Genomic DNA, 57,671 nt, shown 5'->3' with positions numbered 1-57,671 from the left:
GGCAACGGACTGTTCTCCCGCGCCAAGGACTTCACGGCGGTCGACGGCGTGAGCCTCGACATACCGCGCGGCTCCACGGTGGCCGTGGTGGGGGAGTCGGGTTCGGGCAAGTCGACCCTCGCCCGGATGATCCTCGACATCGAGAAGCCGACCACCGGTTCGATCACGTTCGACGGCGGCCTCGTGGGCGCTGGCAACCACCGCGACCAGATCGCCTACCGGCGCCGGGTCCAGCCCGTGTTCCAGGACCCCTACTCGTCGCTCGACCCGCTCTACTCGGTGTACCGCGCGATCGAGGAGCCGCTGCGCGCGCACTCCTACGGTGACGTGGCGGCCCGGCGGGCCCGGGTGGAGGAGCTCGCCGACCAGGTGGCGCTCAGCAAGGGCCAGCTGCAGCGGTTCCCCTCCGAGCTGTCCGGCGGCCAGCGCCAGCGCGTGGCGATCGCCCGCGCCCTGGCGCTGTCGCCGGAGCTCGTGGTCTGCGACGAGGCGGTCTCGGCGCTCGACGTGGTGGTGCAGGCGCAGATCCTGCAGCTGCTCGCCGGCCTCCAGGAGGAGCTGGGGCTGACCTACCTCTTCATCACGCACGATCTCGCCGTCGTGCGGCAGATCGCCGACCGCGTGCTGGTGATGCAGGACGGGCGAGTGGTCGAGGAGGGGACCGTCGACTCGGTCTTCGACTCGCCCGCCACGGACTACACGCGGGCCCTGCTCGACGCGATCCCCGGCAAGGACCTGGAGCTCGCGCTCTGAGGGCTCGAACTGCCGCCTCGCACTGCCGCCTCGCACTGCCGCCTCGCGGCGCCCTGGCTCGCGTTGACCGGGGCGCTGCGACGCCACTAGGATGGCTGGCGGTGCCGTGCGCCTTTCGGCGATCGTCAGCACCTCACGAGCACAGCACAAGCAGAGCTCAAACAGACCCTGTCCTTACTACACCATGTCCGCATCGGAGCATCGAACTCAATGACCATCTCCACCCCCGCGAAGTCCGCACCCCAGGTTGCCATCAATGACATCGGCACCGAGGAGGACTTCCTTGCTGCCATCGACGCCACCATCAAGTACTTCAACGATGGGGACATCGTCGAAGGCACGATCGTCAAGGTGGACCGCGACGAGGTCCTTCTTGACATCGGCTACAAGACCGAGGGTGTGATCCCGTCCCGGGAGCTCTCGATCAAGCACGACGTCGACCCTGGCGAGGTTGTCTCCGTCGGCGACGCCGTCGAGGCCCTGGTTCTCCAGAAGGAGGACAAGGAAGGCCGCCTGATCCTGTCCAAGAAGCGCGCACAGTACGAGCGCGCCTGGGGCACGATCGAGAAGATCAAGGAAGAGGACGGCGTCGTCACCGGCACCGTCATCGAGGTCGTCAAGGGCGGCCTCATCCTCGACATCGGCCTGCGCGGCTTCCTCCCCGCCTCCCTCGTGGAGATGCGTCGCGTCCGCGACCTCCAGCCGTACGTCGGCAAGGAGATCGAGGCCAAGATCATCGAGCTCGACAAGAACCGGAACAACGTCGTGCTGTCGCGCCGTGCCTGGCTCGAGCAGACGCAGTCCGAGGTTCGCTCCACCTTCCTGCAGACGCTGCAGAAGGGCCAGGTGCGCCCGGGTGTCGTCTCCTCGATCGTCAACTTCGGTGCGTTCGTGGACCTCGGCGGCGTCGACGGTCTGGTGCACGTCTCGGAGCTGTCCTGGAAGCACATCGACCACCCGTCCGAGGTCGTCGAGGTCGGCCAGGAGGTCACGGTCGAGGTGCTCGACGTCGACTTCGACCGCGAGCGTGTCTCCCTGTCGCTGAAGGCGACGCAGGAGGACCCGTGGCAGACCTTCGCCCGTACGCACGCCATCGGTCAGGTCGTGCCGGGTAAGGTCACCAAGCTCGTCCCGTTCGGTGCGTTCGTCCGCGTCGAGGACGGCATCGAGGGCCTGGTCCACATCTCGGAGCTGGCCGTGCGCCACGTCGAGCTGCCCGAGCAGGTCGTCACCGTCGGTGCCGAGGTCTTCGTCAAGGTCATCGACATCGACCTGGAGCGCCGCCGCATCTCGCTGTCGCTCAAGCAGGCCAACGAGGGCGTGGACCCGGAGTCCGAGGACTTCGACCCCGCGCTGTACGGCATGGCCGCCGAGTACGACGACGCCGGGAACTACAAGTACCCGGACGGCTTCGACCCGGAGACCAACGAGTGGCTCGAGGGCTTCGAGACCCAGCGCGAGGCGTGGGAGGCGGAGTACGCCAAGGCGCACGAGCGCTGGACCGCGCACCGCAAGCAGGTCGCCGAGGCGCTCACCGCGGACACCGAGGCGACCGAGGCCCCCGCGGCCGCGGCCTCGTCCAGCGGTGGCGGCAGCAGCAGCAGCACCACCTACTCCTCGGCTCCGGTCGAGGAGGTCGGCGGGACGCTGGCCTCTGACGAGGCGCTCGCCGCGCTCCGTGAGAAGCTCACGGGTAACTGACCCGAGCTGATCGACGGCCCGTCGCCCCTTCGGGGGCGGCGGGCCGTCGTCGTTCCCCGGGCGGGTCGCCGGTGTTTTCATGATGCGGTGCAGCGCCCGGCCCTGTGGCCGCATTCAGGCCTCTGACCTGGGACGACGCCGTTCGGTGCGGCTTCCTGGTGTATCACAGGCGTGCTGGTCAGACGGACCGAGGTGTTGTTGGATGACTCCCCATGAGCCGACCCGGACCCGACGAGACGCGGGGCACGAGCCCAGCCGCTCTCCTCGAGCCCGAGCGCGCGGTGGTGCCGTTCATGGGCCGCGGGCGGGAGCTGGCGGAGCTGCGGTCGTGGGTGCGGTCGCGGGAACCGGTGGCGCTACGGCTGCTGTGCGGGCTCGGTGGTGTGGGCAAGACGCGCCTGGTGCTCGAGCTCGGCAAGAGCCTGCGGCGCACCGGATGGACGGTGGTCCACGTGCCGCCGGGCGCGGAGGCCGCCGCGGTCTCCGCGTCGTCGGACAGTCGCCGTGTCCTGCTGGTCGTCGATGACGCGGCGTCCCGGCCGGGCCTGCCCGCGATGCTCGATGCCATCGGGTCCACCCGGACGCGGGGGCGCCTGCGCGTCCTGTGCACCGCCCGCAGCGGCGGGCAGTGGTGGCGCAGGGAGCGGTGGACCAGCCAGCTGTGGGCCGGCCGGACGCCGTCGGTCACCCAGATGGCGCTGGAGCCCGCCCTCGACAGGACCCTCGACGTCGCCTTCGACCCCGCGCTCGGGCTGGAGATCGAGCGGTCTGGCGACTATCGCGCGCTCGTCGAGGCAGCGGCCACGCGCTTCGCCAGGGCGCTGGGCCGACCGGTCCCGCGGCTTCGGTTCCCGGTGGAGCCCGACCAGCAGGTGCGCGCGCTCGACCTGCACGCGGCAGCGCTGGCGACGGTGCTCGACGGCGGCAACGACGTCGTTGACCCGGTAGGCGCGCTCGACCTGGTGCTCGACCACGAGCGCGCCCGGTGGGCGGGCTCGGACGCTGACGCGGGGTTCGCGCCTGGCGCCGCCGAGGCGGCACTGGCCGTGGCGACACTGCTCGGCGACCCCACGGACGAGGGCATCCGCGCCGCGCTGCGCCGGGCCGGCGCGGAGCCCGTCGCGGGCCGGACGGCGGACGCCGTGGCGTGGGTCCGCGCGCACCTGCCGGCGGTCCCACGGCTGGCCGAGCTGCTCGTCTCGCGCACCCTTGCGGCGTCCGAAGAGCTCACCGCCGCCTGCACGCACGACCTGGCGCCGGGGGAGGCGTTCGCGATGCTGGCGTTCGCGACCGAGATGGGTCTCGACCGGCCGGTCGCCGAGCGCGACGTCACCGGCGAGCTGATCGAGGCCGCGGCGTCCGCCCTGCCCGCCGGACGGGCGGCGGACCTGCCCGCGTTGATGCGGGCCTCCCGTCGGCTGCCGCGCTCGTCAGGCCCCCTGGCCGTGCCGGTGCTCGACCGCCTCACGCACCGGGTGGCGGACCTCGCCCGGGCGACCGGCAGCGACGCCGAACATGGTGAGGCGCTGACCGACCTCGGCATGGTGCTGATCGCCGAGGGCGAGCCCGACGTCGCGATCGGCGTCCTGCAGGAGGCGGTGGGCCTGTGGCGCGGCCTCGCCTGGGGCGACGAGAACCGGTACCGGCCCGCGCTGTGCACGGCCCTGAACAACCTGGGGACGGGGTACCGGGCGGTGGGCAGGCACGGCGACGCCCTCGCCGTGCAGGAGGAGGTGATCACCCTGTGCCGCCGGTTTCCCCCGGGCGACGAGTTGTGGGCGGACGCCGAGCACGCACACGCCCTCCAGAACGCGGGGGTGTCCTACACGGAGCTCGGCCGGGTCGGCGAGATCGAGGTGGCGCAGCGGGCGTCGCTCGAGATCTACCGCCGCCTCGCGGAGGGCGACCCGGTCCAGTACGAGCCGCAGGTCGCCGCTGTGCTGGGCAACTTCGAGGCCCTGACCGAGAGCGGGCGGCCGGAGGACGCGCTGCCCGCGAACGCCGAGGCCGTCGCGATCCGCCGCAGGCTCGCCGCCGCCCGTCCCGAGCACCTCGGGGAGCTGGCCTGGTCGCTCGGCCAGCTCGGCACCACCCTGGAGGCCCTCGGGCGGTACGAGGAGGCGGGCGTGGTGCTCGTGGAGGCGCTGGAGCTCCAGCGCCGCCTCGCCAAGGAGAACGCGCGCGGGACCCGCCCCGACCTCGCCGGCGCGCTCTCGGCGCTCGGCGCGCTGTACTCGACCACCGGCCGTGCCGACGAGTCGCTCCGGTTGGAGCGGGAGGCGCTGGAGATCCGGCGCGACCTCGCCCGCGAGCACCCCGACCGGTACCTGCACTACCTCGCGCACTCGCTGTCGAACCTCGGCGTCACCCTGGCCCGGCGCGGCAGGTACGACGAGGCGGTGCTGCTGGAGGAGGAGGCGGTGGCCATCCGCCGCGGCCTGGCCGGCGGGAACGCCCGGTCCCTGAAGTACCTCGCGCAGTCCCTGTCCAACCTGGGCGTGCGGTACGCCGACCTGGGCCGGTTCGACGAGGCGCTGCCGCCCACGCAGGAGGCGGTCGACATGCTGCGCCGGCTCGTGCGCGAGCAGCCGGAGAAGTACCGCACGGGTCTCGCGGAGGCGCTCGCGAACCTGGGGGCCACACTGCTCGACCTCGACCGGGCCGCCGACGCGCTGCCGCCGATGCGGGAGGCGGTGATGATGCGCCGCCAGCTCGTCCTGGAGAACCCGGACAAGCACCGGCCCGACCTGGCGCTCGCGCTCTCCAACCTGGCCAGCGCGATGAGCGCGGTCGGCGACAACGTCGCCGCGCTGGGGCACGCGCGGGAGGCGGTCGAGATGCGCCGCCGGCTCGCCGCCGACCTGCCCGAGCGGTACCGGTCCGAGCTGGAGCGGTCGCGGGCAGTGCTCGCCCGGATCGACGCCGCGATCCGGAACCCGACGTCCGCACCGTAGCCGGGCCCGCAGCGGTCAGACGTGCTGCGCGCGCTCGTGGGCGGGGTGGGTGTGCGGCTCCACCTGGAACGTGGAGTGCTCGACGGCGATGTCGAAGTGCTCGGCCACGCACTCCTGCAGCTGGTCGAGGATGCGGGCGGCGTGGCCGTCGGTGAAGCAGTCGGTGCCGACAACCACGTGGGCGCTCAGCACGGGGAGGCCCGTGGCGATGAGCGACGCGTGCATGTCGTGCACGTCCTCGACGTGGTCGAGCTTCAGCAGGTGCGCGCGGACCTCGTCGAGGTCCAGGCCCGGCGGTGACGACTCCAGGAGCACGGACACGGTCTCCCGCAGCAGCCTGAGCGCGCGCGGGAGGATGAGGGCGCCGATGAGCAGCCCCGCGACGACGTCGGCCCGCTGCCAGCCCGTCAGGGTGATGACGACCGCCGCGACGACCACCGCGAGCGAGCCCAGGGCGTCGCTGACCACCTCGAGGAACGCGGCGCGCAGGTTCAGGTTGGCGGTACGCCCTCCGGCGAGCACCGCCATCGCCGCGATGTTTCCCACCAGGCCGATCAGGCCGAACACCACGAGCTCGCCGCCGGGCACCGCAGGGGGTGCGACGAGCCGCGAGATGCCCTCGACGAGCACGTACACGCCGACGGCGAGCAGGACGCCGGACTGGGCGAGGGCCGCGATCACCTCGGCCCTGCGGTAGCCCCAGGTGCGCCGGGCCGACGCCGGCCGCTCCATCAGCCGCGCGGCGAACAGGGCCATCGCGAGGCCACCGGCGTCGGTCAGCAGGTGCACCGTGTCCACGAGCAGCGCGAGGCTGCCCGTCAGCGCGGCGCCGACGACCTGGGCGAGCAGCACCGCCGTCGTGATCGTGAACGCGGCGGTGAGGCGGCCACGATGGCTGTCCGGCGCGTGCTGGTGGTGGTGGGAGTCCACAGGGCACATCCTCCCAGCCCGTGCCGCGGAGCACGCGCTCAACCGCTGGGCCTTTGAACCCTCGGTCAGCCGGTCGCGGCGAACTGGGTCCGGTACAGGTCGGCGTACAGGCCCCCGGCGGCCAGCAGCTCTGTGTGCGTCCCCGCCTCGGCCACCCGCCCGTCGGCGAGCACCACTATGCGGTCCGCCGCGCGCACCGTGGACAGGCGGTGCGCGATGACCAGCGACGTCCGCCCCGCGAGGGCCTGGTCGAGCGCGACCTGCACGGCGGCCTCGGACTCCGAGTCGAGGTGCGCGGTGGCCTCGTCGAGCACCACGACGTCGGGCGCCTTGAGCAGCAGGCGCGCGATCGCGAGGCGCTGCCGCTCACCGCCGGACAGCCGGTAGCCGCGGTCGCCCACGACGGTCTCCAGGCCCTCGGGCAGCCTGTCGACGAGGTCCCAGATGCGGGCCTGGCGCAGCACCCGCTCCAGGTCGGCGTCCGTGGCCTCCGGGCGCACGAACCGCAGGTTCGCGGACATCGTGTCGTGGAACAGGTGGGCATCCTGGGACACGACGCCGACCGTGGCCCGCAGTGACGCGAACGTCACGTCCCGCAGGTCGGTCCCGGCGATGCGTACCGAGCCCGACGTCGGGTCGTACATGCGGCTGACCAGCTGCGAGATCGTGGTCTTGCCCGCCCCGGACGGGCCGACGAGCGCCACCATGGAGCCCGCCGGGACCTCGAACGAGACGTCGACCAGCGTGTCCGCCGTCGGATCCTTGCGCGGCCCCGCCACCGACTCCAGGGAGGCGAGCGACACCTCCTCGGCCCGGGGGTACCGGAACGTCACGTCAGCCAGCGAGATCGAGGCGCCCCGGGCGGCCACGGCGGCCCGCAGGTCGACGGCGTCCGGCTTCTCGGCCACCGACGGCTCCAGGTCCAGCACCTCGAGCACCCGCTCGAACGACACGAGCGCCGTCATCACGTCGACCTGGACGTTCGCCATCGCCGTCAGCGGCCCGTACAGACGCGTGAGGTACGTGGCGAGCGCCACGACCGTGCCGACCGTGAGCTCGCCCGCGATGGCCTGCAGCCCGCCCAGCCCGTACACGCCCGCCACGGCCAGGGACGCGATGGTCGACAGCCCCACCCGGAACCAGGTACCCAGGAGCGCCGTCCGCACGCCCAGGTCGCGGCGCTCGCGGGCGGGCTCGGCGAACCGCTCGGACTCGGTCGCGGGGTCGCCGAAGACCTTGACGAGGTGGGCGCCGGACACGTTGAACCGCTCGTTCATGACCTGGCCCAGGTCGGCGTCGACCTCCATGCCGCGGCGGGTCAGGGCGGCGAGCCGGCGGCCGAACCAGCGCGCCGGGAACACGAACAGCGGCACCAGGACGAGGGCGCCGAGTGTGAGCTCCCAGGACATGGTGAGCATCGCCGCGAGCGTGAAGGCGATGGTCAGGGTGTTGGAGACCACCGTCTGCAGGGTCGACGTGAAGGCGCGCTGCGCGCCGAGCACGTCGCCGTTGAGGCGCTGCACGAGCGCACCCGTACGGGCCCGGGAGAAGAAGGCCAGCGGCATGCGCTGGACGTGGTCGAACACGGCTATCCGCAGGTCGAGGATCAGTCCCTCGCCGACCTGGGACGACACGAGCCGGTCCGCCACCGACAGCCCGGCGGCGAGGATCGCGAGCACCGCCGCGGCGGCGGCCAGCAGGACGACCAGGCGGGTGTCGCCGCCCGTGATGCCGTCGTCGATGATCCGCTGGAAGAGCAACGGCGTGGCGGCGCCCGCGGCGGCCTCGAGGGCCAGGATCAGCACGAACAGGGTCAGCCGGCCCCGGTAGGGGCGGGCGAAACCCACTATGCGCCGCAGCGTGGCCCGGCCGAGGCGCTCGTGGGCGACCGAGCCGTCCTGCGTGAACGACCGCATCGCGCGGCCCCCGCCCATGCTTCCACCGCCACCGTGCATGCTCACGACTGCATCGTCGCACGCGGGCAGGTTCGGTTCGGTGTCGCGGGCTCCTCGGCCCCGCGCACAGGTGACCCGAAGGTAGCTGGTCCACCGACAGTGAGCTGGACCACACGGGTGTTACGTGTTCTCCGCAGCCCGTGATAGAAACCCACGATCGGGCGTCTACGCAGGTCGCCCCATACTTCGATGGATGATTCGATGAATATCGACGGGTGGAGGGCCATGCCTGACCTGGAGCCGCAGCGGAGCGGAGGTCGCGTGGCGCTGGTAGATCTGACCGGGGCGAAGGACATGACCGCAGAACTGCGGAAGCTGCAGGACCGGTGGGGGCCCGTGGCCCCCGTCGACCTGGAGCCCGGAGTGCCCGGCTGGCTCGTGCTGGGGCACGCCGAGGTCATGGAGGTGATGCGCACGGAGAGCGTCTTCGCGCGCGACCCGCGGCACTGGAACGAGCGGCTGCCGCTGGACTCGACCCTGCACGCGATCCTCTCCCCGGCCGGACGGCGCGCGCTGTACTACGCGGACGGCGCGGACCACCGGCGGCTGCGGCTCCCGGTGGACGAGGCGTTCGCGGGCATCGACGAGGCGCAGACCGCCGCGATGGTGCGCGGCGTGTGCAGCCGGCTGATCGACTCGTTCGCTGCCCAGGGCCACGCGGACCTGATCGGCGGGTACGCCGCGGCGGTCTCGTTCCTGTCGGTGTCGGGCATGTTCGGGTTCGACGAGCGGCAGGGCATCGCCCTCCTGCGGTGCGCGCACGGCATCTTCGGGCACGGTGGCGATTCCGTGACAGCGCTGGCCACCATGGACCAGATAGTGCTCGACCACGTCCTCGCGACGCGGGAGGACCCGGGGAACAACCTGACCGCCCGCTTCGTCGAGCACCCGAGCTTCGAGGACGACACGGAGATCGTGCACTCGATGGTGGTGGCGATCTGCGCGGCCAACGAGATGCTCGTGACGTGGATCGCGGCCACGCTGCGCCGGATGCTCACCGACCCCCGGTACACCGGCCGGGTCACGGGCGTGCGCCGCGGCCTCGACGACGCGATGGACGAGACGCTGTGGAGCGAGCCGCCGGTCGCCAACCTGCCGGCCCGGTACGCCGTGACCGACTGCACGCTCGGCCGGGTGCGGATCCAGGCCGGGGACGCGATAGTCATGGGCCTGGCCGCCGCGAACAACGACCCGCGGGTGCGCACCACCGACGACCTCTTCGAGGCGAACAACCGGTCGCACCTGTCGTTCGGCGTCGGGCCGCACGCGTGCCCGGCCAGGCGTCCGGGGCGGCTGGTCGTGAAGATCGCCGTCGAGAGCCTCATGGAGCGCCTCGACCTGCGCCTCACCGATCCCGAGGTCACGTGGGCCCCGTCGCCCTGGTCGCGTTACCCGGCCGTGCTGCCCGTGGAGTTCACGCCCGAGCGGCAGTCCGCGCGGACGCCGGCCCGGGTCTGAGGCTCCGGAGCGACTCCCTCCCGTCCCCTCGGATCCGGCCCTGTCCGACCTTCGTCCGACGTTCGTCTGACAGCGCCGGGCCGGAGGGGGCAGGATGGAGCACATGTTTCGAATCGGACTCACCGGAGGTATCGCGGCCGGCAAGTCGGTCGCGACAGCACGCCTGGCCGAGCTCGGCGCCGTCGTCATCGACCACGACCTGCTGGCGCGGGAGGCGGTCGCGCCAGGATCGGTGGGCCTCGCCGCGATCGTCGAGGCGTTCGGCGACGTCGTCCTGACGCCGGACGGCGGCCTGGACCGGCCGGGGCTCGGCGCCCTGGTCTTCGCCGACGCGGCCGCGCGCCGCCGCCTGAACGACATAGTGCATCCGGAGGTGCGGCGGCTCTCGGCGGAACGGGAGGCCATGTCGGCCGCCGCGGACCCGACCGCAGTCATCGTGCACGACATCCCGCTGCTGGTGGAGACCGGGCAGGCCGAGCACTTCCACCTGCTGGTCGTGGTGCACACGCCCGCCGAGCAGCGGGTGCGCCGCCTCGTCGAGGGCCGCGGGCTGAGCGAGGAGGCCGCGCGCTCCCGGCTCGCGTCGCAGGCCGCCGACGACGAGCGGCTCGCCCTCGCGGACTTCACCCTGGACGGTTCGGGGAGCGAGGACAATCTACGCGCACAGGTAGATACCCTGTGGCAGCGCGTGGCCGAAGAGGTCGCGCAGGAGGCGGAGGCAGACTCCGCGTGATCCGGCCGGCGTGATCCGCACGGCCCGGTGAGGAGCGTGCGCGATGAAGGTACTGGTCACAGGGTTCGAGCCGTTCGGCGGTGACGCCGTCAACTCGTCAGGGGAAGCGGTCACGGCCCTCGCGGCGCGCTGGACCGGCCCGGACGAGCTGGTCACGGCCGTCCTGCCGGTCGAGTTCGACCAGGTCCGCTCTGCCGACGGCCTCCTGCTGCGGCTGCTCGACGAGCACGCGCCCGACGTCGTCCTCGCCGTGGGCCTGGCCGCCGGCGTCACCCAGGTGCGGGTCGAGCAGGTGGCGATCAACCTCATGGACGCCCGGATCCCCGACAACGGCGGCACCCAGCCCGTCGACGCCCCGGTGGCCGACGGCGGCCCCGACGCCCGGTTCACGACCCTCCCGGCCAAGGCCGCCGTCGCCGCCGTCCGCGCGGCGGGCATCCCCGCAGGCGTCACGTACAGCGCCGGGACGTACGTCTGCAACGCCGCGTTCTACGCGCTGCAGCACGCGCTGGCCGAGCGGCCGGGCGTGCTGTCCGGCTTCGTCCACGTGCCGCGCACCACCGAGGAGGTCGGGGGAGACGCCACGGCGTCCGCGCTGTCGGACGGCGGCGAGCCGCACCTCCCGCTCGAGTCGCTCGTCAGCGCCCTGGAGATCGTGGTGCGCACGGCGCTCGCCACGGCCCGCGGCGAGGCGGTGGAGCCCGCCGGGGTCGCCGGCACGCTGCACTGACTGACGGGTCTGGCTGACGGGTCTGGCTGACGGGTCTGACTGACAGGTCTGGCTGACGGGTCTCGCTGATCGGGGAGGGGTGGTGCCGCGTGGGCGACGGGCGGGTGGACGAGGCTCGGCAGGGCAACGGTGAGGGACTGGGTGACGGTATCGGCGGCGGCAGAGGGCATGCGGTCGTCGTCGGGGGGAGCATCGCCGGCCTGCTCGCGGCGGTAGCGCTCGCCCGGCATGCCGGGCGGGTGACGATCGTCGAGCGCGACCGGTACCCGGACCGGCCGGAGCCGCGCAAGGGTGTGCCGCAGAGCAGGCACACCCATCTCCTGCTGGAGAGCGGGCTGCTGGCCATCGAGCGGTTCCTGCCCGGCCTCGAGGTCGAGCTGTTGGCCGCCGGGGCGCTCCAGGTCCGGTCGCCCACCGACTACCTGCAGAACATGCGTGGCCGCTGGTTCGGGCGGGGGCCCGCGATCTCCACGACGCTGTGCCTCACCCGGCCCCTGCTGGAGCACGGGGTGCGGACCAGGGTGCTGGCGCACCCGGGGATCACGGCGGTGCAGGGCACCGACGTCGTCGGGCTGACCGGGACCGCCGAGCGGGTCACCGGTGTGCTGCTGCGCGAGCGCGGCGGGGAGCGGGCCGGCGCCGAGCCGACGGAGCTGCCAACCGTGCCGACCGAGCTGGCCGCGGACCTGGTGGTCGACGCCTCCGGACGGTCCTCGCACACGTCGGAGTGGCTGGAGCGCCTCGGCGGGGTCCGGCCCGCCGAGGACCGTGTGGTGTCCGGCATCGGCTACGCCACGCGCGTCTACCGCGACGGCTCGGACGGCGCCCTGACCGACGCCCGCCTCGTGTACCTGGTGGGGGAGACGATGGGCGCCGTGATCGTGCCGGTCGAGCCCGCGGGCACCCACATGATCACCTTCGCCACCCCGCGGGGCGAGGCCCTGCCCACCGCACCAGGGGCGTTCGAGGCGCTGGCCGACCGCCAGCCGCACCCCCTGGTACGGCAGTGGATCGACGAGGCAGAGCCGGTCTCGCCGGTGTACGGGTATCTCAGGACGGAGAACGTGCGCCGGGCGTACGACCGGACGGTCCCGGAGGGCCTGCTCGTCACGGGCGACGCCCTGTGCGCGCTGAACCCGGTGTTCGGGCAGGGCATGTCGACGGCGGCGCTCGCGGCCGTCGCGCTCGACGAGAGCCTTGCCGCCGGGACGTCGAACCGCAGGACCCAGGCGGCGCTGCTCGCGGCCTCCGGCCACGCCTGGGCCATCTCGACCGGCGCGGACAAGGCACGTCCGGGAGTCACGGGCAATGCCGCCAACCAGTCCCTCCGTGACCGGTTCACGGGCTGGTACCTGGCCAGGGTGCAGGAACGCTGCGGGGTCAATCCTGAGGTCCAGGACACGTTCCGCCAGGTGCTGGCGCTCGTGGCCCCGCCCACCGAGCTGTTCCGGCCCGCGGTACTCCGGTCGGTGCTCTTCGAGAAGGGCGCACCTGCCGACGCCGCCCCGCCGCTCCGGCTGTGAGGTCCGGCTGTGAGGTCCGACGTGAGGTGACTCCCGCGCGGGAGTGTCAGTGGTCGGTCGTACCGTAGTCACATGCGACCCGTGACCGATCTGCAGCGCACGGTGGCCCCGTTCGAGGTCATCTCCGAATATCAGCCGGCAGGCGACCAGCCGACGGCGATCGCCGACCTGACCGAACGCGTCCAGGCCGGCGAGAAGGACGTGGTGCTGCTCGGCGCCACGGGTACCGGCAAGTCGGCGACGACGGCCTGGCTCGTCGAGAAGTTGCAGCGGCCCACCCTGGTGATGGCGCCCAACAAGACGCTCGCCGCGCAGCTCGCCACGGAGTTTCGGGAGCTGTTGCCGAACAACGCCGTCGAGTACTTCGTGTCGTACTACGACTACTACCAGCCCGAGGCGTACATCGCGCAGTCGGACACCTATATCGAGAAGGACTCGTCGGTCAACGACGAGGTCGAGCGCCTCCGGCACTCGGCGACCTCGTCGCTGCTGACCCGGCGGGACGTGATCGTGGTCGCATCGGTCTCGTGCATCTACGGCCTGGGCACGCCGCAGGAGTACGTGGACCGCATGGTCCGTCTCGACGTGGGCGACGTCGTGGACCGCGACCAGCTGCTGCGCCAGTTCGTGACCATGCAGTACACGCGCAACGACGTGGCGTTCACGCGCGGGACGTTCCGGGTGCGCGGCGACACCGTGGAGATCATCCCGGTGTACGAGGAGCTCGCGATCCGGATAGAGATGTTCGGCGACGAGATCGAGTCGATCCAGACGCTGCACCCGCTCACCGGCGACGTCGTCCGCAACGAGCAGTCGATCTACGTGTTCCCGGCTACGCACTACGTGGCGGGCCCGGAGCGCATGGAGCGGGCCATCGGCGGCATCGAGAAGGAGCTCGAGGGCCGGCTGGCTGAGCTCGAGAAGCAGGGCAAACTGCTGGAGGCCCAGCGGCTGCGCATGCGCACCACGTACGACATCGAGATGATGCGCTCGATCGGCACCTGCGCAGGCATCGAGAACTACTCGATGCACATCGACGGCCGCGAGCCGGGCACGGCACCCAACACGCTGCTCGACTACTTCCCCGAGGACTTCCTGCTCGTCATCGACGAGTCCCACCAGACGGTGCCCCAGATCGGCGCCATGTACGAGGGCGACGCCTCCCGCAAGCGCGCGCTCGTCGACCACGGCTTCCGACTGCCCAGCGCCATGGACAACCGCCCGCTGAAGTGGGAGGAGTTCACCGAGCGCATCGGGCAGACGGTCTACCTGTCGGCCACCCCCGGCGACTACGAGCGCTCGCTGTCGGACGGGGTGGTCGAGCAGGTCATCCGACCCACCGGCCTGGTGGACCCCGAGGTGATCGTGAAGCCGACGACCGGCCAGATCGACGACCTGCTGGGCGAGATCAGGGACCGTGTCGACCGCAACGAGCGCGTCCTGGTGACCACCCTGACCAAGAAGATGGCCGAGGACCTCACGGACTACTTCCTGGAGCGCAACGTGCGGGTGCGCTACCTGCACTCCGACGTGGACACCCTGCGCCGGGTCGAGCTGCTGCGCGAGCTGCGGCTCGGCGAGTACGACGTGCTGGTGGGCATCAACCTCCTGCGGGAGGGCCTGGACCTGCCGGAGGTGTCGCTCGTCGCGATCCTCGACGCCGACAAGGAGGGCTTCCTGCGGTCGGGGCGGTCCCTCATCCAGACCATCGGCCGTGCGGCCCGTAACGTGTCCGGCCAGGTACACATGTACGCGGACAAGATCACGCCCGCGATGCGCATGGCCATCGACGAGACGTCGCGACGTCGCGAGAAGCAGGTGGCCTACAACACCGAGCGGGGCCTGGACCCGCAGCCGCTGCGCAAGAAGATCGCGGACGTCACCGACATGCTCGCCCGCGAGGACCTGGACACCCAGGAGCTGCTGGCCGGCGGGTTCCGGAACAGCCGCAAGGGGAAGGGCGAGGGCAGGGGGGCGCGGGTGCCCGGCAGCCCGAAGGAGGGCTCGACGACCGGCAACCGGCTCTCCGGTGCTGCCGCGAGCGAGCTGGCCGAGCTGATCCAGGAGCTCACCGACCAGATGCACGCGGCGGCCGCGGAGCTGCAGTTCGAGGTGGCGGCGCGGTTGCGCGACGAGATCTCGGGGCTCAAGAAGGAGCTGCGGCAGATGCAGGCGGCGACGGCCTAGAGCGGGCTCCGCGCGGAAGCCGAGCCCTGGCCCACCCGGGCCGGGGCTCGGCTCGGTTTGCGTGAACGACAGCTGCGAACGAGTTCCGCGGACGAAAGCCGCGAACCGCCCAGTTCACCCTTGACCTGGTCACAGGCCCGGAGGACTCTGATCCCGCAGGGGTGCAGCGCACGTCCGAGAGCGTGACAGGCCAGGAGGCCGTGATGCGAGCACTCACACAGGACAGCTATGGCTTGGACGCGCTCGCGGTGCGCGACGTCCCCGAGCCGCTCCCCGCGAAGGGGCAGGTGCTGGTCCGGGTGAACGCGGCGGGGGTCAACCCGTACGACTGGCACTTCGCGGCAGGGCAGCCGATGATCGCTCGCCCGATGATGGGCGGGCTCGGCGGCCCCCGTCCGCAGGTCCGGGGCGCCGACCTGTCGGGAGTCGTCGCGGCGGTAGGCCCCGGCGTCACCGCGTTCGCGCCGGGCGACGAGGTGTTCGGGTTCGGGGCCGCGGGGACGTTCGCGGAGCGCGCGGTGGCGAACGCCACCCGGATAGCGCACCGTCCGGTCGACCTCACCCATATCGAGGCCGCCGCGCTGCCGATGGCGGCCGTCACGGCGCTCCAGTTCCTGCGCGCGGCGGGGCTCACGGCCGGGCAGCGCGTGATGATCACGGGCGCGGGCGGCGGCATCGGCCACTTCGCCGTGCAGATCGCCGCCGCGTGGGGCGCGCACGTGACGGGCGTGTGCAGCACGCGCAACGTGGCGATGGTGCGCGAGCTCGGCGCCTCCGACGTCATCGACTACACGCGCGAGGACGTCACGGCGGGCGAGCCGCGCTTCGACGTCGTCTTCACGAATGCCGGCCGGTACCCGCTGCGCGCGCTCGGCCGCGTCGTCGTGCCGGGCGGGCTGGTCCTCACCAACGACGGGAGCAAGGCGGGTCTGTTCGGCTCCATGCCCGACCTGCTGGCGGCACCGCTGGTGTCGCGGTTCCGCCCGTACCGCGCGATGAGCGTCTCGGCGTCCGAGAACGCTGAGGACCTCGCGGCGCTCGCCCGGATGGTGGACGGCGGCGTGCTGCTCCCGATCGTGAGCGCGACGTACCCGCTCGACCGCGCGGTCGAGGCGATCCGGCAGGTGGCGGGCGCCGGGCACGCACGCGGGAAGCTCGTCGTGACGCTCTCCTGAGAGCGGCGACGTACGTCACGTTCGGGAACAAAGGTGGCGTCCCGTATGCTTCCCTCCGTTGGAGGGGAGTACCTCATAACGGCTTGGTCGTCATCACAGCTGCCGATGACGTCAGCTCGGCCTGGCCGGCTCGTGGTGCGACAGCGTCTGATCTCGGTCAGGCTGGTGCACGGGCGAGCGAGGAAGACCTCCGGTGCCCTGCTGTACACACCGGAGGCTCGAGGCTGTCGCGCGTTCCTCCCTGTTCCGGAAGGAAACAATGGTCCACGAACTACCCGTGACGTTCGAGGTGATCTCGCTCGGGGCGATGCTCGTCCTGCTGATCGCCGACCTCCTCATCGTCGGCCGTCGTCCGCACGTGCCGTCCATGAAGGAGAGCGCCATCTGGGTGAGCTTCTACGTGGGGCTCGCCGTGATCTTCGGTGGGATCGTCTGGGGCGTCGGTGGCATCACTCCGGCCGCGGAGTTCTACGCCGGCTGGCTCATGGAGTACTCCCTGAGCGTCGACAACCTCTTCGTGTTCGTCATCATCATGGCCCGGTTCGCGGTGCCGCGTGACCAGCAGCAGCGCGTGCTGATGATCGGCATCATCATGGCGCTGATCTTCCGGGCCGCCTTCATCCTCGCGGGTGCGGCCCTGATCGAGCAGTTCACCTGGCTCTTCTACATCTTCGGCGCGTTCCTCATCTACACGGCGATCCAGCAGGCGATCCCCGAGACGCCGGAGGAGCACGACGACTACAAGGAGAACGTCCTCATCCGGCAGATGCGGAAGGTCCTCCCGCTGCACCACCAGTACGACGGTGCGAAGCTGCGGACCACCGTCGACGGCCGCAGGCTCTTCACGCCGCTGATCATCGTGTTCCTGGCCATCGGCTCCACGGACGTCCTGTTCGCGGTCGACTCGATCCCCGCCATCTTCGGCATCACCAGGGACCCGTTCATCGTGTTCGCCACCAACCTGTTCGCGCTGATGGGTCTACGGCAGCTCTACTTCCTGCTGGGTGGTCTGCTCGACAGGCTGGTGTACCTGCCCTACGCGCTCTCGGCGATCCTCGGCTTCATCGGTATCAAGCTGATCCTCGAGGCGCTGCACACCAACTCGATCCCCTGGATCAACGGTGGCCACGGCTTCCACTGGGCGCCCGAGATCCCGATCTGGCTGTCGCTCACGGTGATCGTCGTGTCACTGGTGGTCGGCACGGTCGCGAGCCTCATCAAGTCCGCACATGACGAGCGGATAGAGGCAGCGAAGGAGCCCGAGCCGTCGGAGGAGTCCTCGAAGTAGCCGTACAGCAGTAGCCGTACAGCAGTAGCCGTACAGCAGGCCGACGGCCGCGTCCACCACGGTGGCGCGGCCGTAGGCCTGCTCGGACTGTCGGTTCAGACGGTCGTGTAGTCCACCTGGATCGAGAAGATGTCGTGGTCACCGGACCGGAGTGTCCCGGTGAACCCGCTCTTGTGCGCCTCTGGCTCGCTGGGTGCCGACGGCTCGACGTCCACCGTGCAGGTCTGGCCCGCCGCGGCGAGATGATCGGCCCGCAGCCGGAAGCGGCCGGCCTGCCACCGGGCACCGGGCCCGGCCGCGGCCTCCAGGACGTGGTCGAACAGCGCGAACGTCGCGTAGCCCGCCACGGAGACGGGCAGCGCGGGGAACCCGTCGAAGTGCCCCCGGCACATCGCGGCCTCCACCGCCAGCTTGGCCGTGGCGCTGCGGGCGTCGGCCGCGATGTCGACGAGCGGTGCCGGGGCGCTGTACGGGCTGGCCGGCTCCGTCGCGTCCGGCGCCGTGGCGGGGCCCATCAGACGCCGGAACACGGGCGCCGACATGACGAGGTACTCGAGATCGAGCCGCGCCACGAGATTTCCGTCGGCGTCGCGCAGCTCGGTCTCGGCGACCGCGCGGTTGCGGCCGGTCATGCGGGCGGCCGCGGTCCCGTGGAGCGTGGTCAGCGTCGCGGTCGGCGGGTACATCCGGCCCACCCCGCGGTGCGCGAGGTAGTAGTGCCGTCCGGAGCCCGGGTTGACGGTCGCGGTGGCGGAGAGACCGAGGATGGCGAGGTGCCGCCCCGCCTCCGCGATGTTGATCAGGGTCGCCTGGCGTCCGGTGGACGTCTGGACCGGGACCGTGGCAGTGGCCAGCCCAGGGGCTGGACTGGCCAGGTCACCGAGCGCGTAGTACGGCGGCGTCACGCAGATACGCGAAGCGATCTCCGCGTAGGCCACCGTGGTGCTGTCGACAGAGGTCATGCGGTGCCTCCCGAACATAGCCAGCAGTGCTCCAACTGGCATCATGTGCACCAGAGGCTGCTCAAGACCATTGCCCGGTCAGGACTCTTCGGTCAAAGTTTCCACATGGCGAAGTATTGGTGTCCTACTCCGCGAGGCCGCCGATCACCACGTCCCACTGGCGCGCGCTGCGCTCGGCGATGACCCCCCGCACCTGGAAGGGGTCGGTGTCCAGGATCCGCAGCGCGTCCTCGGCGGACTCCGCCTCGAGGACGACCAGCGCGCCGATCCCGCCGTCGACCGGCCCCGAGGCACGGACGACGCCCTCGGCGTTGAGCCCGCGCAGGAAGTCGCGGTGGCTGGGGCGGACCTCGTCACGGGTCGCCACGTCGTCGGAGTAGGTGTAGCTCACGGCGTAGATGCTCATGGCGCCAGCCTGCCATCACGGGGGCAGAGCCGGTTAATTCTTGATGAAGTTGCACCTTGTTCGACGAAGTCGCTCGTCACGGGGCCGCCCGCACCGTCACACTCGGACGATGGACGCACGAGAGAACCACTTCGACCTCGTCGTGATCGGCTCCGGCCCCGGCGGCCAGAAGGCCGCCATCGGCGCCGCCAAGCTCGGCAAGCGGGCGGCAGTGGTCGAGCGGCGCGACAGCGTCGGCGGCGTCAGCCTGCACACGGGCACCATCCCGTCCAAGACCCTGCGCGAGGCGGTCCTGTACCTGACCGGCCTGCACATGCGGGACGTGTACGGCTCCAGCTACCGGCTCAAGGAACGCATCACGGTCCAGGACCTGCTCGCGCGGCTCCAGCACGTCATCGGCAGGGAGGTCGAGGTGGTGCGCAACCAGCTCGCGCGCAACCACGTCGAGACGGTGGTGGGCAGTGCCCGGTTCACCGGCCCGAACGAGCTGGAGGTGACGGACGGCGAGGGCGACGTCGTCCGGCGGCTGACCGCCGACAAGATCGTCGTGGCCGTCGGCACCAGGCCCGCGCGGCCCACGAACATCGCCTTCGACGGCGTCCGCGTGGTCGACTCCGACGGCATCCTCGACATGACGGAGGTGCCGCGGACCATGGTCGTGGTCGGCGCGGGCGTGATCGGCATCGAGTACGCGTCCGTGTTCGCCGCGCTCGGCACACGCGTCACCGTCGTCGAGTCGCGCGACAAGATCCTCGACTTCTGCGACTCCGAGGTCGTCGAGGCGCTCAAGTTCCAGCTGCGCGACCTGTCAGTGACCTTCCGGCTGGGGGAGACCGTCGAGTCGGTGACGGCCGGCAGCGACGGCACGGTCACGGCCCTGGCCTCCGGCAAGCGGATCCCCGCCGACTGCGTGCTCTACTCCGCCGGACGGCAGGGCTCCACCGACGGGCTCGACCTCGCGGCGGCAGGGCTCGAGGCGGACCGGCGCGGTCGCCTGCGGGTCGACAAGCAGTTCCGGACCGACGTCGAGCACATCTACGCCGTCGGCGACGTGATCGGCTTCCCCGCGCTCGCGGCCACCTCCCAGGAGCAGGGGCGGCTCGCGGCATACCACGCGTTCGGTGAGCCGATCTCGTCGCTGCTGGAGCTGCAGCCGATCGGGATCTACACGATTCCCGAGATCTCCTACTGTGGCGACACCGAGGACCAGCTCACCACAGCGGGCGTGCCGTACGAGGTGGGGGTCGCGCGCTACCGCGAGCTGGCACGCGGGCAGATCGTCGGCGACTCCTACGGGATGCTCAAGCTGCTCGTCTCCACGGAGGACCGCAAGGTCCTCGGCGTGCACGTGTTCGGGACCGGGGCCACCGAGATCATCCATATCGGACAGGCGATCATGACCACCGGCGGCACCGTGGACCATCTGGTCGACACGGTGTTCAACTACCCGACGCTCGCGGAGGCCTACAAGGTCGCCGCCCTCGATGCGACGAACAAGATGCGGGACGTCGAGCGGTTCGGGTTCTAGCGGTTCGGCGTCCAGCGGTCCGGCCTCTGCGGGCTGCGGACCTGGGGACGGATGAGGCGCCCGCCCACCGCCAGGTGGACGGGCGCCTTCGTGCGTCTACCGCGACAGGTGAGCCAGGCTCACTTGTCGCCGGCCACCGAGAGGACCTCGGCGTCGGCCAGGGTCACGAGCGCCTGCGCGTGGACCGCGTGCTGCCACTTGCCCAGGTCCTCGATCGTCTTGATCTTGAGCTCGGCGAGCATCTCGTCGTGCTTCGGCGTGAGGCCGAGCAGCGCCGACGGCGGAGCCGCCAGGATCGCGGCGATGCTCTGGTCCTTGTAGGCCTTGTCGACGAGCTTGTTCAGGTTCAGGCTCACATGCCTGCCTTTCGTCCGTGCGGTCGTGGAGCGGCCGGGCTTTCACCCGGCCGAGGGAAGGATGTCGTGGTCGAGACCGGTATGCAACTTTCGTCCGAAATGCCGGATCGGCCGGGAGGGCGCTGCGTGGTTTTCGGCGCTGTGACGCCGTTCACGAGCGGCCATGCGACCGTTACGCCGTGTTCGTCCGTGCGCGGTTCTGATCACGGGTTGAACGAGTCTTCCCGTTCCCCTTGCAGTCTTGGACGTTCGTCCGGTTGACTTGCTCATCGTGGTGGTCTCGGAGGTGTCGACCCGGTTGGCCGCTGCGGTCCGGGCCGCCCGCACGGTGGTCCGCCGCGGCCCTCTCACGGCTGCTGCGGACGAGCCGCTGGACGGCTTCCGGCGGCCGACCGCGCTGCTCGACCCGGCCCGGGCGGTGGTCCCCTTCATGGGCCGCGAGCAGGAGCTCGACGAGCTCCGCACGTGGGCCGAGAGCCCGGCGACGATCAGCCTGCGGCTCATCGTCGCTCCCGTCGGCTTCGGCAAGACCCGCCTCGCGAACGAGTTCGGCAGCCGCATGGGCGAGTCCGGATGGACGGTCGTCCCCGTGCCGCGCGGTCGGGAGGCCGCAACGGTGCGCGCACGGCCGCCGGGCGACGTGCTCTTCGTCGTGGACAACGCCGCGACCCGGCTCGGCCTCGGCGCGATGCTCGACGCCCTGGCCCGCCCCGCCCGTGGCCGCGTCCGCGTCCTCCTGCTCGCGCGGGTCGCGGGGGAGTGGCTGCGCCGGCTGCGCTGGGGCTCGATGCTGTGGCCGCTGCTCGAGCGGGACGGCGCCACGCAGACGCCGCTGGACCTCGCGCTGGCGCCCGGCCTGCCGGACCGCGCGGTGCTGGAGGCCGCGACCGCCGCGTTCGCCGAGTGCCTCGGCGTCGAGAACCCCGGTGCGTCCGCCGTGCGCACGCCGGAACCGGTCGGCGGGACCCGTGTGATCGACCTGCACGCCGCCGCGGCCCTCGCCGTCCTCGGGGCGGCAGGGGTCCAGGTCCCGGCCACCGAGCTGAACCCGGTGCGCGGGCTCCTGGAGGTGGCCGCGAGCTCGTGGACCCGGTCGGCGCGTGAGGCCGGCCTGGAGCTGACCGTCGACGAGGTCAAGGACGTCGTGGCCGCCGTATGCCTGCTGGGCGCCGACGACGCGGCGAGCGTGCGCGACGTGCTGCGCCGGGTGGTTCCCGGGGTGCCCGGCCGCGCCGGCGCGCAGTGGCTGCTCGACCTGCAGCGTCCGGTGACGGGGCTCGAGGCGAACGCCGTCGGGCACGGCCGTGTCGGAGACGTGCTCATCGCCGACCGGTTCGGTCGGTCGGTCGCCCTGGTCGGCTCGTGCACGTGGGGCCTGTCCCGGAAGGCGGCGCTGCGCGTGGTCCACGTCGCCCGCCGGCTGGAGATCGAGCTGTCGGAGACGCCGGGGGTGGGCGCGCTGGCGGCAGAGCTCCTGCGCCGCGCGGGCGACTCCTACGGCGACGACCCGCGCGCCCTGCGGACGGCGTTCCTGCTCAAGCCCCGCGGTGTCATGGACGTGTCGACCGACGACGTGGACCGGGCCGAGCGGGCGGTCGCGGCTGCCCGGGACGCGGCGGGCCGGGCGGAGGCGCTCACCGACCTGGGCGTGGCGCTGCGGGACGACGCACGCCTGGCCGAGTCGCTGGACGCGCTGGAGGCGGCCGTGGCCGCGTGGCGCCGCCTCGCGGCGAACGACCTCGACCGGTACCGCACGGCCCTGGTGGGGGCGATCAACGCCCTCGGCGTCGCGCACTGGCGAGCCGGGATGACGAAGGACGCGCTGGCCGCGCAGCTCGAGGCCGTCGAGCTGACCCGGACGGCCGAGGAACGGGACACCGGCTGGATCGAGGCGGAGCTGGCCCGCGTCCTGATGAGCCTGACCGTCGTCCTGAACGACACAGGTCCTCCCCAGGAGGAGGACGCGCGGTTCATGGAGCTGCTCCCGATCCTCCGGAACCTGGTGCAGCGCGACCCGCGGCAGTGGGGGGTCTTCCTGACGACCGCCCTGTCCAACCGCGCGGTGACGCTCACGGAGAGCCGCCCGGAGGAGGCGCCGGCGTTCGCGCTGGAGGCCGTCGAGCTCAGCCGCAGGATGGTGCTGCAGGCGCCCGAGCGGTACCGGCAGGAGCTCGGGTTCGCGCTGACGAACCTCGCCAACTCGTACGCGGCGCTCGGCCGCGACCGGGAGGCGATCGAGCCGCTCGGCGAGGCCGCGGCCCTGCGCCGTCAGCTCGCCCGCGAGAATCCCGCCGCCCACACCTGGACGCTCGCCTACACGCTCGCGTCGCTGGGCGCGGTGCGGTCCCGGCTCGGCGACCTGGACGAGGCGATATCTCTCGAGCGCGAGGCCGTGCTGCTGCGCCGCCGGCTCGCGCGCGAGAACCCCGCGCGGTTTCGCAGGACGCTCGCCGCCTCGCTCTCGAACCTCGCGGTCACGCACTCGCGGGCCGGGGAGCCGGACGAGGCGCTGCCCCTGGAGCAGGAGGCGGTGGCGATCCGCCGCGGCCTGGCGGCGGAGGGGCACCCGGGCGAGGAGTACCTGGCGCGCTCGCTGTCCAACCTGGGGGTGCTCTACTCGGAGCTCGGCCGGGCCGAGGACGCCGTCGCGCCGACCGAGGAGGCGGTCGCCCAGCTCCGGCTGCTCGCCGTGGGAGACCCCGAACGCTTCGAGCCGGACCTCGCCGATGCGCTGCTGAACCTGGGCGCCGCGCTCATCGACGCGGGGCGCCCGGAGGAAGGCGTCGAGCCGACGGCGGAGGCGGTGCGCGTACGCCGCGGGCTCGCGCGCCGGAGCCCCGACCTCCACCTGCCGGGGCTCGCCTCCGCGCTCTCGAACATGGTCTCGGTGCACCTCGACCTGAAGATGCTGGACTCCGCGGCGGAGTACGCCCAGGAGGTCGTGGACGTGCGGCGCCGGCTCGTCGACGGGTCCTACGCCCACGAGCAGGACCTCCTGCGGGCCCTCGACCTGCAGGCTCGTGTACGCCGGTCGGGCGTCTCCGACGGCCGCGCGGTGCGCTGAGTCCTCGCGGGCGTCGTGCGGGTGTGACGAGTCTGTCAGTGTGATCTCAGGCGTGATTTCTAGAACAGGCGTGCGAATGTCAGTGGGTCGCCCTAGGATGCCTCTGTGAGCAATCGTCTCGTCGTCTCGGGTGCCCGAGAGCACAACCTGAAGAACGTATCCCTGGACCTGCCCCGGGACCAGCTCATCGTGTTCACCGGGCTGTCGGGCTCCGGCAAGTCGTCGCTCGCGTTCGACACGATCTTCGCCGAGGGGCAGCGCCGGTACGTCGAGTCGCTGTCCGCGTACGCGCGTCAGTTCCTGGGCCAGATGGACAAGCCCGACGTCGACTTCATCGAGGGGCTGTCGCCCGCGGTGTCGATCGACCAGAAGTCGACCAACCGCAACCCGCGCTCCACGGTCGGCACCATCACCGAGGTCTACGACTATCTGCGCCTGCTGTACGCGCGCGCGGGCACGCAGTTCTGCCCGGTGTGCGGCGAGAAGGTCCAGTCGCAGACGCCGCAGCAGATCGTGGACCAGATCCTCGAGCTGCCCGAGAACACGCGGTACCAGGTGCTGGCACCCGTGGTGCGCGGCCGCAAGGGCGAGTACGCGGACCTGTTCAAGGAGCTGCAGGCCAAGGGCTTCTCCCGGGCGCGGGTCGACGGCGAGGTCGTGCAGCTGACCGACCCGCCCACGCTGGAGAAGAAGCTGAAGCACGACATCGAGGTCGTCGTGGACCGGCTCGTGGCGCGCGACGGCGTGCAGCGCCGGCTGACGGACTCCGTCGAGACCGCGCTGACCCTGGCGAACGGCCTCGTGATGATCGAGCTGGTCGACGCCGACGTCGACGACCTGACGCGCACCCGCAAGTTCTCCGAGAAGCGGGCCTGCCCGAACGAGCACACCCTCGCGCTCGACGAGATCGAGCCGCGGACGTTCTCGTTCAACGCGCCCTACGGCGCGTGCCCGGAATGCACGGGCATCGGCTTCCGGCTGGAGGTCGACCCCGACCTCATCGTGCCGGACGACGAGCAGACGCTGCGCGGCGGCGCCGTCGCCCCGTGGGCGCAGACGTCGTCGGAGTACTTCGAGCGCGTGCTGACGGCCCTCGCGGAGGAGATGAAGTTCTCCATGGACGTGCCGTGGCGCGCCCTGCCCGAGCGCGCTCGCGAGGCGATCCTGCACGGACGCGACCACAAGGTGCACGTCAAGTACAAGAACCGGTGGGGCCGCGAGCGGCAGTACTCGACCGGCTTCGAGGGCGCCGTGACGTTCCTGGAGCGCCGGCACCGCGAGACCGACTCCGACCTGTCCAAGGACAAGTACGAGGCCTACATGCGCGAGGTGCCGTGCCCCACGTGCGGCGGCGCGCGGCTCAAGCCGGAGGTCCTCGCGGTCAAGATCGACGGGCTGTCCATCGCCGACGTCAGCCGCCTGCCGGTGGGCGAGGCCGCCGAGTTCCTCAAGGGCATCGTGCTCGGCGTGCGCGAGGCGCAGATCGCGACCGAGGTCCTCAAGGAGATCCACGCACGGCTCGGCTTCCTGCTCGACGTCGGCCTGCACTACCTCACGCTGGAGCGCCCGGCCGGCACCCTGTCCGGCGGTGAGGCCCAGCGCATCCGGCTGGCCACCCAGATCGGCTCCGGGCTGGTCGGCGTGCTGTACGTGCTGGACGAGCCGTCCATCGGGCTGCACCAGCGGGACAACCGCCGCCTGATCGACACGCTCACCCGCCTGCGGGACCTGGGCAACACGCTGATCGTCGTCGAGCACGACGAGGACACGATCCGCGCGGCCGACTGGATCGTCGACATCGGCCCGGGCGCCGGCGAGCACGGCGGCGAGGTCATCCACTCGGGCGACTACGCGGGCCTGCTCGCGAAGAAGGAGTCGATGACCGGCGCGTACCTCTCCGGGCGCCGCTCCATCCCGGTGCCCGCCGTGCGGCGGCCGATCGACCACGACCGGCAGGTCACGGTGATCGGCGCGCACGAGAACAACCTGCGCAACGTCGACGTGTCGTTCCCGCTCGGGGTGCTGACCGTCGTGTCGGGCGTGTCCGGCTCCGGCAAGTCCACGCTGGTCAACTCGATCCTGTACACCGTCATGGCGAACCAGCTCAACGGTGCGCGGCGGGTCGCCGGGCGGCACCGGCGCGTGACGGGTCTGGACCAGCTCGACAAGGTGGTGCACGTGGACCAGGGGCCGATCGGGCGTACGCCGCGGTCGAACCCCGCCACGTACACGGGCGTCTGGGATCGGATCCGCAAGATCTTCGCGGAGACCGAGGAGGCCAAGGTCCGTGGTTACGGTCCGGGCCGGTTCTCGTTCAACGTCAAGGGCGGCCGCTGCGAGGCGTGCGCGGGCGACGGCACCATCAAGATCGAGATGAACTTCCTGCCGGACGTCTACGTGCCGTGCGAGGTCTGCCACGGCGCGCGGTACAACCGCGAGACGCTCGAGGTGCACTTCAAGGGCAAGACGGTCGCCGACGTGCTCGACATGCCGATCGAGGAGGCCGCGGAGTTCTTCAAGGCGTTCCCGGCGATCTCCCGGCACCTGTCGACGCTGGTCGACGTCGGCCTGGGGTACGTGCGGCTCGGGCAGCCCGCCCCCACGCTGTCAGGTGGCGAGGCGCAGCGCGTCAAGCTGGCGGCGGAGCTGCAGAAGCGGTCGTCGGGCCGCTCGGCGTACGTGCTGGACGAGCCGACCACCGGCCTGCACTTCGAGGACACGCGCCGCCTGCTCGGTGTGCTGCAGTCGCTCGCCGACAAGGGCAACACGGTGATCGTGATCGAGCACAACCTGGACGTCATCAAGAGTGCCGACTGGGTCATCGACATGGGGCCCGAGGGCGGCAGCGGGGGCGGCCTCGTCGTCGCGCAGGGTACGCCCGAGGTCGTCGCCGCGGTCCCGGAGAGTCACACGGGCACGTACCTCGCGGAGATCCTCGAGGTGCACGCACAGGCCGGCGAGGTCCCGGTGCTGCCGCCGGCGAACGGCAAGCCGAAGCGCAAGCCCGCGGCGAAGACCGCGACCAAGGCGAAGGCGGGCGCCACGGCCTGAGGCCGCCGGCGACCTGCGGACGCCGGGGCCGGCAGGTCCGGACACGGTGCCTCGACGTGCTTGCAGGTTCCTGCAAACCGCGTCGGTGCGCCGGTGTTTGACTGCGGTCATGCGAAAGAACCGACAGATCAAGCGCATTCTGACGGCGGCCTCCGCGGTCGCGCTGGGGGCCACCATGCTCACCGCCTCGCCGGCGGCGGCGGCGCAGATCGCGCACAACTGCGTGGGCGAGCAGGTCGTCCGCTGTGCCAACGTGGAGATGTCGTCGCCCGGTGTGTTCAATGCCCACGCGAGGGTGACCGACAGCTCCGGCGGTGGTGACTACAGGGTCCGAGTCCGTGAGGTCTACCTCGAGGTCCTGCGCGACGGTGTCTGGTGGACCGTCAAGGATGCCTACCCGGGGGATGCGTGGGAGCCGGTCCAGGCGGTCCATCGCACCGCGTCGTGGTCGTGCGGTTCCTCCCCACAGGTGAGCATGCGGGCGAAGGTGACCATGGAGTGGGAGGACCAGAACTACGTCATCGGCAGAGGCACGCTCACCTCGGGGAGCGTCAAGGTCTGTCCGCGTACCTGACCGCACCGCCGGGACCGCCCCGTCGCTCCTTCGTCGGGGCGCTGGGGGCGGTGGGGCGGTGTCGGCGATACGGCGGTGCGACGAGCGCCGCAGGCGTGGCCCTCGGGGCGGCCGGGCCCTAGGGTGGTCCCCATGAGCGGAGCCACCCATGACTATGCCGTCACCGTCCGGTGGACAGGTGCGGGGGACAAGGGAACGTCGTCGTACACGTCGTACTCGCGCGACCACGAGATCGACCTGCCGCACAAGCCGCCGCTACTCGGCTCGGCTGACCCGGCCTTCCGGGGCGACCTGGCCCGGAACAGCCCGGAGGAGCTTTTCGTCGCCAGCCTGAGCCAGTGCCACATGCTGTGGTTCCTGCACCTGGCCGCGGAGTCGGGCCTGATCGTGCGTGAGTACCGGGACTCGGCGACCGGCACCATGCGGGTCGAGGCGCGGGGCGAGGGCGCGTTCACCGACGTGACGCTGCACCCGAAGGTCGTCGTGGACCCGGGTGAGCTCGCGACGGACGAGCATCTCGCGGCCCTGCACCACAAGGCGCACGCGATGTGCTTCATCGCCCGGTCGGTGAACTTCCCGGTCCGCGTCGAGCCGACCCCGGTCCACGTCACCGTCTGACCCCGTACCAGCGTTGAGTGCTGGGTATCTGCGCCTCCGGAGCCGGATCGGGCGCAGATACCCAGCACTCAACGCCGGCGAACGTGCGTCACTGTCAGTGGCACCGCATAGGTTTGGGGCATGGCGGATCCAGCTACCTATCGACCCAAGGCGGGAGAGATCCCGACCTCGCCCGGTGTCTACCGGTTCCGTGACGAGCACGGCCGGGTCGTCTACGTGGGCAAGGCGAAGAACCTGCGCCAGCGCCTGGCGAACTACTTCCAGGACGTCGCGAACCTGCACGAGCGCACCCGGCGGATGGTGACGACTGCGGCGTCCGTCGAGTGGACGGTGGTGGGCACCGAGGTCGAGGCGCTCGCCCTGGAGTTCACCTGGATCCAGCAGTACGACCCGCGGTTCAACGTGAAGTACCGGGACGACAAGTCGTACCCGTACCTCGCGGTGACCCTGGGGGAGGAGGTGCCGCGCGCCCAGGTCATGCGGGGGGCGAAGCGCAAGGGCACCCGCTACTTCGGCCCGTACGGGCACGCCTGGGCCATCCGGGAGACGCTCGACCTGCTGCTGCGCGTCTTCCCGATCCGGACGTGCTCGGCCGGCGTCTACAAGCGGGCCGGCCAGTCGGGCCGGCCGTGCCTGCTCGGGTACATCGACAAGTGCTCGGCGCCCTGCGTCGGCCGGATCAGCGTCGACGACCACCGGGCGCTCGTCCTGGACTTCTGCGACTTCATGGCGGGCGACACCGCCAAGTTCGAGCGCCGGCTCACCAAGCGTATGCAGGAGGCCGCCGCCGAGATGGAGTACGAGCAGGCGGCCCGCCTGCGCGACGACATCGAGGCCCTGCGGCGGGCCACGGAGAAGAACGCGGTGGTCCTCGGCGACGCCACGGACGCCGACGTGTTCGCCCTGGTGGGCGACGAGCTGGAGGCCGCCGTCCAGGTGTTCCACGTCCGCGGGGGCCGCATCCGCGGCCAGCGCGGCTGGATCGTCGAGAAGGTCGAGGACATCACCGACGGCGAGCTCGTGGAGCACCTGCTGCAGCAGGTCTACGGCGCAGCCGACGAGGTGGACGGGGAGGAGGCCCGCGACGCGGTGCCGCGCGAGGTCCTCGTGCCGGTGCTGCCGCCCGACCTGGAGCAGGTCGGCACCTGGCTCAGCGGGCTGCGCGGTGCGCGCGTCGACGTGCGGGTACCGCAGCGCGGCGACAAGAAGGAGCTCGCGGCCACCGTCCGCAAGAACGCCGAGCACGCGCTCATGGTGCACCGCACGCGCCGCGCGGGTGACCTCACGACCCGCAGCCAGGCCCTCGCGGAGATCCAGGAGGCGCTCGACCTGGACTCGGCGCCCCTGCGGATCGAGTGCTACGACATCTCGCACACGCAGGGCACCTACCAGTCGGCGTCCATGGTCGTGTTCGAGGACGGTCTGGCTCGCAAGAGCGAGTACCGCTCGTTCAGCATCCGGGGGTCGGACGGCGACGGCGCCCGCGACGACACGGAGGCCATGCACGAGGTCATCACACGCCGCTTCAAGCGCTACCTGGCCGACCGGCTGAGGTCCAACGACGTCGAGATGGCCGCTGAGCTGTCCGGTGGCGACCCGACGGGCGGCCGGCTGCCCGGCGGCGAGGTGGCCGCCGACGCGCCGGAGGAGAAGGCACGGTTCGCCTACCCGCCCAGCCTCGTCGTGGTCGACGGCGGGCCGCCCCAGGTCGCCGCCGCGAAGCGGGCGCTGGACGAGCTCGGCATCACCGACGTCGCGCTCTGCGGCCTCGCCAAGCGCCTGGAGGAGGTGTGGGTGCCGGGGGAGGACTACCCCGTCATCCTGCAGCGCTCCAGCGAGGGCCTGTACCTGCTGCAGCGCGTCCGGGACGAGGCACACCGGTTCGCGATCACGCAGCACCGCAGGCGGCGGAGCAAGGGCATGACCGCCTCGGTGCTCGACGACGTCCCCGGGCTCGGCCCCGCGCGCAAGAAGGTGCTGCTCACCCACTTCGGCTCGCTCAAGCGGCTCAAGGCCGCGAGCGTCGAGGAGATCGCCAGCGTGCGCGGCATGGGGGACAAGACGGCGGAGGCGGTGGTCGCCGCCCTCAAGGCCTGACGCTGGCATGCTTGGCCCCATGAGCAACACCGAGCCGTCACCCATCACCGCACCGGAAGGCATCGCCGAGGTCGAGGCCGCCACGCACGGCCCAGAGCACAGCGAGCCGCAGGTCCTGGTGATCACCGGAATGTCTGGCGCCGGCCGGTCGCGAGCGGCGGCCGTCCTGGAGGACCTGGACTGGTACGTCGTCGACAACCTGCCGCCCATGATGCTCGTGCCGCTGGTCGATCTCATGGCCAAGGGGTCGAGCATCGAACGCGTGGCAGTGGTCGTGGACGTTCGCGGCAGAGAGTTCTTCTCCGAGCTGGACAAGGTGCTCGTGCACATGACGGAGGCGGGGGTCGCCTACCGGATCCTGTTCCTGGACGCGAGCGACGAGGTGCTCGTGCGCCGGTTCGAGCAGGTCCGCAGGCCGCACCCGCTGCAGGGCGAGGGCCGCATCCTCGACGGGATCGCGGAGGAGCGGTCCGTCGTCGCGACCCTGGCCGCACGGGCCGACCTGCGGATCGACACCTCGGACCTCTCGGTGCACGACCTCGCGCGGGAGATCCGCGGGTGGCTCGCGCACGACATCAACGAGGTGCTGCGTGTCAACGTCATCTCGTTCGGGTTCAAGTACGGCATACCCCTGGACGCCGACCACGTGGTGGACGTACGGTTCCTGGCCAACCCCTACTGGATCACCGAGCTCCGGCACCTGACGGGGCGTGACCAGCCGGTACGTGACTACGTGCTCGCCCGACCGGGCGCCGTCGAGTTCATCGACCGCTACGTCGACGCCCTGGCCCCGGTGCTCGCCGGCTACCTCAACGAGGAGAAGCGCTACGTGACCATCGCCGTGGGATGCACGGGAGGCAAGCACCGCTCCGTCGCGATCTCCGAAGCAATCGCCGAACGACTCCGTGCCCGAGGCCAGCTCGTCACCGTCTCGGCACGTGATCTGGGCCGCGAATGATCCCGCACGCGCCGGGGGTGCCGGACGTCCCCGCACCGGAGTGGAGCAAGAACCCGTCGGTGGTCGCCCTGGGCGGCGGCCACGGCCTGTCCGCGAGCCTGTCGGCCCTGCGCCTCATGTCCGACCGCCTCACGGCGGTGGTGACGGTCGCCGACGACGGCGGCTCCTCCGGACGCCTGCGTGACGAGCTGGACGTGCTGCCGCCGGGCGACCTGCGGATGGCGCTCGCCGCCCTGTGCGACGACTCCGAGTGGGGCCGGACCTGGAGCGCGATGCTGCAGCACCGCTTCGCGTCGTCGGGCGAGCTGGACAACCACGCCATGGGCAACCTGCTGATCGTGGCGCTGTGGGAGCTGCTCGGTGACGAGGTCGAGGGCCTGGACTGGGTCGGCCGGCTGCTCGGGGCCCGGGGCCGCGTGCTGCCGATGGCATCGGTGCCGCTGGTGGTCGAGGCGGACGTACGGCACACCGCCGCGCCGGGGGAGCTCGAGCCCGCGCTGGAGACGGTCGTGGGTCAGAGCCGCGTGGCCGTCACCGAGGGCCGGATCGAGCAGCTGCGCCTGCTCCCGGCGGACCCGCCGGCGCCCCCGGAGGCGGTCCAGGCGGTGCTCGACGCCGACTGGGTGGTCCTGGGTCCCGGGTCCTGGTACTCCTCGGTGCTCGTGCACCTGCTGGTGCCCGCGATCGCCGAGGCCCTGCACGTCACGAAGGCGCGCCGCTGCGTGACGCTCAACCTGTCCGCGGAGAACGGCGAGACGGAGGGTCTCACCGCCGTCGACCACCTGGAAGCCCTGCACAAGCACGCGCCCGGGCTGAGGATCGACGCGGTGCTCGCCGACCCGTCGGCGGTCGAGGACGTGACGGCCCTGGAGGCCGCCGCCGCGTCCATGGGCGCGCGCGTGATCATGCGCCAGGTCCGGCGCGGCGACGACACGACCAAGCACGACGGGCTGCGCCTGGCCGCCGCCTACCGCGACGTGTTCGAGGGCGTCTACGGCGACGTCTGACGCGGCAGGCCGGTCCCGCGCCCGGTGGGTGTTCCGCCCGAGATGCTAGACCGTCCCCGCCGCACCCACGTCACCGTCGGTGATGGACCTGCGTGCACCTTTGTGCGGGTCTGCGTCGCCGTGTCCCGAGAGGGCGCTCATGGTCCGGAACACCCACGACCTGGTTGCTGCGACACCGGGCCGAAATACTGTGCCAAGCGGGCCGTCCCCGCACCGCTGCCGCACTGCGGATAACCGCCGGGGGATAACCGGGCAGGGCGACACGCCGGGACAATTCGCCCGAGTATCCGCGATTCCACCGGGTGCCCTCGCGCCCGACCATGGCAGGATGACGCCATGGCGCTCACGGCACAGGTCAAGGAGGAGCTCGCGCGGGTGAGGGTGGCGAAGACATCCTGCCGTAAGGCAGAGGTCTCCGCGACGCTGCGGTTCTCCGGCGGCCTCCACATCATCTCAGGTCGGGTAGTGATCGAGGCAGAGCTCGACACGGAGCATGCCGCGACCCGGCTGCGGCATGCCATCCACGACCTGTACGGGCACACGAGCGAGCTCATCGTGGTCCAGGCGGGCGGCCTGCGGAAGAGCTCGCGGTTCGTGGTGCGCGTGGTGCGCGAGGGGGAGTCGCTCGCCCGGCAGACGGGGCTCCTGGACGCCCGCGGCCGGCCCGTGCGCGGACTGGCGCCCGAGGTCGTGTCCGCGGGTGTGCAGGAGGCCGAGGCCGTGTGGCGCGGCGCCTTCCTGGCGCACGGCTCGCTCACGGAACCCGGCCGGTCGATGGCGCTGGAGATCACCAGCCCCGGGCCCGAGGCGGCGCTCGCGCTCGTCGGCGCGGCCCGCCGGCTGGGCGTGGCGGCCAAGTCCCGCGAGGTGCGTGGCATCGACCGCGTGGTGATCCGCGACGGCGACTCGATCGGCCGCATGCTGGAGCGCATCGGTGCGCCCGAGACCCTCAAGGTCTGGGAGGAGCGCCGCGAGCGCCGCGAGGTGCGTGGCACGGCCAACCGCCTGGCGAACTTCGACGACGCGAACCTGCGCCGCTCCGCGCGGGCTGCCGTGGCCGCGGGCGCGCGGGTCCAGCGGGCGTTCGAGATCCTGGGCGACGAGCTGCCGGAGCACCTGCGCCAGGCCGGCGAGCTGCGGCTCGCGCACAAGCAGGCGTCGCTCGAGGAGCTGGGCCGGCTGGCCGAGCCGCAGCTGTCCAAGGACGCGGTGGCGGGCCGGATCCGCCGTCTGCTGTCGACCGCGGACAAGCGCGCGCTCGAGCTGGGCATCCCCGACACCGAGGCCGGGCTGCCCGCTGACCTGCTCGACCTCTGACTGTCAGACACCGCCGGACGTGTCAGGCGTACAGGTCACCCGGGTGATCTGTACGTCTGACATGTCCGGCGCGTTCTGACGAGACACCCGACCCTTGAGGCTTGACCGCCCGATCCGTCTTGTGAGAACTAACAGAACCCTGAGTCCCACGCTGTCTGGGCTCGGGTCACGGTTCCGCCGGGTTCGGGTATAGGCTCGAAATCGTCAGGTGACGACGCCGTGACCATCGCGTTTCCCGTTCGGGTCGTCGCGGGGTCGCGGCGCCCGGATCACCCTGCAACGCACGCTCCGTCGGGCATCGACGGCAGTGGCGACAGATACAAGGAAACGTGTGCGCCGGGACGGCCGGCGCCCCCTGAGGAGGGCATTGTGACCATCCGCGTCGGCATCAACGGCTTCGGCCGTATCGGCAGGAACTTCTACCGGGCTCTCGTCGAGTCGGGTGCAGACATCGAGGTTGTCGGGGTCAACGACCTGACCGACAACAAGACGCTCGCGCACCTGCTCAAGTACGACACCGTCCTGGGCCGCTTCGGCAAGTCTGTCGACTTCGACGACGAGAACATCATCGTGGACGGCAAGAAGATCCGCGCCCTCGCCGAGCGCAACCCCGCCGACCTCCCCTGGGGCGAGCTGGGTGCGGACATCGTCATCGAGTCCACGGGCTTCTTCACGGACGCCACCAAGGCGAAGGCGCACATCGACGCCGGCGCCAAGAAGGTCATCATCTCGGCCCCGGCCAAGAACGAGGACGCCACCTTCGTCATGGGCGTCAACAACGAGCTGTACGACCCGGCCGCGCACCACATCATCTCGAACGCGTCGTGCACCACGAACTGCCTCGCCCCGCTGGCGAAGGCGCTGAACGACTCGATCGGCATCGAGCGTGGCCTCATGACCACGATCCACGCCTACACGGGTGACCAGAACCTGCAGGACGGCCCGCACGGCGACCTGCGTCGCGCCCGCGCGGCCGCGCAGAACATCGTCCCGACGACGACGGGTGCGGCCAAGGCCGTCGCCCTGGTGCTGCCGGAGCTCAAGGGCAAGCTGGACGGCTACGCCCTGCGCGTGCCGGTCATCACCGGCTCGGCCACGGACCTGACCTTCGAGGCCTCGCGCGAGGTCACGATCGACGAGGTCAACGCCGCCGTCAAGGCTGCCGCCGAGGGCCCGCTCAAGGGTGTCCTGGAGTACGTCGAGGACGAGATCGTCTCCTCGGACATCGTGACCAACCCGCACCAGAGCATCTACGACTCGAAGCTCACCAAGGTGATCGGCAACCAGGTCAAGGTCGTCGCCTGGTACGACAACGAGTGGGGCTACTCGAACAGCCTCGTCAACCTCACTGTGTTCGTCGGCGAGAAGCTCTGACCTTCCTCGCCCCAGCGTGAACCCCGACGTCCGCGTGCGCATCGGCCAGCCGGCGCGCACGCGGACGTCGTCATGTCCCGGAACCCGACTGGCGACGCCCTGCATGCCGGTCCCTCGATCTGGAGTGCTCCTATGAAGACCATCGACTCCCTCGGCGACCTGCGCGGCAAGCGCGTCCTGGTTCGCTCAGACTTCAACGTGCCGCTCGACGGCACCACGATCACCGACGACGGCCGCATCCGCGCCGCCCTGCCGACGCTGAAGCGGCTGACGAACGCCGGCGCCCGCGTCGTCGTGCTGGCCCACCTCGGCCGCCCCAAGGGCACGCCGGACCCGCAGTACTCCCTCGCGCCCGTCGCCGCCCGCCTGGGTGAGCTGCTGGGCCAGGACGTCGCGCTCGCCGAGGACCTCGTCGGCGCGTCGGCGAAGGCCACGGTCGACGGCCTGGCCGACGGCCAGGTGGCCCTGCTGGAGAACGTCCGCTTCGACGCCCGCGAGACCTCCAAGGTCGACGCCGAGCGTGCCGAGCTCGCCGGTGAGCTCGCGCAGCTCGCGGACGCGTTCGTCTCCGACGGCTTCGGCGTCGTGCACCGCAAGCAGGCGTCGGTGTACGACGTCGCGCAGGTGCTGCCCGCCGCGGCCGGCGACCTGGTCCGATCCGAGGTCGAGTCGCTGTCGAAGGCGACCGGCGACCCCGAGCGGCCCTACGCCGTCGTGCTGGGCGGGTCCAAGGTGTCGGACAAGCTGGGCGTCATCGCGAACCTGCTGACCAAGGCGGACCGCCTGCTCATCGGCGGCGGCATGGTCTTCACCTTCCTCGCGGCCAAGGGCCTGTCGGTGGGCAACAGCCTGCTGGAGGACGACCAGATCGATGCCGTCAAGGGGTACATCGAGACCGCCGAGAAGAACGGCGTCGAGATCGTGCTGCCCGTCGACATCGTCGCGGCGGACTCGTTCGCCGCCGACGCGCCGCACCAGGTCGTCTCCGCGGACGCCATCCCGGACGGCACCATGGGCCTCGACATCGGCCCGGAGTCCGGCAAGCTGTTCGCCGCGAAGCTCGCCGACGCGAAGACCATCGCGTGGAACGGCCCCATGGGCGTCTTCGAGTTCGAGGCGTTCGCCGCTGGCACCACCGCGGTCGCGCAGGGCATCATCGACGCGACGTCCGACGGCGCGTTCTCCATCGTGGGTGGCGGCGACTCGGCAGCCGCCGTGCGCGCGCTCGGCTTCGACGAGGCCGGCTTCAGCCACATCTCGACCGGCGGCGGCGCGAGCCTCGAGCTGCTGGAGGGCAAGGAGCTCCCGGGCCTCACGGTCCTCGCCGACTGACCTGCCGTACCCCACAGAACTCAGAACGAAGGAAGATACGTGGCTACCACCACCCGCACGCCGCTCATGGCGGGCAACTGGAAGATGAACCTGGACCACCAGCAGGCGATCAGCACGGTCCAGAAGCTCTCCTGGGTCCTGAAGGACGCCAAGCACGACTACAACGCGGTCGAGGTGGCCGTGCTGCCGCCGTTCACCGATCTGCGGTCGGTGCAGACGCTCGTGGACGGCGACAAGCTCGAGCTCGTCTACGGCGCCCAGGACATCTCCAAGCACGAGTCGGGCGCCTTCACCGGTGAGGTCTCCGGCGCGATGCTCGCGAAGCTGGGCTGCACCTACGTGGCGATCGGGCACTCCGAGCGCCGCGAGCACCACGGCGAGTCCGACGACCTGATCAACGCCAAGGTGCGCGTCGCCTTCGCGCACGGCCTGACGCCGATCCTGTGCGTCGGCGAGGGTCTCGACGTCCGCAAGGCCGGCGACCAGGTCTCGTACACGCTCGCGCAGGTGGAGGCCGCGCTGGTCGACGTACCGGCCGAGCAGATCGCGAAGATCGTCATCGCCTACGAGCCCGTCTGGGCCATCGGCACGGGCGAGGTCGCCACGCCGGAGGACGCACAGGAGGTCTGCGGCGCCATCCGCCGCGTGCTCGGCGAGCTGTGCGACCCGGACATCGCCGACGGCGTCCGCGTGCTCTACGGCGGCTCGGTGAAGTCGGGCAACGTCGCGCAGATCATGGCGCAGCCCGACGTGGACGGCGCGCTCGTGGGCGGGGCAAGCCTCGACCCCGAGGAGTTCGCACGGATCGCCCGCTACCAGTCCCACGTCACGGCCTGAGACGGCTCTGCTGGTTGAGTCTGCTGGTCGAACCTGACCCCGCTGGTCGAGCTGACCACCGCTGGTCGAGCCTGTCGGGACCTCTCTCGGCAGGCTCGACCAGCAACCGCGCCGCACACCAGCGCCAGAGCGAATGACACGTGCCGTTCCGAGACACTCCCGCAACCTCGCTGATGTACTCTCGCTCGGGCGTGATGTTCCGGGTGTGACTCCTGCTCAGGGCTCTATGAGACCTCAAAGAGGTTCTGAACAGGGGGTTCGCACTGTGAGGTGCGTCTCGCTTACTCTTGACCGATCCGCCGCCGGGAAAACGCCCCGGCACCACCTACAACCGAGGACGTGAACCCGTGGACGCGCTCCGCATCATCCTGGAAGTCCTGCTGGTCCTGACCAGCGGCTTCCTCACCATGCTCATCCTGCTCCACAAGGGCAAGGGTGGCGGACTGTCCGACATGTTCGGTGGCGGTATCTCGATGGGCGCCGGTTCCTCCGGTGTCGCCGAGCGGAACCTCAATCGCATCACCATCGCCTTCGCCCTCGTGTGGGCAGTGGTGATCGTCCTGCTCGGGCTCATCCAGAAGGTCAGCTGAACCGGTCGCCAAGCGCCTAGCAGCTGACGGCCACACACAGAGGGGACGACAGACGTGGCATCAGGCGGTCATGCGATTCGGGGGAGCCGGGTAGGCGCCGGCCCTCTCGGGGAGACGGAGCGGGGCGACACTGCGCCACGTATCCGAGTTTCTTACTGGTGTGCCAACGGGCACGAGACGGCACCGAGCTTCTCGGTGGGCGAGGACGTAGAGGCCCCCGCCCAGTGGGACTGCCCGCGTTGTGGTTTCCCCGCGGGGATGGACCCGGTCAACCCGCCGTCGCCCGTGCGGAACGAGCCGTACAAGACGCACCTCGCCTACGTGAAGGAGCGCCGGTCCGAAGAGGACGGCGCCGCCCTCCTGGAGGAGGCGCTGGAGGCACTGCGGACCCGCCGTGGCGGCCGCGTAGCGCGCTAAGGCTTTTCAGCAGACGAACATCTGGCGAAGTAGAACTGTGGCGAGACAGAGCTGGAGCAGGACAGCCCATCGAGGTCGTCCCGCTCCAGCTCTGTCTCGCCACAGTTCTATCTCGCCGTAGTTCTACTTCGGCGTCGTGGTGGATGCCGCCGCGTCCAGGAGCCACAGCGTGCGCGCCTGGCCGACGGCGCCCGCCGCCGGCACCTCGGACACCGGGCCGTCGGCCAGCGCGGCGGCCACCTGCTCCGCCTTCTCGGCGCCCGCCGCGATGATCCACACCTCGCGGGCGGACCGGATCGCGTCGAACGTGAGCGAGACGCGCTCCGGCGGCGGCTTGGGCGAGGCGTGCACGCCCGTCGTCGTCCCCTGCGCGGCCAGGACCTCGTGGCCGGGGAACAGGGAGGCGACGTGCCCGTCGGGACCCATACCGAGCAGCAGGACGTCGAACGCGGGGACCGCGACGGTCCCTTCGCTCTGCTCGTCCGGGTGGTCGTCCGGACGATCGCCCGCGTGCTCGCGCAGGAGCTCGGCGTACGCCGCCGCGCCCTCCTCGGGCGTCGCCACCGACGTCGGCCCGGGCATGGGGTGGACGTTGGCGGCGGGGAGCCCGTGCTCGGCGACCAGGCCGTCGAGCAGGGCCTCCCGCGCCTGTGTCTCGTTACGGTCCGGGTCGCCGTCCGGCAGGAACCGCTCGTCGCCCCACCAGAGGTGGACGCCCGACCAGTCGACGGCCGGCACGAGCGGGCTCGCGGCCACTGCCGCGAGCGTCGCGATGCCTACCGAGCCACCCGTCAGCACGACGTGCACAGGGGAGCGGACCGACTGCACGTCGAGCACCCGCGTGAGCAGCCGAGCCGCCGCGGCCTGCGCGAGCACCTCCTTGTCGGGGTGCACGACGACGAGCCGCACCCCCGGCGCCTGCCTGGACGTCGACCCGGTCATCAGGCCGCCGTCCGCGTGGTGACCTGCTTGAGACCCCGGATGAGGGTCTCCTCGAAGATCTCGTCCGGGTCGAGCCGGCGCAGCTCCTCGATGAGGGCCTCGTTCAGCGCCCGGATCGGCAGCGCGATCCGCCGCGCGGGCTTGCCCGGCTGCGTGATCGTGACGGTGCGGCCGTCGGGCCGGTCCAGCACGATCGGCCCGCTCCTGCGCTCCAGGGTCACGCGCGTGATCGCGTCGTCGCTGCCGGTGCGCACCACCTCGGCCGGGCAGTTCAGCCGGGTCCCGAGCCAGGCGGCGAGCAGGTCGAGCGACGTGTGCCGCTTCTGCCCCTCGACCGTCACGGAGAGCACGGGCTCGAACGGCGGCTGCTCCACGGCGGCCGCGATGAGCGCCCGCCACAGCGTGACCCGCGCCCAGGCGAGGTCGGTGTCACCGGGTGCGTACGCCCCGGAGAGCGACTTGAGCAGGTCCGCGGGATTCTCCGCCGTGGTGCTGTCGATGATCCGGCGGGCCGCCATGGCGCCCACCGGGTCCTGCGACGGCACCGCGGGCGCCTCACGGGGCCACCAGGCCACGATCGGCGCGTCGGGCAGCAGGAGCGGCATCACGAGGGTGTCGGTCCGCTCCAGGAGCGGGCCGAAGGCGTGCAGCACCACCACCTCGGAGGCGCCCGCGTCACCGCCCACCCGGATCTGGGCGTCGAGCCGGGCGTCGGAACCGGGCTTCGACGGCGCGACGACGATGACCCGGCACGGGTGCTCCCGGCTCGCGTCGTTCGCGGCCTCCACCGACTCCTCGACGTCTTGCTCGTCGGCCAGCACCACGAGGGTGAGCACGCGGCCGAGGGCCACCGCGCCGCCCTCGTCGCGCAGGCGGACCAGACGCTTGTTGATCAGGTTGGTCGTGGTATCCGGCATGTCGATGATCATCAGGGACGCCTCCAGGTCCTGCCGTCGCGCTCCATCATGGCGTCGGCCGACGCCGGGCCCCACGTGCCCGACGCGTACGGCTCGGGCTTGCCCTTGCGCGCCCAGTACGACGTGATCGGGTCGAGGATCTTCCAGGAGAGCTCGACCTCCTCGCGCGTCGGGAAGAGCGGCGGGTCGCCGAGCAGCACGTCCAGGATGAGCCGCTCGTAGGCCTCGGGGGAGGACTCGGTGAACGAGTGCCCGTACCCGAAGTCCATGGTCACGTCGCGCACCTGCATGGCGGTGCCCGGCACCTTGGCGCCGAACCGCATGGTGACGCCCTCGTCGGGCTGCACGCGGATGACCAGCGCGTTGTTGCCGAGCTCCGACGTCAGGGACGTCTCGAACGGCAGGTGCGGGGCCTTCTTGAACACCACAGCCACCTCGGTGACGCGGCGGCCCAGACGCTTGCCGTGGCGCAGGTAGAACGGGACGCCCGCCCAGCGGCGGTTGTCGACGTCGACCCGGACCGCCGCGAAGGTCTCCGTGGTGGAGTCCTTCGCGATGCCGTCCTCCTCGAGGAAGCCGGGCACCTGGTCGCCACCCTGCCAGCCGGCCTCGTACTGGCCGCGGGCGGTGTGCTTGCCGAGGTCACGCGGCAGGCGCACGGAGGAGAGCACCTTGATCTTCTCGGCACGCAGCTCGGCGGCGTCGAAGTTGACCGGCTCCTCCATCGCCACGAGGGCCAGGAGCTGGATCAGGTGGTTCTGGATGACGTCGCGCGCGGCGCCGATCCCGTCGTAGTACCCCGCGCGGCCACCGATGCCGATGTCCTCGGCCATGGTGATCTGCACGTGGTCCACGTAGTTCGAGTTCCAGATGGGCTCGAACATCGTGTTCGCGAAACGCAGCGCCAGCAGGTTCTGGACGGTCTCCTTGCCCAGGTAGTGGTCGATGCGGAACACCGACTCCGGGTCGAAGACCTTCGAGACCACGGCGTCGAGCTCCTTGGCGCTCGCCAGGTCGTGCCCGAACGGCTTCTCGATGACCACCCGGCGCCACGCGTCGACACCGTCGCCGTCGGCGTCGTTGTCGGGGTGCGACAGCCCGTGCTTCGAGAGCTGCTCGCACACCACGGGGAACGCCGAGGGCGGGACCGACAGGTAGAACGCGTGGTTGCCGCCCGTGCCGCGCTCCCTGTCGAGCGTCTCGACGGTCTCGCGAAGACGCTCGAAGGCGGCGTCGTCGTCGAACGAGCCCTGCACGAAGCGGATGCCCTCGGCCAGCTGGCGCCACGTCGCCTCCCGGAACGGGGTGCGGGCGTGCTCCTTTACGGCGTCGTGCACCACCTGTGCGAAGTCCTGGTCCTCCCACTCGCGCCGGGCGAAGCCCGTGAGGGCGAAGCCCGGCGGCAGGAGGCCACGGTTGGCGAGGTCGTAGACGGCGGGCATGAGCTTCTTGCGCGCCAGGTCACCCGTCACGCCGAAGATCACCAGGCCGCTCGGCCCCGCGATGCGCGGCAGCCGCAGGTCGAGGGGGTCGCGCAGGGGGTTGATCCCCTGCGCGATCTTCGCCGGCCTCACCGGTCGCCGGCCCCTGCACCGGCGAGACCGGTCTTGGTGGTCGTCAGGAGCTCGTCCCAGCTGACCTCGAACTTCGTCACGCCCTCGTCCTCCAGCTGTGCGGTTACCTCGTCGACGGAGATGCCCTGCGCCTCGATCGCCGCGATGACCGCGGCGGCCTGCTCGCCCGAACCGGTGACGGTGTCGGCGAGCACGATGCCGTGGTCGGCGAACGCGTCGAGCGTCTTCTCGGGCATGGTGTTGACCACGCCCGCCACGACGAGCTCGTCCACGTACATCGTGTCGCGGTAGCTCGGGTCCTTCACACCGGTCGACGCCCACAGCGGACGCTGCGGCTGGGCGCCGGCGGCCTTGAGCGCCGCCCAGCGGTCGGAGGAGAAGACCTCCTCGTAGGCCGCGAAGGCCAGGCGGGCGTTCGCGATGGCGGCCTGGCCGCGCAGCGCGAGCGCCTCCTCGGTGCCGATCGCGTTCAGGCGCTTGTCGATCTCGGCGTCCACGCGGGACACGAAGAACGACGCGACCGAGCCGATGACGGACAGGTCGTGGCCCGCCTCCTTGGCCTGCTCGAGACCGGCCAGGAACGCGTCCATCACTGCCCGGTAGCGATCGATCGAGAAGATCAGCGTCACGTTCACGCTGATCCCCTTGGCCAGGGTGGACGTGATCGCCGGCAGACCCTCGACCGTGGCCGGGATCTTGATCATCACGTTCGGCCGGTCGACGGTCTCCCACAGCCGGACTGCGGTGGCCTCCGTCGCCGCCGTGTCGCGGGCCAGCCGCGGGTCCACCTCGATGGACACGCGGCCGTCCACGGCACCGGTGGCGTCGTAGACGGGACGCAGCAGGTCTGCCGCGTCGCGGACGTCGTCGGTGGTGATGCGCTCCACCGCCGCCTCGACGTCACCGTTGTTCGGCGGCCCGGCCAGCTCGGCCAGGATGCCGTCGTACGCGTCGCCCTGCGCGAGGGCGGCGGCGAAGATCGTCGGGTTGGTCGTGACCCCGACGACGTTCTTGGTGCTGATGAGCTCGGCGAGGTTGCCGGTCCGCAGGCGCTCACGGGACAGGTCGTCCAGCCAGATGGCGACACCCGCCTCGGACAGCCGCTGGGTGGGACTGACGTTCTCGTCTGTGCTGTCTGTCGTGCTGTCGGTCATCATGCCCTTCCTCTTGTGTCCGTGTGATTCGGTGTGATCGCGTGGCTCAGGAGGCCGCGGCGATCGACTCCTTGGCGGCCAGGGCGACAGCCTCCGCCGTGATGCCGTACTCGGCGTAGAGCTTCTTGTAGTCGGCCGAGGCGCCGTAGTGCTCGAGCGAGACGATGCGGCCGGCGTCGCCGACCACCTCGCGCCAGCCCTGCGCCACGCCTGCCTCGACGGAGACACGTGCCTTCACACCGGACGGGATGACCGACTCGCGGTAGGAGTCGTCCTGCTTGTCGAACCACTCGCGCGAGGGCATGGAGACGACGCGGGCCTGCACGCCCTCGGCGGCGAGGATCGCGCGCGCCTCGACGGCGAGCTGCACCTCGGAGCCGGTGCCCACGAGGACGACGTCGGGCGTGCCGTCGGTGTCCAGGAGGGTGTAGCCGCCCTTGAGGGTGCCCTCGGCCGAGGCGTAGCCCTCGGTGCCGCGCGGGTAGGTGGGCACGTTCTGGCGGGTCAGCACGATGCCCGCCGGGTTGTCCCGGTTCTCGAGGATGCCGCGCCAGGCCCAGGCGGTCTCGTTCGCGTCCGCCGGGCGGACGACGTCGAGGTTCGGGATGGCCCGCAGCGCCGCGAGGTGCTCGACCGGCTGGTGGGTCGGGCCGTCCTCGCCGAGGCCGATCGAGTCGTGCGTCCAGACGAACGTGGTGGGGATGCCCATCAGCGCCGCCAGGCGGACCGAGGCACGCATGTAGTCGGCGAACTGCAGGAACGTCCCGCCGTAGGGGCGGGTCAGGCCGTGCAGCACGATGCCGTTGAGGATCGAGCCCATGCCGTGCTCGCGGATGCCGAAGTGCAGCGTGCGGCCGTACGGGTCGCCCGGGAACTTCTTGGTCGCGTGCTCGGCGGGCACGAAGGACGGCACGCCGTCCATCGTCGTGTTGTTGGAGCCGGCGAGGTCGGCGGAGCCGCCCCACAGCTCGGGCAGCACGTCCGCCAGGGCGGAGAGCACCTTGCCCGACGCCGCACGGGTCGCGACGCCCTTCTCGCTCGCCTCGAACTGGGGCAGCGAGGCGGTCCAGCCCTCGGGCAGCTCGTGGGCGCGCAGGCGTGCCAGCAGGGCGGCCTGCTCCGGGTTGGCTTCCTTCCAGGTGGCGAAGGCGGACTCCCACGCCTCGCGCTGGGTGGCCTGGCGCTGCGCGACGGAGCGCGTGTAGGACAGGACCTCGGAGTCGATCGCGAACGTCGCCTCGGGGTCGAGACCGAGCGCGGACTTGAGGCCCTTGATCTCGTCGGCGCCCATGGCCGAGCCGTGGATGCCACCCGTGTTCTGCTTGGTGGGCGCGGGCCAGCCGATGATCGTGCGCAGCGCGATGATCGAGGGCTTGCCGGTCTCCGCCTTGGCGGCGTCGAGCGCGGCGGCCAGCGCGTCGGTGTCCTCCGCGTAGCCCTCGCCGCCCGAGGTCCAGTCCACGCGCTGGGTGTGCCAGCCGTAGGCCTCGTACCGCTTGAGGACGTCCTCGGTGAACGCGATGTTGGTGTCGTCCTCGATCGAGATCTTGTTGTCGTCCCAGATCAGGATCAGGTTGCCGAGCTGCTGGTGGCCCGCGAGCGACGAGGCCTCGGAGGTCACGCCCTCCTGCAGGTCGCCGTCGGACGCGATGACGTACACGTGGTGGTCGAACGGCGACTCACCAGGGGCAGCGGCGGGGTCGAGCAGGCCGCGCTCGCGGCGGGAGGCCATCGCCATGCCGACGGCGGACGCGAGGCCCTGGCCCAGCGGGCCGGTCGTGATCTCGACGCCGGCGGTGTGGCGGTACTCCGGGTGGCCGGGGGTCTTGGAGCCCCAGGTGCGCAGAGCGGCGATGTCGTCCATCTCGAGGCCGTAGCCGGCGAGGAAGAGCTGGAGGTAGATCGTCAGCGACGAGTGGCCGGCGCTCAGCACGAACCGGTCGCGGCCCAGCCAGTCGGGGTCGGACGGGTCGTGGCGCATGGCCTTCTGGAACAGGAGGTAGGCGGCCGGTGCGAGCGAGATCGCGGTTCCGGGATGTCCGTTGCCCACCTTCTCGACGGCGTCCGCAGCCAGTGCCTTGATGGCCTTGACCGCTCGCTCGTCGAGCTCCGACCACTCCAAGGGCTTCAGCACGGGGTCGAAAGCGTTCACGAGTCCTCTTTCTCTCCGCCGCCGACCCTGGCCCTGCCCGGAGAGCGGACGGGCCGGAGAGCCGCGCAGCGTGCGTGCGGCGGCGGCGGGATGCCGGCCGCCCTTCGTTCGATTGCGAAATCAACCCTATACGCGCACCCCAGCACCCGCGCAGGCCTGTCCACGTCCTGTGGATCACAGGACCGGGGACAAATCTCACACGGCCGTCCGGGAATGCGGTGCGCGGCCACGTCAGGCCGCGACGTACGATGGGCACGCACCCGTGAGGCGACGCTGCCAGCAGCAGCACCACCAGGTGCGTTATCGATCTTCAGACTCCGAACGGAACTGCGACGCGCGTGAGAACGAGCCACACGACGACCGGCCAGACCGCGCGTCCCCAGACATCTGGCACCGAGCAGTCCGGGATCGAGCAGCCCGCCGCCGACGTCGGGCCGCGTCCCGGAGGATGGTTCCTGAGCCGGGCCGGCGCGTACGTCGCGCTGACCAAGCCGCGCGTGATCGAGCTGCTGCTCGTGACGACCGTGCCGACCATGATCCTGGCGAACGACGGCATGCCGAGCTTCTGGCTGATCCTCACCACCCTCATCGGCGGCGCCGGCGCCGCCGGGAGCGCCAACGCGTTCAACATGTGGTGGGACCGGGACATCGACCAGGTCATGAACCGGACCAAGAAGCGTCCGATGGCCACCGGCGAGATCACGCCACGTGCGGGCCTGGTGTTCGCCTCGATCCTCGGCCTGCTGTCGCTGACGTGGTTCGCGCTGGTCATCAACTGGGCGGCGATGTGGCTCACGCTGGCCGCGATCGCCATCTACGTCGTCGGCTACACGATGATCCTCAAGCGCCGCACCCCGCAGAACATCGTGTGGGGCGGCATCGCGGGCTGCATGCCCGTCTTCATCGGCTGGGCGTCGGTGACCGGCGAGCTGAGCTGGGCCGCGCTGGCGTTGTTCGGCATCATCTTCTTCTGGACGCCGCCGCACTACTGGCCGCTGTCGATCAAGTTCAAGAAGGACTACGCGAACGCGAACGTCCCGATGCTGCCGGTCGTCAGCGACGACAAGCGCGTGGCCGCCGAGATGGTGGGCTACACGCTCGCGATGATCGCCTGCTCGCTCCTGCTGACGCCGCTCGCGGGCATGTCGTGGGTGTACACCGCGGTGGCCGCGGCGCTCGGCGCGTGGTTCCTCTGGGCGACCATCGCGATGCTGCGCAGGGCGCAGGGCAAGGCGAGCGGCAAGCTGGGCGCCATGAAGGTGTTCCACGCGTCGATCACGTACCTGTCGCTGCTCTTCGTGGCCGTCGCGGTGGACGTCTTCCTGCCGTTCTGACACTGCTTTGTCCGCTGCTTTGTCAAGGCGGTCTTCTGTTCATATTGTTCGCACCCATGTAGTGGTTCATGATTCGGCCCGTGTCGGTGTCCGCGCCTAGGCTGAGGGTGTGACCGAGACCCCAGCCGACCGAACCACCACCCTTGCCGATCAGTCTGCCCAGCAGTCCGGGAGCTACTCCGCGGGCCTGCCGACGTCGTCCTCCGCAGTTGCCGAGGTCGACCTCGCTCCCCGCCGGGCGGCCCGCGAGAAGTCCCGCGTGGCCCCCGACTACGCGCGTGCCTGGCTCCTGCTGTCAGCGATGCGGACCGAGCTCTTCGACAAGGCGCAGCTCTCCCGGGCGGACCAGGTGATCCTCGACTGCGAGGACGCCATCGACGACTCGTTGAAGGACGAGGCGCGCGAGAACGTCATCCGGTGGATCAAGAACGGTGGCAGCGCCTGGGTCCGGATCAACGACCGCCAGGCGTCGTCGTGGGCGGATGACGTCGCGCACCTGCGCGGCCTCGAGGGGCTCAACGGCGTCATGCTCGCCAAGACGGAGAGCGCCGACGACGTCATCGACACCGCGCAGCGCCTCGGCGGCGACGTGCCGGTCATCCCGCTCGTGGAGTCGGCCCTCGGCATCGAGGAGGCCGTCAACATCGCCCGGGCCCGCGGCGCGTTCCGCCTCGCGTTCGGCTCGGGCGACTACCGCCGCGACACCGGCACCGCCAACGAGCCCATGGCCATGGCGTACCCGCGCACGCGTCTCGTGGTCGCCAGCCGTATCGGCGGCCTGCCCGGCCCCGTCGACGGCCCCACGGTCGGTTCGTCGCACGCGCTGCTCCGCGAGCAGTCCGCCGACGCCGTCATCCTCGGTATGACCGGCAAGCTCTGCCTGGACTTCGAGCAGCCGGCGGTCATCAACGAGTCGTTCGCGCCGACGTCGTCGGACGTGGCCTGGGCCGTCGACTTCTTCGCCGAGTTCGAGGCAGCGGGCTCCGTGATCCGCGACGGCAGCGACAAGCCGCGCCTCGCCCGCGCGCAGGTGATCCGCTCGCGCGCCGAGCTGTTCGGGATCAACCCCGCCTGACCGACGCTCGCGAGCGATCTCGCACAGTGGTCACCCGGCGTGGCCTGCCCGAACGGGCAGGCCACGCTCGGCATGATGGGGCGGTGTCAACCGCCCAGGCCCACCTGCAGACCTTCCGTGAGCCCGCACCGGCTCCGGACGTCAGCGCCCGGCTCGACCGCGCCCTGCGGGACTACCTCGCGCACCTGAGCGTGGAGCGCGGCCTCTCGGCCAACACCGTCGCCGCCTACCGCCGCGACCTCGTGCGCTACCTGGCGTTCCTCGCGACGTCCGGCCGGCCCGGCCTCGGCGAGGTCACGGAGGCCGACGTCACCAGCTTCGTGGAGGCGGTGCGCCAGGGGACCGACGGCGGACGCCCGCTGTCGCCGTCGTCCACCGCGCGTGCCCTGGCCGCCGTGCGGGGCTGGCACCGGTTCGCGCAGGCCGAGGGCATGGCAGTGGGGGACCCGTCCGCCGAGGTGCGCGCACCCACCCAGCTGCGCCGGCTGCCGCACGCGCTGTCCGTCGACGACGTCGCCGCCCTGCTCGACGCCGCGGGCGCCGGCGAGGGCCCGCTGCCCCTGCGCGACCGGGCGCTGCTCGAGCTGCTGTACGCGACGGGCGCCCGGATCTCCGAGATCGTCGGGCTCGACGTCGACGGCGTCAGCGACCGGACCTCCGTCCGGCTGCTCGGCAAGGGCGCGAAGGAGCGCGCGGTGCCCGTCGGCTCGTTCGCGCGGGACGCGCTCGAGGGCTACCTGGTCCGGTCGCGCCCGGCGCTGGCCGCCGCGGGCCGCGGCACGCCCGCCCTGTTCCTCAACACGCGCGGCGCCCGGATGTCGCGGCAGACCGCGTGGGCCGCGCTGCAGGCAGCCGCGGCGCGCGCGGGCCTCAAGGAGCACGTGTCGCCGCACACGCTGCGGCACTCGTTCGCGACCCACCTCCTGTCGGGCGGGGCGGACGTTCGGGTGGTCCAGGAGCTGCTGGGGCACGCGTCGGTCACGACGACGCAGATCTACACGATGGTCACCCCGGACGCGCTGCGCGAGGTCTACGCGGCGGCGCACCCCCGGGCCCGTTAGTCGCACCCGGTAACGGGCCTGACTGCCGAAGGACGCCACGCCGAGGCTTTCGCGGAGCGGCGCCCACACTCTGGTATAGCGTGGCGGGCGTGAGCGAGGCACCCAGCCAGGAGGGAGCGAACACGATGACCGACATTCTTCTCGGCAAGACGGTCGTCGGCGCACCCACGGACCCGGAGATCGTGCGCGACGTCGTCGGACGCGCCATGCCGGAGCTGCCGGAGCCGGCACCGCTGACGAGTCACGGTCCGGCGCGCATCATCGCGATGTGCAACCAGAAGGGCGGGGTCGGCAAGACGACCACCACCATCAACCTCGGCGCGTGCCTCGCGGAGTATGGCCGCAAGGTGCTCCTGGTGGACTTCGACCCGCAGGGCGCCGCGTCGGTAGGCATCGGCGTCAACCCGCACGAGCTCGACCTCACCGTCTACAACCTGCTCATGGAGCGGGACGTGGACATCAACGACGTGATCATCTCGTCGGGGATCGAGAACCTCGACGTGCTGCCGGCGAACATCGACCTGTCCGCCGCGGAGGTACAGCTCGTGGGTGAGGTCGCCCGTGAGTCCGTGCTGTCCCGCGCGCTGCGTCCGGTGCTCGACGACTACGACGTGATCCTCATCGACTGCCAGCCGAGCCTCGGCCTGCTCACCGTGAACGCGCTGACCGCGGCGCACGGCGTGCTGATCCCGCTGGAGTGCGAGTTCTTCGCGCTGCGCGGCGTCGCGCTGCTGGTGGAGACCATCGAGAAGGTGCGGGACCGGCTCAACCCCGCCCTGGAGATCGACGGTATCCTCCCCACCATGTACGACTCGCGCACCCTGCACTCCCGCGAGGTGGTGGCGCGCGTGTACGAGGCCTTCGGCGACACGCTGCTGCACTCGATCATCGGGCGCACCGTGAAGTTCCCGGACGCCACGGTCGCCGCCGAACCGATCACCGACTACGCGCCGGGACACCCGGGCGCTGCCGCGTACCGCCAGCTCGCCCGGGAGCTCGTGGCCCGTGGCGACGCTGCCTGAGGCGGAGGTGGCGCGGAGTGTGGGGGTCGAGGTACGAGACACCCGGACGGAGCAGAACCGCAGCCTCAGGCAGCAGACGATAGAGCCTGACGTGGCGGTGACGCAGGAAGCGGTGGAGTCCGGCGTCCTCGAGGCGGAGGCTGACGTCGCTGCCGCGCCGGACGCCGTCGTCGCAGAACCGGACCAGGCTCCCGTCGACGACCGCCGCAGCTCCCGGACGTTCCAGGTCCACCTGCACAACTTCGAGGGCCCGTTCGACCTGCTGCTCTCGCTGATCGCGAAGCACAAGATGGACGTCACCGAGGTGGCGCTCGCCGTCGTGACCGACGAGTTCGTCGCGCACATCCGCGAGGCGGAGCGGGCCTCCCGTGAGGCCGCCGCGCGCGGCGAGGAGCACGCGTCCTGGGACCTCGGCGTGGCCAGCGAGTTCCTCGTGATCGCCGCCACGCTGCTCGACCTCAAGGCCGCCCGCCTGCTGCCCGGCGTCATCGACGAGGACGCGGAGGACCTCGAGCTCCTCGAGGCCCGCGACCTGCTGTTCGCGAGGCTCCTGCAGTACCGGGCGTACAAGGAGGTCTCGAAGGTCATCGCGGAGCAGATGGCGTCGGCCGGACGCCGCGTGCCGCGCCTGGCGCCGCTCGAGCCGCACCTCGCGGCGATCCTGCCCGAGCTGGTCTGGGACACGACGGGGGAGCAGCTCGCCGAGCTGGCCGCCCGGGTGCTCGCCCCGAAGCCGCCACCCGTGGTGGGCCTGGCCCACCTGCACGGCTCCGCGGTGAGCGTGCGCGAGGAGGCCGGCGTCATCGTGCAGCGCCTGCGCGCCGAGCACTCGCTGACCTTCCGGTCGCTGACGGCGGGTACGGAGCGCCTCGTGACGGTCGCCCGGTTCCTGGCGCTGCTGGAGCTGTTCCGCGACTCCCTGGTCGCGTTCGAGCAGATCAGCCCGCTGGGAGAGCTCACCGTGCGCTGGACCGCCGGGCCGGACGACGGCGAGAAGTACCTCGATCCGCAGGCGGGACCGAGCGAGTTCGACGAGGGTGACCTGGTGGTGGAGGAGCCGGCCGGCCCTGAACAAGCCGGCCCTGAACGAGCAGAGACCGCGGAGCCCGGAACGGAGGCGACAACAGCATGACCGTCGAAGAACAGGCCCCGGAGGCCGTGCAGGTGGACGCCCCGGCCGAGGGCTCGACGCAGGACGAGCTGGCCTTCGTCGACGTGCACACGCTCCCGGGCGGCGCGCATGCGGCGGTCGAGGCGGTGCTCATGGTGGCCGACGCGCCGATCGGCGCGGACCGCATCGCCGCGGCGCTGAACCTGCCGCAGCACGAGACCGACGACATCCTGCACGAGCTGGCCGACGAGTACGCGGGCCATCTCGGCTCCCGTCCGCGCGGGTTCGAGCTGCGCCGGACCGTGGACGGCTGGCGCATCTACTCGTCGGCGGCGCACGCGGACCCCGTCGGACGCTTCGTGCTCGACGGCCAGTCGTCGAAGCTGAGCCAGGCCGCGCTGGAGACGCTGGCGGTCGTCGCCTACCGCCAGCCGGTGACGCGTGGCCAGGTCAGCGCGGTGCGCGGGGTCAACGTGGACGGCGTCGTGCGGACGCTGCTGACCCGCGGACTGATCGCCGAGATCGGCCAGGATCCGAGCTCGGGTGCGGTTCTCTTCGGAACCACGGGATACTTCTTGGAGCGGATGGACTTCTCGTCGCTCGACGAGCTGCCTCCGCTGGCTCCGCACCTGCCCGACCTCGACACGTTCGAGGGCCTCGACGGGCTGGACTCCTAGTTGGATTTCCAGCTTGGATTCCTAGCTTGGATTCTTGGTCCGATCCGCAGGCAGGTCGCAGTGCCCTTCCCGACTCACCGAGAGACGTAAACATGAGCAACGAACGCCGCGGCGGGAGCCGCCGCGAATCCAGTGGTGGCCAGCAGCCGCGCCGATCCGACCACTCCGGCCACGCCGGCAAGGGCGGCAAGAACTTCCGGGGCGGCAGCTCGGCCAAGAGCCGCGCGCAGGCGAACGCGCCGCGCCGCAGGCCCGCGCAGCCCGTCGAACAGGGCCGCGACGTCCACGTCGAGGGCGGCGTGCGGCTGCAGAAGGTGCTCGCGCAGGCCGGGCTCGGGTCCCGCCGGGCGAGCGAGGAGCTCATCGCGAACGGCCGCGTCGAGGTGGACGGCCAGATCGTCACCGAGCTGGGTGTGCGGGTCGACCCCGCCACCGCCGTCATCCACGTGGACGGGCTCCGGATCCAGCTGGACCAGACCAAGGTGACCATCGCGCTGAACAAGCCGCTGGGCGTGGTCTCCACGATGGACGACCCCAAGGGCCGGCCGACCGTCGCGGACCTCATCAAGAACCGCGAGGAACGGCTCTTCCACGTCGGCCGGCTCGACGCCGACAGCGAGGGCCTGCTGCTCCTGACGAACGACGGCGAGCTCGCCAACCGCCTGTCCCACCCGAAGTACAAGATCGCGAAGACGTACCTCGTGACCGTCGAGGGCGAGATCTACCCGCGTGTCGGGCGTGAGCTCCTCAAGGGCATCGAGCTCGACGACGGCATCGCCAAGATGGACGCGGTGCAGGTGATCCAGCAGATCGACGGCTACGCGATGCTGGAGGTCGTGCTGCACGAGGGACGCAACCGGATCGTGCGCCGGATGTTCCAGGCTGTCGGACACCCGGTGACGCGCCTCGTGCGCACCCGGATCGGCCCGATCCCCCTCGGCGACCTGAAGTCCGGCCGCACCCGCGTTCTGGGCCGTACGGAGCTGGGCACCCTGATGGGTGCCGTAGACCTGTAACCTCGACCGCTGAGTGCTGGGTATCTGTGCCCTGGTACGCACTCCGGCAGCAAATACCCAGCACTCAACGGAAAGCGAGCGGGACTGTGACCAGCCCTGTTGTTGTGGCGATCGACGGGCCGTCCGGGTCCGGCAAGTCGAGCGTGTCGAAGGCGGTCGCCGCACGGCTCGGTCTGGCCTACCTCGACACGGGGGCCATGTACCGGGCGGCCACGGTGTGGAGCATGGAGACGGCAGACCTGGACGACGCCGCGTCGGTCGCCACGGCGGTCCGCGCGATGCCGCTGGTCATGGGCCTGGACCCGGCCGCGCCCGGCGTCGAGCTGGACGGGCGGGACGTCGCCGTGACCATCCGCACCACCGAGGTCACGACCGCCGTCTCGAAGGTGGCGTCCAACCTCGACGTGCGGGCCGAGCTCAAGCGGCTCCAGCGCGAGATCATCGACCAGGAGTCCAGCGCGGCTGACGCGGTGTTCTCGGGCGGCCGGGGGATCGTGGCCGAGGGCCGCGACATCACCACGGTCGTCGCGCCCGACGCCGACGTCCGCGTGCTGCTCACCGCCTCCGAGGAGGCGCGCCTGCGCCGCCGGTCGCTGGAGGTGCACGGCGCGGCCGACGCCACAGCGGTCGACGCGACACGCGACCAGGTGCTGCGCCGCGACCGGGACGACGCGAAGGTCACGCAGTTCCACGTCGCGGCCGACGGCGTGGCGACCGTCGACTCCAGCGACCTCGACTTCGAGCAGACGGTCGACGCCGTGCTCGCCGTCGTCGCGCAGGCCGAGGCTGCGACCAGCAGGGCCTGACGGGCAGGGCCGGACCGGGCAGGGCCTGACCGGCAGGGCCGGCGGTTCGTGGCCGGCGGGAGCGACGCAGGTCATATGGCCGCGAGTCGGCCGGAGCGCGTCAGGCCTGCGACAATGAGGGTATGACCCACGACCCCTCTGCATCGGAGGCTGCTGCGCTGGACGCGACGGCCCGAGATGATGCTGCCCTGGACGCGGCCGCCTCGGCCGCACCCGACCTCGATCTCGCCGACGCCCTCGCCGAGACCGAGGACGACGTCGCGCGCGAGCGTGCGCTGCGCGTCGGCCTCGAGGAGTTCGAGCTCGACGAGTCGGACCAGGCGCTGCTCGACTCCGAGTGGAGCGACGAGCAGGCCGAGGCGGAGCAGGCGCTGCCCGTGCTGGCCGTCGTCGGGCGTCCGAACGTCGGCAAGTCGACGCTGGTCAACCGCATCCTCGGCCGCCGTGAGGCAGTGGTGGCCGACAAGCCGGGCGTGACGCGCGACCGCGTGTCCTACCCGGCCGAGTGGGCCGGTCGCCCGTTCATGCTCGTCGACACGGGCGGCTGGGAGGTCGACGTCGCCGGCATCGAGTCCAAGGTCGCCGAGCAGGCCGAGGTGGCGATCTCCCTCGCCGACGCCGTGGTGTTCGTCGTCGACGCCACGGTCGGCGCCACCGCCACCGACGAGCGCGTGGTGGAGCTGCTGCGCCGCTCCGGCAAGCCGGTGGTGCTGTGCGCCAACAAGGTCGACGGCGCCTCGGGCGAGGCGGACGCCACGTACCTGTGGGCGCTGGGCCTGGGGGAGCCGCACCCGGTCTCCGCCCTGCACGGCCGCGGTACGGGCGACCTGCTCGACGCCGCCGTCAAGGCCCTGCCGACGACGTCGGAGCACGGCACCGTGCGGCCCGCCGGCCCGCGCCGCGTGGCGCTCGTCGGGCGGCCGAACGTCGGCAAGTCCTCGCTGCTGAACAAGATCGCCGGCGCCGAGCGGGTGGTGGTCGACGAGGTCGCCGGCACCACGCGCGACCCGGTCGACGAGCTCATCGAGCTGCGCGGCATCCCGTACTGGTTCGTGGACACCGCCGGCATCCGCCGCCGCGTGCACCAGACCAAGGGCGCGGACTTCTACGCCTCGCTGCGCACGCAGGCCGCCATCGAGAAGGCGGAGATCGGCGTCGTCCTGGTGGACGCGTCCGCCCCGCTGACCGAGCAGGACATCCGCGTGATCCAGCAGGTCGTGGACGCGGGCCGTGCGCTCGTCATCGCGTACAACAAGTGGGACCTCATGGACGAGGACCGCCGCCCCTTCCTCGAGCGCGAGATCGAGAAGGAGCTGGTGCAGATCACCTGGGCGCCGCGCGTCAACCTGTCGGCCCGCACCGGCTGGCACAGCGAGCGGCTGGTCCCGGCGATCGAGCGTTCGCTCGCGTCCTGGGACCGGCGCGTCCCGACGGGCAAGCTCAACGCGTTCCTCGGCGAGCTCGTGGCCGCGCACCCGCACCCGCTGCGCGGCGGAAAGCAGTCGCGCATCCTGTTCGCGACGCAGGCCTCGACCCGCCCGCCGCGGTTCGTCATCTTCGCCACCGGGTTCATCGAGGCGGGCTACCGCCGCTTCATCGAGCGCCGCCTGCGCGAGACGTTCGGTTTCGAGGGCACGCCGATCGAGATCTCGGTGCGGGTCCGGGAGAAGCGCAAGCGCTGAGCCCGCTGGCTCGGCTGCAGGCTAGCTCCGCTGCAAACTAGCTCCGCCGCGACCCAGCGATTCGGTCCGGAAGCCACGCGACTTCCGGGCCGAATCGCTGGGTCGCGGCGGAGTTTTTTGTGCGCGCCGAGTTCGATGCCCACGATGTCGGTCAGTCGCGGTACCTTCGGGTCGTGCTTCCGGCCAGTATCCCCAGCCCCGATCCGGTGTGGTCCCAGATCCACCTGGGTCCGCTCACCATCCATACCTACGCCCTGTGTCTGCTGGCCGGCATCGCCGCCGCCGCGTACATCACGGACCGGCGTCTCCGCGCACGCGGTGCCGCCCCCGGGCTCGCCCTCGACATCGCGATGTGGGCGGTGCCCATCGGCATCGTCGGCGCCCGGATCTACCACGTGCTCACCCACCTCGGGGACTTCACCGGTCCCGGTGTCGACCCGTGGGCCTGGGTCCGGATCTGGGAGGGCGGCAACGCCCTGTTCGGGTCGCTCCTCGGCGGCGCCGTCGGCGTCTGGATCGGCTGCCGCCTGACGGGCCTGCGGTTCTGGTCGTTCGCCGACGCCCTGGCACCCGGCCTGCTCGCCGCCCAGGCGATCGGACGGCTGGGCAACTACGTGAACCAGGAGCTGTTCGGCCTGCCGACCACGCTGCCCTGGGGCCTGGAGATCCGGTCGGACGCGCCGATGTTCCCGGTCGGGACTCCAGAGGGCACGCTGTTCCACCCGCTGTTCCTGTACGAGATGATCTGGAACCTCATCGGGATCGCGCTGCTGCTCGCCATCGAGCGGCGGGTGGTCCGCCGGAACGAGGCACTGCTGGCGGACGGCGGCACGCCCGGCGCCGGTCTGCGCTGGGGCCGCATGTTCGGCCTGTACCTGGTCTGGTACGGCCTCGGCCGTAGCTGGCTTGAGGCGATCCGCATCGACCCGACGAGCGACGCTCCGCTGGGTGTTCCCGCGAACATCTGGACGTCGGGGGTGGCGATCCTCCTGGGTATCGCGATCGTTGTGGTGCAGGGCCGGCGTCACCCAGAGCCCGAGCCTTCGGTGTACCAGCCGGGGCGGGAGCCCGAGGACGAGGACGCCGAGACCGAGCCTGAGAAGGGCACCGAGCCGGAGAAGGGCACCGAGCCCGCAGGCTCGGCCGACGACGACGGTTCGGCGAGCGCCGCCTCCGGCGACGCGACGTCCGAGGGCGCAGACTCGAAGAGCATCGCCTCCGAGAACGCAGCCACCGCCGAGCCTGCCGAGGCGAACGGCTCCTCCGACAGCAAGTAGCCCGCAGCTTCTCCTGTCGTGACCCCCGTGGGGCTGTGACGTGCCTGTGCGCACGCTCACAGCCCCACGGGTTGTTCCACCCGGCGCGCATTACGGAGGATGAGGGCATGCCACCTTCGCGCCCTGGGGACACCTCTGCCTCGTTCCCGCTGTCCGTGGGACGGCGCACCTGGTGGCCGGTCGCCGCCGTGCTCCTGGCCGTGGCCTGGGGCGGCAACGAGTTCACCCCGCTGCTCGTGATGTACCGCGAGCAGGGCGACATGGGGCCCGTCACCGTCGACGCGCTCCTCGCCGTCTACGTGTTCGGCCTCGTTCCCGCGCTGCTGCTGGGCGGGCCGCTGTCCGACAGGTTCGGCCGCCGCCCGCTCCTGCTGCCCGCGGCGCCGCTCTCGGCGCTCGGGTCGCTCGTCCTCGCGCTGGACCCGGCGAGCCCCGTCGTGCTCTCCATCGGCCGTCTGCTCTGCGGCGTCGCGCTCGGGCTGGCCATGGCGGTGGGTTCCACCTGGCTCACGGAGCTCAGCGCCGCCACCGGCGAGCGCGCCGCCGGGCCACGTCGCGGATCGCTCTCCCTGACCGCGGGATTCCTCTCCGGGGCCGGCATCGCCGCCATGCTCGCGCAGTTCGCCCCCTGGCCCACGCTCCTGTCGTACGTGCTGCACGCGGCCGGATCTCTGCTCGCCGGCCTGGTGCTGCTCCGCGTCCCGGAGACCCGCCAGCGCCTCCCGCGCGACGAGCGGGCCCCGCTGCTCGACGACCTGCGCATCACCGCCGTCCGGCACCCCAGGTTCCTGCGGGTGGTCGTGCCCCTCGCACCCTGGGTGTTCGGCTGCGCCGGATGCGCGTTCGCGGTGCTGCCGAGCCTGCTCACCGACCAGGTCGGCGGCTTCCCGATCGCCTTCGCGGGCGTCATGGCCATCCTCGCGCTGGGCTGCGCCATCGGCATCCAGGCGGTGGCCCGCCGGATCGACACGCCGTCGTCGGCCCGTGCCTCGATCGTGGCGCTGACCATCGTCGGTGCCGGGATGGCGCTCGCCGGCTGGGCGTCCACCGCGCTGTCGCTGCCGATCGGCGTGGTGGCGGCAGTGGTCCTCGGAACCGGCTACGGACTCGCGCTCGTTGCCGGGCTGAGCGAGGTCGCACGGATCGCCGGGCCGGGCCAGCTCGCGGGCCTGACCGCCGTGTTCTACTCGCTGACCTACATCGGGTTCTTCGTCCCGATGGCGCTCGCCTGGCTGCGCGACACCTGGACCTACGGCGAGATGTTCGGCTTCGGCACGGTCGCGGTCGCCTTGTGCCTGACGATCGTGGCGGTCTCCTCGCGCACGGCGCTCCCGGACCCGCTTCGGCGTTAGGGCCTGATGGTGTGCTGGTCCCGCCGCCGCGACCCGTAGGTCAGGCGACTTCGGGTGGGGCTTCGATGGGTTCGGGGAGGCGGATGCGGTGCCCGCGGGCGTCGGTGAACGCCCACCCTGTTTCGAGCAGGGCGCCGGCCGTGGTGTCGGCGGGCTTGCCGGTCCAGTGCATGGTGATGCCGCGGGTGTCGACGAGCTGGTGGTGGTACCAGCACAGCAACGCACTGTTCGTCACCGAGGTGTTGCCACCGTCGGCCCAGTGGGTCAGGGCGTGGTGGACCTCGCATCGTGACGGTGGTTGGTCACAGCCCGGGTAGACGCAGTGCTGGTCTCTTGCGATGACGGCGCGGCGCATCTGCCCCGACACCGTGCGCTGCGCACGTCCGACGTCCAGGACGGCGCCGTCGGGTCCGAACACGATCCGGGTGACCGCGCTGTGGCACGCCAGGCGGCGGATCAGCGCTCGTGGGGCACGGCCGCCGGTCTCGGTGAACACCGGGCCACCGGAGGACAAGAACCCGGACACCGTCATATCCGTTGCACTCCAGGTACCCGGGCCTCCACCCGGACCTCCTATCTGACTTCCGGTCGGGCTTCCGTTCGGGCGTCCGTTCGGACTTCCGTTCGGGCATTCGGCCGTTGGG

The 57,671-nt window shown here is 71.3% G+C and carries 46 protein-coding genes (1 of these 46 running past the window's edge); 35 read left to right on the top strand and 11 right to left on the bottom strand.

Annotation, left to right across the window (positions count from 1 at the left end):
- From ACFO6V_RS05475 to ACFO6V_RS05465, 3 genes are all read left to right on the top strand, one after another.
- Window positions 1-753: the end of a dipeptide ABC transporter ATP-binding protein gene (locus ACFO6V_RS05475; RefSeq protein WP_377133053.1), read on the top strand. The gene continues 1,065 nt to the left of window position 1, outside the view; the window shows 753 of its 1,818 coding nt (coding positions 1,066-1,818); its start codon lies off the left edge, out of view; its stop codon occupies window positions 751-753.
- Between the two features lie 210 nt (window positions 754-963).
- A complete protein-coding gene (gene rpsA, locus ACFO6V_RS05470; protein WP_377133051.1) occupies window positions 964-2,454 on the top strand; it encodes a 30S ribosomal protein S1 in 1,491 nt (496 codons plus the stop codon).
- Between the two features lie 212 nt (window positions 2,455-2,666).
- A complete protein-coding gene (locus tag ACFO6V_RS05465) occupies window positions 2,667-5,408 on the top strand; it encodes a tetratricopeptide repeat protein (protein WP_377133049.1) in 2,742 nt (913 codons plus the stop codon).
- Window positions 5,409-5,423: 15 nt separating this feature from the next.
- Here the strand turns inward: ACFO6V_RS05465 and ACFO6V_RS05460 are convergent, their stop codons facing one another.
- Together ACFO6V_RS05460 and ACFO6V_RS05455 are read right to left on the bottom strand one after the other, a co-directional pair.
- Window positions 5,424-6,347, bottom strand: coding sequence for a cation diffusion facilitator family transporter (locus ACFO6V_RS05460; RefSeq protein WP_377133047.1), 924 nt, complete (start codon window positions 6,345-6,347; stop codon window positions 5,424-5,426).
- Window positions 6,348-6,403: 56 nt separating this feature from the next.
- The gene (locus tag ACFO6V_RS05455) at window positions 6,404-8,293 is read right to left on the bottom strand and encodes an ABC transporter ATP-binding protein (protein ID WP_377135156.1); all 1,890 of its coding nucleotides are present in this window, start codon (window positions 8,291-8,293) and stop codon (window positions 6,404-6,406) included.
- 225 nt (window positions 8,294-8,518) lie between these two features.
- Here ACFO6V_RS05455 and ACFO6V_RS05450 point away from each other — a divergent pair, with 225 nt between their 5' ends.
- The 7 genes from ACFO6V_RS05450 (at window position 8,519) to ACFO6V_RS05420 (ending at window position 17,387) form a co-directional block, all read left to right on the top strand.
- Complete coding sequence (locus ACFO6V_RS05450; protein ID WP_377133045.1) at window positions 8,519-9,751, top strand: cytochrome P450 family protein; 1,233 nt, start codon at window positions 8,519-8,521, stop codon at window positions 9,749-9,751.
- Between the two features lie 103 nt (window positions 9,752-9,854).
- Window positions 9,855-10,484 (top strand): dephospho-CoA kinase, encoded by a 630-nt coding sequence (coaE, locus tag ACFO6V_RS05445; RefSeq protein WP_377133043.1) that lies wholly within the window; start codon window positions 9,855-9,857, stop codon window positions 10,482-10,484.
- A gap of 43 nt (window positions 10,485-10,527) precedes the next feature.
- Window positions 10,528-11,214, top strand: coding sequence for a pyroglutamyl-peptidase I (locus ACFO6V_RS05440; protein ID WP_377133041.1), 687 nt, complete (start codon window positions 10,528-10,530; stop codon window positions 11,212-11,214).
- A gap of 89 nt (window positions 11,215-11,303) precedes the next feature.
- Entirely contained in the window at window positions 11,304-12,737 is a 1,434-nt protein-coding gene (locus tag ACFO6V_RS05435) for an NAD(P)/FAD-dependent oxidoreductase (protein ID WP_377133039.1), read from the top strand.
- Between the two features lie 72 nt (window positions 12,738-12,809).
- Entirely contained in the window at window positions 12,810-14,924 is a 2,115-nt protein-coding gene (gene uvrB / locus ACFO6V_RS05430; protein WP_377133037.1) for an excinuclease ABC subunit UvrB, read from the top strand.
- 203 nt (window positions 14,925-15,127) lie between these two features.
- Window positions 15,128-16,099, top strand: a complete 972-nt coding sequence (locus ACFO6V_RS05425; protein WP_377133035.1) for an NAD(P)-dependent alcohol dehydrogenase — start codon at window positions 15,128-15,130, stop codon at window positions 16,097-16,099.
- 259 nt (window positions 16,100-16,358) lie between these two features.
- Window positions 16,359-17,387 carry a TerC family protein gene (locus ACFO6V_RS05420; RefSeq protein ID WP_377133033.1) on the top strand — a complete coding sequence of 343 codons (1,029 nt, stop codon included), beginning with the start codon at window positions 16,359-16,361 and terminating at the stop codon, window positions 17,385-17,387.
- 95 nt (window positions 17,388-17,482) lie between these two features.
- Here the strand turns inward: ACFO6V_RS05420 and ACFO6V_RS05415 are convergent, their stop codons facing one another.
- On the bottom strand, window positions 17,483-18,349 hold the full coding sequence (locus ACFO6V_RS05415) for a hypothetical protein (protein ID WP_377133031.1): 867 nt from the start codon (window positions 18,347-18,349) through the stop codon (window positions 17,483-17,485).
- A 124-nt stretch (window positions 18,350-18,473) separates the two neighbouring features.
- Window positions 18,474-18,755, bottom strand: coding sequence for a YciI family protein (locus ACFO6V_RS05410; protein ID WP_377133029.1), 282 nt, complete (start codon window positions 18,753-18,755; stop codon window positions 18,474-18,476).
- A 109-nt stretch (window positions 18,756-18,864) separates the two neighbouring features.
- On the opposite strand from ACFO6V_RS05410, the gene sthA reads away from it, so the two are divergent.
- Entirely contained in the window at window positions 18,865-20,283 is a 1,419-nt protein-coding gene (sthA, locus tag ACFO6V_RS05405; protein WP_377133027.1) for a Si-specific NAD(P)(+) transhydrogenase, read from the top strand.
- A gap of 119 nt (window positions 20,284-20,402) precedes the next feature.
- Here the strand turns inward: sthA and ACFO6V_RS05400 are convergent, their stop codons facing one another.
- Entirely contained in the window at window positions 20,403-20,639 is a 237-nt protein-coding gene (locus ACFO6V_RS05400; protein ID WP_357510267.1) for a hypothetical protein, read from the bottom strand.
- A 286-nt stretch (window positions 20,640-20,925) separates the two neighbouring features.
- On the opposite strand from ACFO6V_RS05400, the gene ACFO6V_RS05395 reads away from it, so the two are divergent.
- The 13 genes from ACFO6V_RS05395 (at window position 20,926) to ACFO6V_RS05335 (ending at window position 37,875) form a co-directional block, all read left to right on the top strand.
- Window positions 20,926-23,703, top strand: coding sequence for a tetratricopeptide repeat protein (locus ACFO6V_RS05395; RefSeq protein ID WP_377133024.1), 2,778 nt, complete (start codon window positions 20,926-20,928; stop codon window positions 23,701-23,703).
- A gap of 105 nt (window positions 23,704-23,808) precedes the next feature.
- The gene (gene uvrA, locus ACFO6V_RS05390; protein ID WP_377133022.1) at window positions 23,809-26,754 is read left to right on the top strand and encodes an excinuclease ABC subunit UvrA; all 2,946 of its coding nucleotides are present in this window, start codon (window positions 23,809-23,811) and stop codon (window positions 26,752-26,754) included.
- Window positions 26,755-26,863: 109 nt separating this feature from the next.
- Window positions 26,864-27,328, top strand: coding sequence for a hypothetical protein (locus ACFO6V_RS05385; RefSeq protein WP_377133020.1), 465 nt, complete (start codon window positions 26,864-26,866; stop codon window positions 27,326-27,328).
- 132 nt (window positions 27,329-27,460) lie between these two features.
- Window positions 27,461-27,946: an OsmC family protein gene (locus ACFO6V_RS05380; RefSeq protein ID WP_377133018.1), complete on the top strand. Its 486-nt coding sequence runs from the start codon at window positions 27,461-27,463 to the stop codon at window positions 27,944-27,946.
- Between the two features lie 120 nt (window positions 27,947-28,066).
- The gene (gene uvrC, locus ACFO6V_RS05375; RefSeq protein ID WP_377133016.1) at window positions 28,067-30,043 is read left to right on the top strand and encodes an excinuclease ABC subunit UvrC; all 1,977 of its coding nucleotides are present in this window, start codon (window positions 28,067-28,069) and stop codon (window positions 30,041-30,043) included.
- A 19-nt stretch (window positions 30,044-30,062) separates the two neighbouring features.
- Complete coding sequence (gene rapZ, locus ACFO6V_RS05370; protein WP_377133014.1) at window positions 30,063-31,001, top strand: RNase adapter RapZ; 939 nt, start codon at window positions 30,063-30,065, stop codon at window positions 30,999-31,001.
- On the top strand, window positions 30,998-32,008 hold the full coding sequence (locus ACFO6V_RS05365) for a gluconeogenesis factor YvcK family protein (protein ID WP_377133012.1): 1,011 nt from the start codon (window positions 30,998-31,000) through the stop codon (window positions 32,006-32,008). The genes rapZ and ACFO6V_RS05365 overlap by 4 nt, the downstream gene beginning before the upstream one ends.
- A gap of 336 nt (window positions 32,009-32,344) precedes the next feature.
- Window positions 32,345-33,325, top strand: coding sequence for a DNA-binding protein WhiA (gene whiA, locus ACFO6V_RS05360; protein ID WP_116675604.1), 981 nt, complete (start codon window positions 32,345-32,347; stop codon window positions 33,323-33,325).
- Between the two features lie 369 nt (window positions 33,326-33,694).
- Window positions 33,695-34,699 (top strand): type I glyceraldehyde-3-phosphate dehydrogenase, encoded by a 1,005-nt coding sequence (gene gap, locus ACFO6V_RS05355; protein ID WP_357510309.1) that lies wholly within the window; start codon window positions 33,695-33,697, stop codon window positions 34,697-34,699.
- Between the two features lie 132 nt (window positions 34,700-34,831).
- Window positions 34,832-36,031, top strand: a complete 1,200-nt coding sequence (locus tag ACFO6V_RS05350; RefSeq protein ID WP_377133009.1) for a phosphoglycerate kinase — start codon at window positions 34,832-34,834, stop codon at window positions 36,029-36,031.
- Between the two features lie 66 nt (window positions 36,032-36,097).
- On the top strand, window positions 36,098-36,868 hold the full coding sequence (gene tpiA / locus ACFO6V_RS05345) for a triose-phosphate isomerase (protein WP_377135154.1): 771 nt from the start codon (window positions 36,098-36,100) through the stop codon (window positions 36,866-36,868).
- Window positions 36,869-37,215: 347 nt separating this feature from the next.
- Window positions 37,216-37,458 carry a preprotein translocase subunit SecG gene (gene secG, locus ACFO6V_RS05340; RefSeq protein WP_020014806.1) on the top strand — a complete coding sequence of 81 codons (243 nt, stop codon included), beginning with the start codon at window positions 37,216-37,218 and terminating at the stop codon, window positions 37,456-37,458.
- A gap of 54 nt (window positions 37,459-37,512) precedes the next feature.
- Window positions 37,513-37,875, top strand: coding sequence for an RNA polymerase-binding protein RbpA (locus tag ACFO6V_RS05335; protein ID WP_116675600.1), 363 nt, complete (start codon window positions 37,513-37,515; stop codon window positions 37,873-37,875).
- Window positions 37,876-37,998: 123 nt separating this feature from the next.
- Here ACFO6V_RS05335 and pgl read toward each other — a convergent pair whose 3' ends face one another.
- From pgl to tkt, 5 genes are read right to left on the bottom strand one after another with little or no spacing between them, the layout of a single operon-like run.
- Window positions 37,999-38,817, bottom strand: a complete 819-nt coding sequence (gene pgl, locus ACFO6V_RS05330) for a 6-phosphogluconolactonase (protein WP_377133006.1) — start codon at window positions 38,815-38,817, stop codon at window positions 37,999-38,001.
- Window positions 38,817-39,746: a glucose-6-phosphate dehydrogenase assembly protein OpcA gene (opcA, locus tag ACFO6V_RS05325; RefSeq protein WP_377133004.1), complete on the bottom strand. Its 930-nt coding sequence runs from the start codon at window positions 39,744-39,746 to the stop codon at window positions 38,817-38,819. Before opcA ends, pgl begins: the two co-directional genes overlap by 1 nt.
- Window positions 39,746-41,308 (bottom strand): glucose-6-phosphate dehydrogenase, encoded by a 1,563-nt coding sequence (zwf, locus tag ACFO6V_RS05320; RefSeq protein ID WP_377133002.1) that lies wholly within the window; start codon window positions 41,306-41,308, stop codon window positions 39,746-39,748. The genes opcA and zwf overlap by 1 nt, the downstream gene beginning before the upstream one ends.
- Entirely contained in the window at window positions 41,305-42,462 is a 1,158-nt protein-coding gene (tal, locus tag ACFO6V_RS05315; protein WP_377133000.1) for a transaldolase, read from the bottom strand. Before tal ends, zwf begins: the two co-directional genes overlap by 4 nt.
- A gap of 46 nt (window positions 42,463-42,508) precedes the next feature.
- Window positions 42,509-44,614: a transketolase gene (tkt, locus tag ACFO6V_RS05310; protein WP_377132998.1), complete on the bottom strand. Its 2,106-nt coding sequence runs from the start codon at window positions 44,612-44,614 to the stop codon at window positions 42,509-42,511.
- Window positions 44,615-44,952: 338 nt separating this feature from the next.
- Between tkt and ACFO6V_RS05305 the strand changes: the two genes are divergently transcribed.
- The 11 genes from ACFO6V_RS05305 to ACFO6V_RS05255 all read left to right on the top strand — a co-directional run bounded on the left by ACFO6V_RS05305 (window position 44,953) and on the right by ACFO6V_RS05255 (window position 57,027).
- Window positions 44,953-45,948: a heme o synthase gene (locus tag ACFO6V_RS05305; protein ID WP_377132996.1), complete on the top strand. Its 996-nt coding sequence runs from the start codon at window positions 44,953-44,955 to the stop codon at window positions 45,946-45,948.
- 259 nt (window positions 45,949-46,207) lie between these two features.
- Entirely contained in the window at window positions 46,208-47,023 is an 816-nt protein-coding gene (locus tag ACFO6V_RS05300) for an HpcH/HpaI aldolase/citrate lyase family protein (protein ID WP_377135152.1), read from the top strand.
- 104 nt (window positions 47,024-47,127) lie between these two features.
- Window positions 47,128-48,084, top strand: a complete 957-nt coding sequence (xerD, locus tag ACFO6V_RS05295) for a site-specific tyrosine recombinase XerD (RefSeq protein ID WP_377135150.1) — start codon at window positions 47,128-47,130, stop codon at window positions 48,082-48,084.
- A gap of 206 nt (window positions 48,085-48,290) precedes the next feature.
- On the top strand, window positions 48,291-49,106 hold the full coding sequence (locus tag ACFO6V_RS05290) for a ParA family protein (RefSeq protein ID WP_357443545.1): 816 nt from the start codon (window positions 48,291-48,293) through the stop codon (window positions 49,104-49,106).
- Window positions 49,107-49,218: 112 nt separating this feature from the next.
- Window positions 49,219-50,238: a segregation and condensation protein A gene (locus tag ACFO6V_RS05285; RefSeq protein WP_377135147.1), complete on the top strand. Its 1,020-nt coding sequence runs from the start codon at window positions 49,219-49,221 to the stop codon at window positions 50,236-50,238.
- Window positions 50,235-50,894 (top strand): SMC-Scp complex subunit ScpB, encoded by a 660-nt coding sequence (scpB, locus tag ACFO6V_RS05280; RefSeq protein ID WP_377132994.1) that lies wholly within the window; start codon window positions 50,235-50,237, stop codon window positions 50,892-50,894. Before ACFO6V_RS05285 ends, scpB begins: the two co-directional genes overlap by 4 nt.
- Before the next feature lie 92 nt (window positions 50,895-50,986).
- Window positions 50,987-51,910, top strand: a complete 924-nt coding sequence (locus tag ACFO6V_RS05275) for a pseudouridine synthase (RefSeq protein ID WP_377132992.1) — start codon at window positions 50,987-50,989, stop codon at window positions 51,908-51,910.
- An 86-nt stretch (window positions 51,911-51,996) separates the two neighbouring features.
- Window positions 51,997-52,716: a (d)CMP kinase gene (gene cmk / locus ACFO6V_RS05270; RefSeq protein ID WP_377132990.1), complete on the top strand. Its 720-nt coding sequence runs from the start codon at window positions 51,997-51,999 to the stop codon at window positions 52,714-52,716.
- A gap of 122 nt (window positions 52,717-52,838) precedes the next feature.
- Window positions 52,839-54,398 carry a ribosome biogenesis GTPase Der gene (der, locus tag ACFO6V_RS05265; RefSeq protein ID WP_377132988.1) on the top strand — a complete coding sequence of 520 codons (1,560 nt, stop codon included), beginning with the start codon at window positions 52,839-52,841 and terminating at the stop codon, window positions 54,396-54,398.
- Window positions 54,399-54,571: 173 nt separating this feature from the next.
- Window positions 54,572-55,675: a prolipoprotein diacylglyceryl transferase gene (gene lgt, locus ACFO6V_RS05260; protein ID WP_377132986.1), complete on the top strand. Its 1,104-nt coding sequence runs from the start codon at window positions 54,572-54,574 to the stop codon at window positions 55,673-55,675.
- A gap of 107 nt (window positions 55,676-55,782) precedes the next feature.
- Complete coding sequence (locus ACFO6V_RS05255) at window positions 55,783-57,027, top strand: MFS transporter (RefSeq protein WP_377132984.1); 1,245 nt, start codon at window positions 55,783-55,785, stop codon at window positions 57,025-57,027.
- A 40-nt stretch (window positions 57,028-57,067) separates the two neighbouring features.
- Here ACFO6V_RS05255 and ACFO6V_RS05250 read toward each other — a convergent pair whose 3' ends face one another.
- Entirely contained in the window at window positions 57,068-57,553 is a 486-nt protein-coding gene (locus ACFO6V_RS05250; protein ID WP_377132982.1) for an HNH endonuclease signature motif containing protein, read from the bottom strand.
- Window positions 57,554-57,671 lie beyond the last annotated feature (118 nt).

This window comes from Promicromonospora alba, from assembly GCF_042654905.1.
Classification (GTDB): Bacteria; Actinomycetota; Actinomycetes; order Actinomycetales; family Cellulomonadaceae; genus Promicromonospora; species Promicromonospora alba.
Note: the sequence above shows the minus strand (reverse complement) of the source record. Positions and strands in the feature narration are given on the sequence as shown.

What these genes read in the sequence shown, in the direction of transcription:
- rpsA (WP_377133051.1), top strand. Translation starts at nt 964, where the DNA reads ATGACCATCTCCACCCCCGCGAAGTCCGCACCCCAGGTTGCCATCAAT.
- ACFO6V_RS05465 (WP_377133049.1), top strand. Translation starts at nt 2,667, where the DNA reads ATGAGCCGACCCGGACCCGACGAGACGCGGGGCACGAGCCCAGCCGCT.
- ACFO6V_RS05460 (WP_377133047.1), bottom strand. Translation starts at nt 6,347, where the DNA reads ATGTGCCCTGTGGACTCCCACCACCACCAGCACGCGCCGGACAGCCAT.
- ACFO6V_RS05455 (WP_377135156.1), bottom strand. Translation starts at nt 8,293, where the DNA reads ATGCACGGTGGCGGTGGAAGCATGGGCGGGGGCCGCGCGATGCGGTCG.
- ACFO6V_RS05450 (WP_377133045.1), top strand. Translation starts at nt 8,519, where the DNA reads ATGCCTGACCTGGAGCCGCAGCGGAGCGGAGGTCGCGTGGCGCTGGTA.
- coaE (WP_377133043.1), top strand. Translation starts at nt 9,855, where the DNA reads ATGTTTCGAATCGGACTCACCGGAGGTATCGCGGCCGGCAAGTCGGTC.
- ACFO6V_RS05440 (WP_377133041.1), top strand. Translation starts at nt 10,528, where the DNA reads ATGAAGGTACTGGTCACAGGGTTCGAGCCGTTCGGCGGTGACGCCGTC.
- uvrB (WP_377133037.1), top strand. Translation starts at nt 12,810, where the DNA reads ATGCGACCCGTGACCGATCTGCAGCGCACGGTGGCCCCGTTCGAGGTC.
- ACFO6V_RS05425 (WP_377133035.1), top strand. Translation starts at nt 15,128, where the DNA reads ATGCGAGCACTCACACAGGACAGCTATGGCTTGGACGCGCTCGCGGTG.
- ACFO6V_RS05420 (WP_377133033.1), top strand. Translation starts at nt 16,359, where the DNA reads ATGGTCCACGAACTACCCGTGACGTTCGAGGTGATCTCGCTCGGGGCG.
- ACFO6V_RS05415 (WP_377133031.1), bottom strand. Translation starts at nt 18,349, where the DNA reads ATGACCTCTGTCGACAGCACCACGGTGGCCTACGCGGAGATCGCTTCG.
- ACFO6V_RS05410 (WP_377133029.1), bottom strand. Translation starts at nt 18,755, where the DNA reads ATGAGCATCTACGCCGTGAGCTACACCTACTCCGACGACGTGGCGACC.
- sthA (WP_377133027.1), top strand. Translation starts at nt 18,865, where the DNA reads ATGGACGCACGAGAGAACCACTTCGACCTCGTCGTGATCGGCTCCGGC.
- ACFO6V_RS05385 (WP_377133020.1), top strand. Translation starts at nt 26,864, where the DNA reads ATGCGAAAGAACCGACAGATCAAGCGCATTCTGACGGCGGCCTCCGCG.
- ACFO6V_RS05380 (WP_377133018.1), top strand. Translation starts at nt 27,461, where the DNA reads ATGAGCGGAGCCACCCATGACTATGCCGTCACCGTCCGGTGGACAGGT.
- uvrC (WP_377133016.1), top strand. Translation starts at nt 28,067, where the DNA reads ATGGCGGATCCAGCTACCTATCGACCCAAGGCGGGAGAGATCCCGACC.
- rapZ (WP_377133014.1), top strand. Translation starts at nt 30,063, where the DNA reads ATGAGCAACACCGAGCCGTCACCCATCACCGCACCGGAAGGCATCGCC.
- ACFO6V_RS05365 (WP_377133012.1), top strand. Translation starts at nt 30,998, where the DNA reads ATGATCCCGCACGCGCCGGGGGTGCCGGACGTCCCCGCACCGGAGTGG.
- whiA (WP_116675604.1), top strand. Translation starts at nt 32,345, where the DNA reads ATGGCGCTCACGGCACAGGTCAAGGAGGAGCTCGCGCGGGTGAGGGTG.
- ACFO6V_RS05350 (WP_377133009.1), top strand. Translation starts at nt 34,832, where the DNA reads ATGAAGACCATCGACTCCCTCGGCGACCTGCGCGGCAAGCGCGTCCTG.
- tpiA (WP_377135154.1), top strand. Translation starts at nt 36,098, where the DNA reads ATGGCGGGCAACTGGAAGATGAACCTGGACCACCAGCAGGCGATCAGC.
- pgl (WP_377133006.1), bottom strand. Translation starts at nt 38,817, where the DNA reads ATGACCGGGTCGACGTCCAGGCAGGCGCCGGGGGTGCGGCTCGTCGTC.
- opcA (WP_377133004.1), bottom strand. Translation starts at nt 39,746, where the DNA reads ATGATCATCGACATGCCGGATACCACGACCAACCTGATCAACAAGCGT.
- tal (WP_377133000.1), bottom strand. Translation starts at nt 42,462, where the DNA reads ATGACCGACAGCACGACAGACAGCACAGACGAGAACGTCAGTCCCACC.
- ACFO6V_RS05290 (WP_357443545.1), top strand. Translation starts at nt 48,291, where the DNA reads ATGCCGGAGCTGCCGGAGCCGGCACCGCTGACGAGTCACGGTCCGGCG.
- scpB (WP_377132994.1), top strand. Translation starts at nt 50,235, where the DNA reads ATGACCGTCGAAGAACAGGCCCCGGAGGCCGTGCAGGTGGACGCCCCG.
- ACFO6V_RS05275 (WP_377132992.1), top strand. Translation starts at nt 50,987, where the DNA reads ATGAGCAACGAACGCCGCGGCGGGAGCCGCCGCGAATCCAGTGGTGGC.
- der (WP_377132988.1), top strand. Translation starts at nt 52,839, where the DNA reads ATGACCCACGACCCCTCTGCATCGGAGGCTGCTGCGCTGGACGCGACG.
- ACFO6V_RS05255 (WP_377132984.1), top strand. Translation starts at nt 55,783, where the DNA reads ATGCCACCTTCGCGCCCTGGGGACACCTCTGCCTCGTTCCCGCTGTCC.